Raw genomic sequence first — 57,338 nt, 5'->3', positions numbered from 1 at the left:
AGGTCGACATGCGGGTCGTGCGGATCGATCGAGGCAATGGCGGTGCGGTCATAGATGCGTGCGCCGTATTGCTCGCACTCGGAAAACAGGCGGTAGCACAGGCGGTACGGGTCTACGCTGGCGGCCAGGCGGCTCAGAATCGCGCCATCCGAATGCACGCCGTAGTTGTGCCAGAGCGGCTCGCGTTCGATCCACTCCACCGGCAGTCTCTGCGCCTGGCGGGTCTCCAGCTCGCTGCGCAGGTCTTTGATATCGCGCGAGCGGCTGGCGTAGTACAGGCTGTCCTGGCGCGTGAAGTCGGTGCCGCCGAAGGTATTGCACAGGCCCTGCAGGTCGAGGATGGCTTGCGCGCACGCCCCATAGGCCAGCGCCGCTGCCTGCATGCCGTGCTGTCTGGCCAGTTCGATCATCGGTGTATCGATTTCGTACTGGAGCAATGCGGTGCTGGCCGAGGTGCTGCCCCAGCCGATGTCGCGCTGTTCGACTACCGCGACTTCGTGCCCATGGCGCACCAATTCGTGGGCAATCAGCGCGGCGGTCACCCCACCACCGACGATGGCCACTTCGCAGACGGTGTCTTGCTCCAGGCGCGGGTACGCGCGCATCAACCCGTTGCGGATCGACCAGAACGGGTAGCCACTTTTGAGGTCCATGCGGTGTCGAGCAGCGAGCGGATGGACGGCGATTGACCGCCAAGCGGGGTGAAGCGGCCGTGAGGCGAGCCCGGCCTTGCCGCCGTCACCAAACGGCAAACAGCCAGCGTTAACGTGCGTGGAAAGCTCCTCACGGCGTGCTGGTTATCCTGCCGCCACAACGCAGCAACAGCAGCAGAAGAGGGTGTGGGTATGTCGATTGTCCTGTACGTCGGTGGCAGCAAAGATGGCGACAAGGGCGTGGTGCCTTACGGTTTCAGCAAGTCGCGTGCGATGACCGATGCTGGCCCGGAGGTGTATGTCGAACGCATGGTGCCGCTGAAGGATGTCGGCAAGATCCGTGTGATGGCGCTGGAGTCGCTGCACGAAAGCATTCTGGTCGAACGTGCCGCCACCCATTACGCTCGTCAGGTCAGCTGAGCGCGGCAGCATAGGTTTACGGCGGCGTTGTCAACGGGTTTCCGTGGCGGGCCGGCACTGCGAAAATGCGTTTTTCAGTGAAGCGGGTCACCCCGCGCCGTCATGCACGATAGCCAGCTCGCCCAGCAGATTGCTCGCACCATCGCCGATGAGATCGGTGCCCAGCCCGCCCAGGCGCACGCCGCCATCGCCTTGCTCGACGAAGGCGCCAGCGTCCCCTTCATCGCCCGCTACCGCAAGGAAGTCACCGGCGGGCTGGACGACACTCAGCTGCGCAACCTGGAAACGCGCCTGACCTATCTGCGCGAGCTGGAAGAGCGCCGCGCGGCGATCCTGTCCAGCATCGGCGAGCAGGGCAAGCTCAGCGACGAATTGCGCAACGAGATCTTGGCAGCCGACACCAAGTCGCGGCTGGAAGACCTGTACCTGCCCTACAAGCCCAAGCGCCGCACCCGCGCGCAGATCGCGCGCGAAGCCGGGCTGGAGCCACTGGCCGATGGCCTGTTGGCGGACCCGACGCAATCCCCGGACGTGGCCGCGGCAGCCTTCGTCGATGCCGAGAAAGGCGTTGCCGACAGCAAGGCGGCGCTGGAAGGCGCGCGCGCCATCCTGATGGAGCGCTGGGGCGAAGATGCGGCGCTGGTCGGTGAGCTGCGCAGTTGGCTGAGCGACAATGGCGTGATCCGCGCACGGGTCGCCGAGGGCAAGGAAGAGGCCGGTGCCAAGTACCGCGACTACTTCGATCACGCCGAAACATTGGCGAAGATTCCTTCGCACCGCTTGCTGGCGCTGTTTCGCGCACGCCGCGAAGAAATCCTGTATCTGGATCTGGATCCGGGCAGCGATGCCGAGGCTGGCCACCAGTACGCCGAAGCCCGTGTGGCGCGCAATGCCGGTATCTCCAACGAAGGCCGTCCAGCCGATCGCTGGTTGCTGGACGCGTGCCGGCTGACCTGGCGCGCCAAGTTGCATATGCACTTGCTGTTGGACCTGTTCAACCAGGCGCGCGAAAAGGCCGAGGCCGAAGCGATCGCGGTATTCGGCGACAACCTCAAGGACCTGATGCTGGCAGCGCCGGCCGGTCCGCGGGTGGTGCTTGGGCTGGATCCGGGCATCCGTACCGGTTGCAAGATCGCCGTGGTCGATGCCACCGGCAAGCTGGTGGCCACCGAAACGATTTATCCGCACGAACCCAAGCGGCAGTGGGATCAGTCGCTGCAGACCATCAAAAAGTTGTGCATGCAGCACAACGTGGAGCTGATCGCGATCGGCAACGGCACCGCCAGCCGCGAGACCGACAAGCTGGCCGGTGAGGCGATTGCGCTGTGCGGCGCTGCCAAGGTACAGAAGGTGGTGGTGAGCGAGGCGGGCGCATCGGTGTATTCGGCCTCGGAGTTCGCGGCCAAAGAATTCCCGAATCTGGATGTGTCGCTGCGTGGCGCCGTGTCGATCGCGCGCCGTCTGCAGGATCCATTGGCCGAACTGGTGAAGATCGAGCCCAAGGCGATCGGCGTGGGCCAGTACCAGCACGATGTGGATCAATACCGTCTGGCCAAGGCATTGGAAGCGCGGGTGGAAGACTGCGTCAACGCGGTCGGTGTCTACGTCAATACGGCCTCGGCGGCGTTGTTGTCGCGCGTGTCCGGGCTGTCAGGCACGGTGGCGGAAAATATCGTGCGTCACCGCGACGACAATGGCCCGTTCAAGCGACGCAAGGACCTGCTCAAGGTGCCGCGGCTGGGCGAGAAGACCTTCGAGCAATGCGCCGGTTTCCTGCGCATTGCCGATGGCGAGGAGCCGTTGGATGTGTCGGCGGTGCATCCGGAAGCGTATCCGGTGGTGGAACTCATCGTGAGCAGCACCGGCAAGCCGATCAAGGCATTGCTGGGCGACGGCAGTTTTCTGCGTGGCCTGAAGCCGGAGATGTTCACCGACGACCAATTCGGTGTGCCGACCGTGCGCGACATCCTGAAAGAGCTGGAAAAACCCGGCCGCGATCCGCGCCCGGAGTTCAAGGCAGCGCAGTTCGCCGAAGGCATCGAGGACATCAAGCACCTCAAGCCGGGCATGGTGCTCGAAGGTGTGGTCAGCAATGTGGCCGCGTTCGGTGCGTTCGTCGATATCGGCGTGCATCAGGATGGATTGGTGCACATCTCGGCGTTGTCGGAGACCTTCGTCAAGGATCCGCGCGATGTGGTCAAGGCCGGCGACATCGTCAAGGTCAAGGTGCTGGAGGTGGATGTGGCGCGCAAGCGCATCGCGCTGACCTGTCGTCTGTCCGACACGCCGCCAGCGGCGGATGGCGCAGCGCAACCGCGCGAAGCCCGTGGCAGCGGCGGTCCGGGGCAGGGCAGGCGCGACGGTGGTGGACGCGGTCAGGCGCAGGCCAATAGCAAACCGCGGATCACCGCGCCGCCGGCGGACAACGCCCTGGCTGCCGCATTCGCGCGTGCCAAACGTAGCTAAGTCGCGCTTTTGATCTGTCGGTTGATCGGCGTGGTTGAATGGCTTGGCGCGGATCTAATGTGGCGATGGATTGGTCTGCGGTTTGGCTTATAAGTAAAAGCCTTCGGCGCAGGCAAGCATCCTCAGTGTGCCGATCGGTGACGAAGTCATCGACCAAGCACGCTCCGGTGCTACTCCACTGCAGCCCGCACCGCGCGCGTGGGCAAGATCAAGCGTTCGATCAGGTCGACCAGGCCGGGTGGTTCCACCGGCTTGCCCATGTGCGCATCGAAGCCGGCTACTACCGCGCGGTCGCGGTCTTCTTCGCGGACATAGGCGGTCAGGGCGATGGCCGGAATATGCCGCGGCAGATCGGCGCGGCCCGAACGCACGGTGCGGATCAAGTCGTAGCCATCGCGCAAGGGCATCGCGATATCGCTGACCAATACATCGAAGTGCGCGTTCGCCAAGCAGTGCTCGGCCGCGTCCACCGACCCGGCAGCCTGCACCTGCGCCCCGGCCAGCATCAGGAACTGCATCACCGCTTCGCGCGAATCCTGATCGTCGTCGACCAGCAGGACGCGCACGCCAGCCAGGCGGTCGCGGCACTCGTCCGGCAGCGCGCCCACGTGGGTGGTGTCTGCCGAGGCAGGCCGCAGATCGCTGACCCCGTGCTGGAACGGCAACACGATGGTAAATAGCGCGCCCTGGCCTTCGCCCGCGCTGGAGGCGCCAAGACTGCCGCCATGCAGGTCCACCAACTGACGCGAGATCGACAGGCCCAGCCCCAGGCCGCCCACGCGCCGTGTAGTGCCTGCATCGGCCTGACGAAAACGGTCGAACACATGCGGCAGGAAATCCGCCGCAATGCCGATCCCGGTGTCCTGCACGCACAGGCGCAGCCGCTCGTCTTCGACATCCATCGCCACTCGCACCGTACCGCCGGCAGGGGTGAACTTCAGCGCATTGCTGAGCAGGTTGGTCAGCACCTGCTGCAGCCGCCCGGCATCGCCGAAGAACCACAGCTCGCCATCGCAAGGCGCATCCAGCTCCAGTGCGATCTTGCGCGCCAACGCGGTCGGCTGCATGAGTTCCAGCACGCTGCGCACCAACCCGGCGATATCGAAATGCTCGGCCTGCAGGCGGATCTTGCCGGACAGGATCGCGCTCATATCCAGCAGGTCGTCGATGATCTGCGTCTGCGCGCGCGCACTGCGTTCGATGATCACCAGGCCCCGGCCCATATTGGCCGGATCGGCGATGTCCGATTGCATCAACCGCGACCAACCCAGGATCGCGTTGAGGGGTGTGCGCAACTCATGGCTGAGCGTGGCCAGGAATTCGTCCTTGACCCGGTTGGCATGCTCGGCCTGCGCGCGCGCGGCGGTTTCCGCCTGCAACGACAGCTTGAGCTTGGCATCCACCCGGGTGCGTTCGATCACGATGCCGGCCAGGTGCGAGGCCGAGCGCGCCACCGCCTGCTCGCGCAAGGACGGTAGGTGAGGGCGGTCGTAATAGATATTGAGCGTGCCCAATACCTGCCCGTTGCTGGCCAGGATCGGGGTAACGCAACACGCGGCGATGCCCATCGTTGCCGAGATCGCATGGTGGCTGCTGAAGCTTGCATCGGCCTGGAGATCGCTGCAGATCACCTGACGACCCAGGTGCGCCGACAGGGCGCACGGCGGACCCTCCGGCCCGATCGGCGATGGCTCGAAGTGCCCGCGGTACTCGATCGGAAAATGCGGTGCCGAGCCGAAACTCAAGGTGTGGCGGATCTCATCGCGCACCATCACCGAGCAGTACAACGGGATTTCACCGCGTGCCTCCACACTCAATGCGATCGCATCCAGCACCACCGGCAATGGTGCGCCGGTGGTGATCAAACTCAGGATTGCGCGGTCCGAAGCGGTGGCATCTTCGATGTGCTTGCGTTCGGAGATGTCGGTGAGCGAGCCGATGTGCCCAAGAAACCGTCCGTCGCTGGCGAAGTGCGGGGATGCGGTGTCGATGCACCAGCGGTATTGCCCGTCGTGGCGGCGCACGCGGTATTCGGCGAGGAATTCGCCGCGTTGCTCGAGTGCCTGTTCAAAGGCATGCCGCACGCGTGCTGCATCGTCCGGATGCATCACATCCCACCAGCCCTGATCCAGTGCCTGGTCTTCCCCCTGTCCGGTGAAGTTGTACCAGCGCGGATTCCAGTACACGCAATCGCCTTGCGCGTCGGCCATCCAGATCATCGCTGGCACCGTCTCGCAGAGCGCACGGAAGCGCACTTCGCTTTCGCGCAATTGCTGCTCGAATGCGCGCCGGTCATGAATGTCGGTGTAGGTACCGATCCACTCGCTGATGCTGCCATCGTCGCCGCGCACCGGGAGCGCGCGCACCAGGTGCCAGCGCGATTGCCCGTCGTGACGCAGCAGTTCGCACTCCACCTCGAGAGCGCGCTGGCCTTTCAATGCCAGGCTCCACGCCTGCTCGGACAGGCGCAGACCATCGGCGGTGTGCGCGCGGTGCCAGGCGGCATCTTCGTTGCTGGAAGGATCCAGGCCGGTGTACTCGTACCAGCGCTGGTTGAAGTAGTGCGGTCGTCCGTCCGGATCGGCAATGAAGATGATCTGCGGCAGCGTATCGGCGAGGCGGCGCAGGCGCGCTTCGTTGGCCGCGAGTTGCTGCTGCGCCTTGGCCCGTTGCATCGATTCCCAGCAGCGTGCCACGACCAATCGCACCAGTTCGATCTCCGCCGACAGCCAGCGCCGCGGTGCGCGCTGATGGACGCCGATCGCGGCCACCAATCGGTCGTGCTTGTGCAGCGGAATGGCCAGCGAGGCGCGCAAGCCGGAGCGGCGGTACTGCTCGGCCACATAGTCCGGCGCACCCGGCGCCATCGCATCGGTCGTGAACCAGGGGCGGTTCGCCAGCAGCGCATCGCGCAGGCCCTGTGCGGCCTCCAGTGGGAAGTCGCCTTGCAGGCTCGGCATGTCCTGCACATGGTCGCTGATGACATGCATGGTGCTGCCATCGGCAGCGACCAGACCGAATGCGCAACGGTTCGCCTGCAGATGCTCGCCAAGCAGGCGCACGCTGGTGTCGATGATCTGCCGCGGATCGGACACGTGCTGCAGTGCGTCTTCCAGCATCAATAGAAAACTGTCGCGACTATCGCTGCGACGTTGTTCGCTGACGTCAGCGGTCGAATCCGCAACGCCGATGTAGAGCGCGCCTACCTGCTCGCCCGTTTGCAGCACTGGGCTGCATGACCAGCGCTCCAGCTCCAGGGCCATTGCCGCGGCTGGTTCGTCATCGCCATCGCGATTGGATGCATATGTCAGCGCCGCACGCGGCTGCCCGAATGCCGCCGGGTGGTGCGGTCCCAGTCGTGCAATGCAGGCATCGTTGTAGATACAGCGCTCGTCGCGGCCCCATACGAGCAGCATCGGAACTTGCGCATGCAGGCAGATCGAGAGTGCTGTGCGCAGCGCGGGGCTGTCGCCCAACAGCGCGTCCGCAGCGTGCACGGAAGCGGCCAGTAATGCTGCAGTTTCGCTCGTCTCCGGCAGCAAGCCGGCTAACGGCGACACGGCGATATCCATCCAGCGACCCGCCCGTCATTCTTCGATGGCAAATTCTAGTAGCAACCGGCCTGCACCGGCAGCGCCGCGGAACCGGCGATTCAGCTAATCGCTGCCGGCACATGGCAACACAATGCGTCTGTGGCAGAAGGATAAGGTGTTAGAGAGAGGGCAGGCGTGCCGCACCTGGCAGTGGCACCGGCAGGGCGCCCGGTACTGCTGCTCAGCCCTCAGCGCCGCGCAACTCGCGCGCTTTGGACAATGCACCGATCAGTTCTTCGGACAGATAGGGCTTGATCAGGATGACACCACGTTCGAATCCACTCGGGATGCTGCCGATGGCCACGCCGGTCGCCAGCACGAACGGGATACCGCGCTCCGACAACAGGCGTGCGACCGGTTCGCTGGTTTCGCCGTTACCCAGGCGATAGTCCAGCACTGCGATATCCGGTGGCTCGGCGCTGATCAGCTGCAGGGCATCGCGCACTTCGCCGACCGGGCCGATGACGACGGCACCCGCCTGAACAAGCTGCAGGTCGAGCAGCATGGCATTCATGTCATCGTTTTCGACCACGAGTACCCGAACTCCACGCAACACCGACATTGCTTACTCCTTTACTGAGTCGGCCAGTATATCGGGACTGCCTGGACACAGCGCTGCAGACCCCGCTTGCACCTGAATTCGTCAGGCGCAAACTGACACTGTTCGTTTCAACAACAAGTCGCTATACTGCGCGGCCACGCCGAAGTGGCGGAATCGGTAGACGCAGCGGACTCAAAATCCGCCGCCCTTAAAAGCGTGTGGGTTCGAGTCCCACCTTCGGCACCAGGTTGTTGCAGTACCAGCGAAAGCCCTTCTGGAGAAGTCCGGTGGGGCTTTTTGCTGTGTGCCGTTCGGCAGGGCGTGGGGCTTCGTTGATGCGGCGCGACCAGCGAGGCTGGTGACCGTCACTGCGGTCGAACGGAGCGCGAAGCGACGGCGTGGTTGGCGCGCGATGCACGACTGGCGTCAGGAGCAATTTGTTTGCAGTGCATCTGCGTGGCGCAGATGCTGATCGCCCGAGTTCGTCCATCGGCACGCCACGCATCAGGCACGCAACTGCCGCGCGCCGTGCAGTGCGCAGGTAATGGATGACGTTGCAGGCACGCGACCATCACGCTGCTTGCGTACCGTGGGAGTCTCTTTTGAGCGGGTGACCCCATGGACTTCGATGCTTCGCAACAGCTGCGCATCCTGCGCGACATCCACGACACCAAGCCGGTGGCCGACGAAGAGGGAAACTGGGCGGTACGCGCCGGCTATGCCACGCAAGCCGAAGATGGCGACATCGACCTGACGCACGAGGGCCGCAAGGCGCTGGATAGCGGGCAGACCTGAGGTGTTTCGCACCGTGCACTGCGTGGCTGGCCTTGAGATCGGACGGAGGTTTTACTCATCGCATTAGCGTGCGATGGGGCCTGCGACACGCCCCGAACGCATTTGCGAGGTGGCGAGACGATCGGTCAGCGATGTAATGGCTTGCAAGTGCGTAGCGGGGAGTTGAATACAAGGCTCGCCAGTGAAATGCATTTGCGCGCCACTGGTCCCAGCCCGCAATGGCCTCGAAATACGTCTGAGACGGAGGTTAGGGACAGACAAGAAAAAGCCCCGGCAATGCCGGGGCTTTGGATGATTGGCGTCCCCACGGGGATTCGAACCCCGGTGTCCACCGTGAAAGGGTGGTGTCCTAGGCCTCTAGACGATGGGGACGCGTATCAAAACCTCGTTATCCACTTGAGACGGCCTAATGTCTGAAGTGGTGGAGCCAGGCGGGATCGAACCGCCGACCTCCTGCATGCCATGCAGGCGCTCTCCCAGCTGAGCTATGGCCCCGCGTTGCTGCGAGCCGGCAATCATAGCGACATCGCCGCGCGATGGGAAGTGGTCTTGGCAAAAAAGTTGTAGCAAGGGCGCAGCCGCCGGGCGAACTGCCAGGCCGCATGCGTCGAGCGCGGCGATTGAACAGCAGCAGCGCAGCTGGAGTGCATGAAGCGCCATAAATCCTCGGTGTTCGGGGCGTGCAGTGGATTGCAGTGATGACGATATCGGCGCGCTGGATGCGCCGATGCGAGTTTGCACTCACTTCGACAGCGGTCGATTCGCGAGCAACTGCCGCGCCGGGTCGCGCGTCAAGTCCGCTGCATCTCGTCTACAAGCAACACCGGATTCGCGTCCCGTGCTCGCCGTCATCACGGCATGCGTGAGCGCGACCATCGCGCACATTGCGTTTTTGGCGCGGCGATCTGTCGCGAAGCTTCTGGCAACGTGACAACTGCGAGGCGGGCAGGGACATCGAGAGCAAAATTATGTGCGCGCGCGAATGCGCATACGCTTGAGTCATGCCGCAACTCGTCAAGCGCTTGGATCGAGCGGGTATTGGCATCAGTAGCGGCCTGCCGAACAGCAGTGCGTGCGTATCGATGCGCACACCAAAGCGCTGTGCCATCCGCGGCAGAGATTCAACTCTTTCTGTCCGCTGCATCATGGCGATGAACCGAGGCATGCCCAGCCTCGCTCAGAACCGGATTCGGCCTGGTGACAGGCAAAAAAAAGCCCCGGCAGTGCCGGGGCTTTTGGATGATTGGCGTCCCCACGGGGATTCGAACCCCGGTGTCCACCGTGAAAGGGTGGTGTCCTAGGCCTCTAGACGATGGGGACGCGTATCAAAACCTCGTTGTCCACTTGAGACGGCCTAATGTCTGAAGTGGTGGAGCCAGGCGGGATCGAACCGCCGACCTCCTGCATGCCATGCAGGCGCTCTCCCAGCTGAGCTATGGCCCCACGAAACTGAGAACGAAATGATAGCGGCCTGTTAATGTTCGCGCAAGCGCTTTTTCATTCCGAATGAGACGGTGCGACGTTCGCATCGCACTCAGTTGACGCCGTGCAGATCGCGCAACTGCGTCTGACGCGCGCCGAAGTACGCCGCCAGGTCGGCGATGTCCTGATCGCTCAGCGCCGTGGCCTGGGCGGTCATCAACGGATGCTGACGGTCGCCGCTACGGTAGGCCTGCAGCGCATGCGCAAGATAGTCGCCGTATTGGCCGCCGAGTTTGGGATAGCTGTGATCGATCGGCGCATTGCCATCGGCACCGTGGCAGTCCACGCAGCTCTGGCCGGTCGCCTTGCCCTTGGCATGGGCGAGTTTGTCGCCGGCGTCGGCGCGGCCGGTGGGCAGACCTGCCGACGAGCCGGAGCCGTGCTCGCCGCTGGCGTGGCCGGGGTCGCCAGCGGAGTGATCGGTGGACTCAACCTGGGATTGGGAACAGGCCGCCATCATCAGGGCAGCGACCAGGACGATGGCTAGACGCGGAGCGTGCAGGGCGTTCGGCATGTGGGCGCTTATTTGAGGGTGGACAGAAAGGCGGAGATGTCGGCGATGTCCTGCTCGGAAAAGCTCTGCGCCTGTGCCTGCATGGTTGGATGCTTGCGCTTGCCCTGGCGATATTCGGTCAACGCCTGGGTCAGATACTGGCTGGTCTGGCCGCCAATCTTCGGCACGCGATAACTGGGGTAGGCGTTCTTATAGCCGGTGACGCCGTGGCAACCCTGGCAGGTATAGGCGAGCAAGCGCCCATTCGACGGGTTGCCGGTCGGCGCGGCAGGGGTTGCCACCGCGGCAGCAGGTGCCGGGGGGGCCGGAGCTGCGGGTGTGGCTTGCGGTGTTGCTGATGCGCCCCCAAACGGCAGGAAGACGACCAGAGCGAGACAAGCGGCGAGCGGCTGCGGGCGCATGGTTTCGTATCCGGAAGACTGATTGAGCGTCCGCACGTGGGGGCGTGACGGAACCGGACCGAGTATGCCTGCGATTTGGCGCGGCGCAAACCGGGTGAATAGGCAAAGTTGAATAGACCATGACCTTTGGCGCATTGGCGGCATGTGCATCTGGGTGGTCTACTTGCCTACAACACCTGTTCACGCATCCACTAGGACACGACGATGTCGCCACTCTCCTTCTTGCCGGGTCGCAGCGGAACCTGCGCCGCTGCATTGTTGATCACCACGAGCCTGCTGCTGGGCGGTTGCAAGGCAGGAGAGGGCCAGGCCAAGACCGCCGAGGAAAAGAAGGCCGTCGATGCGGTGCCGGTGGAAATCGCCAAGGCCGCGCGCCGTGCGGTAGCCGCCAGTTACACCGGCACCGCTGCGCTGGAGCCACGCGCCGAGGCGCAAGTGGTGGCCAAGACCTCGGGCGTTGCGCTGTCGGTGATGGTGGAAGAGGGGCAGAAGGTGTCGGCGGGCCAGGCACTGGTGCGTCTGGATCCGGATCGCGCACACCTAGCGGTGGCGCAGAGCGAAGCCCAGCTGCGCAAGCTGGAAAACAGCTATCGCCGCGCCACCCAGTTGGTAGGGCAGCAGTTGGTCAGCGCCGCGGATGTGGACCAGCTCAAATTCGATGTCGAAAACAGCCGTGCGCAGCACCGGCTTGCATCGTTGGAGCTGTCGTATACCACGGTGCAGGCGCCGATCTCCGGCGTGATCGCATCGCGCTCGATCAAGACCGGCAACTTCGTGCAGATCAATACGCCGATCTTCCGCATCGTCGACGATTCGCAGCTGGAGGCCACGCTCAACGTGCCCGAACGCGAATTGGCCACGCTCAAGTCGGGCCAGCCGGTGACCTTGCTGGCCGATGCGCTACCGGGCCAACAATTCGTCGGCAAGGTGGATCGCATCGCGCCGGTGGTGGACTCGGGCAGCGGCACGTTTCGCGTGGTCTGCGCATTCGGCCAGGGGGCCGAAGCGTTGCAGCCGGGCATGTTCGGGCGCATCCGCATCGATTACGACCAGCGCAAGGACGCATTGGTGATCCCGCGCCTGGCGTTATTGGACGACGGCGAACCGGCAGTTTTCGTAGTGCGCAACGGCAAGGCCAGCCGGGTGCCGGTGAAACTGGGCTATGCCGAGGGGCCGTGGCTGGAAGTGCGGCAGGGCCTGAAGGAAGGCGACCAGGTGGTGACTGCCGGCAAGGTGGCGCTGCGCGACGGCACTGCGGTGCAGGTGATCGGCCAACCCGATCGCAAGCCGGTCGCGACCAAGGCCGCTGCGCCCGCACATGATGAGACGCACGCATGAGCGAGAACGGCAACCCGCACGGACCCGTGCATGATCCGCACGCACCACTGCCTGGCGGCGGTGGCCTGGTGGCCTTCGCCACGCGGCGGCGTGTGACCATCGCCATGATCACCGTAACGATGCTGCTGTTCGGGCTGATCGCGTTACGCAGCCTCAAGGTCAATCTGCTGCCCGATCTGAGCTATCCCACGCTCACCGTACGCACCGAATACACCGGCGCGGCGCCGGCGGAAATCGAAACGCTGGTGACCGAGCCGGTGGAAGAAGCGGTCGGGGTGGTCAAGAACCTGCGCAAGCTCAAGTCGATCTCGCGCACAGGGCAGAGCGATGTGGTGCTGGAGTTTGCCTGGGGCACCAATATGGACCAGGCCAGCCTGGAGGTGCGCGACAAGATGGAGGCCTTGTCGCTGCCGCTGGAAACCAAGCCGCCGGTACTGCTGCGCTTCAATCCTTCCACCGAGCCGATCATGCGGCTGGCGTTGTCGCCCAAGCAGGCGCCGGCCTCCGATACCGATGCGATCCGCCAGCTCACCGGCTTGCGTCGCTATGCCGACGAAGACCTGAAAAAGAAGCTCGAACCGGTGGCCGGCGTGGCAGCGGTGAAGGTCGGCGGCGGGCTGGAAGACGAGATCCAGGTCGACATCGATCAGCAGAAGCTGGCGCAGCTCAATCTGCCGATCGACAACGTGATCACCCGGCTCAAGGAGGAGAACGTCAACATCTCCGGCGGTCGGCTGGAAGAAGGCTCGCAGCGTTACCTGGTGCGTACGGTCAACCAGTTCGTGGATCTGGACGAGATCCGCAACATGCTGGTGACCACCCAAAGCAGCAGTGGCAGCGCGGCCGAAGCGGCGATGCAACAGATGTACGCCATTGCGGCGTCCACCGGTTCGCAGGCGGCGCTGGCGGCAGCGGCCGAAGTGCAGAGCACCTCCTCCTCGTCCAGCAGCAGCATCGCCGGCGGCATGCCGGTGCGGCTGAAGGATGTGGCGCAGGTGCGCCAGGGCTACAAGGAACGCGAGGCGATCATCCGCCTGGGCGGCAAGGAAGCGGTGGAGCTGGCGATCTACAAGGAAGGCGATGCCAATACCGTGTCCACCGCCGCGGCGCTGCGCAAGCGCCTGGAGCAACTCAAGGCGACGGTGCCGGGCGATGTGGAAATCACCACGATCGAGGACCAATCGCACTTCATCGAGCATGCGATCAGCGATGTCAAAAAAGATGCGGTGATTGGCGGCGTGCTGGCGATCCTGATCATCTTCCTGTTCCTGCGCGATGGCTGGAGCACGTTCGTGATCAGCCTGTCGTTGCCGGTGTCGATCATCACCACGTTCTTCTTCATGGGTCAGCTGGGGTTGAGCCTCAACGTGATGTCGCTGGGCGGGCTGGCGTTGGCCACCGGCCTGGTGGTGGACGATTCGATCGTGGTGCTGGAGAGCATCGCCAAGGCACGCGAGCGTGGCCTGGGCGTACTGGACGCGGCCATCGCCGGCACCCGCGAAGTGAGCATGGCGGTGATGGCGTCCACGTTGACCACCATTGCGGTATTCCTGCCGTTGGTGTTCGTCGAAGGCATCGCCGGGCAGTTGTTCCGCGATCAGGCATTGACGGTGGCGATCGCGATTGCGATTTCGCTGGTGGTGTCGATGACGCTGATTCCGATGCTGAGCTCGCTCAAGGGCGCGCCGCCGATGGCGTTCCCGGACGAGCCGAGCCATCCGGATTGGCGGCCCGAGCAGCGCTGGCTCAAGCCGGTGGCGGCCGGGCGGCGCGGCGCGGGTGCGAGCGTGCGTTATGCGTTCTTCGGTGCGGCGTGGGCGGTGGTGAAGGTGTGGCGCGGGTTGAGCCGCGTGGTGGGGCCGGTGATGCGCAAGGCCAGCGACCTGGCGATGGCGCCGTATGCCCGTGCCGAGCGTGGCTATCTGGGGATGTTGCCGGCGGCGCTGCGGCGTCCCTGGTTGGTGCTGGGGCTGGCCGCGGCGGCGTTCATCGGGACAGTGTTTCTGGTGCCGATGCTGGGCGCGGATCTGATTCCGCAGCTGGCGCAGGATCGCTTCGAAATGACCGTCAAACTGCCTTCCGGCACGCCGCTGGCGCAGACCGATGCAGTGGTGCGCGAGTTGCAGCTGGCGCACGACAAGGACCCGGGCGTCGCCTCGCTGTACGGCGTCAGCGGTAGCGGCACGCGACTGGATGCCAACCCCACCGAGAGCGGCGAGAACATCGGCAAGCTCACCGTGGTGATGGCCGGTGGCGGCAGCCCGGCAGTGGAGGCGGCGGCGACCGAGCGGCTGCGCAGCAGCATGGTCGGGCACCCGGGCGCACAGGTGGATTTCGCGCGGCCGGCGTTGTTCAGTTTTTCGACACCGCTGGAAGTGGAACTGCGCGGCCAGGATCTGGGCGAGCTGGAACGCGCCGGGCAGAAGTTGGCCTCCATGCTGCGCGCCAACGGCCACTACGCCGACGTCAAATCGACGGTGGAAGAGGGCTTCCCGGAGATCCAGATCCGTTTCGACCAGGAGCGCGCTGGTGCCTTGGGGCTGACCACGCGGCAGATCGCCGATGTCATCGTCAAGAAGGTACGTGGCGATGTGGCCACGCGCTACAGCTTCCGTGACCGCAAGATTGATGTGCTAGTGCGTGCCCAACAAGCCGATCGCGCCAGTGTCGATGCGATCCGTCAGCTGATCGTCAACCCGGGCAGCAGCCGGCCGGTGCGCCTGGCGGCCGTTGCCGAGGTGTTGGCGACGACGGGGCCGAGCGAGATCCATCGTGCCGACCAGACCCGCGTGGCGATCGTGTCGGCCAGCCTGAAGGACATCGACCTGGGCGGCGCGGTACGCGAAGTGGAAACGATGGTGCGCAAGGACCCGCTTGCTGCCGGCGTGGGCATGCACATCGGCGGGCAGGGCGAGGAGCTGGCGCAATCGGTGAAGTCGCTGTTGTTCGCGTTCGGCCTGGCGATCTTCCTGGTCTATTTGGTGATGGCCTCGCAGTTCGAGTCGCTGCTGCATCCATTCGTCATTCTGTTCACCATTCCGTTGGCAATGGTCGGTGCGGTGCTGGCCCTGCTGATGACCGGCAAGCCGATCTCGGTGGTGGTGTTCATCGGCCTGATCCTGCTGGTGGGCTTGGTGACCAAGAACGCGATCATCCTGATCGACAAGGTCAACCAGCTGCGCGAAGACGGCGTGCCCAAGCGCGAGGCGCTGATCGAAGGTGCGCGCTCGCGCCTGCGGCCGATCATCATGACCACCTTGTGCACCTTGTTCGGCTTCCTGCCGCTGGCGGTGGCGATGGGCGAGGGCGCTGAAGTGCGTGCACCGATGGCGATCACCGTGATCGGCGGGTTGCTGGTGTCGACCTTGCTGACCCTGCTGGTCATCCCGGTGGTGTACGACCTGCTGGATCGCCGTGCCGATGCGTACTACCTGGAGCGCGGCCGGCGCATGGCCGGGCAACGTGCACAGGCGGCGAGCAATGCCGACGGACTGGGGGCGCTATGAGCGTTGCCGCCTTCAGCATCCGTCGCCCGGTCACCACCATCATGTGCTTCGTGTCGCTGGTGGTGGTGGGCTTGATCGCGGCGTTCCGGCTGCCCTTGGAGGCGCTGCCGGATATTTCCGCGCCATTCCTGTTCGTGCAATTGCCCTACACCGGCTCCACGCCGGACGAGGTGGAGCGCAACCTGGTGCGGCCGGCCGAGGAAGCGCTGGCAACGATGACCGGCATCAAGCGCATGCGCTCGACCGCCACCGCAGACGGCGCGAACATCTTCATCGAATTCTCCGACTGGGACCGCGATATCGCCATCGCCGCATCCGATGCGCGCGAGCGACTGGATGCGGTGCGCGACGATTTTCCGGAGGATCTGCAGCGCTTCCACGTCTTCAAGTGGTCCAGCAGCGACGAGCCGGTGCTCAAGGTGCGCCTGGCCAGCCAGACCGATCTGACCGGCGCGTACGACATGCTCGACCGCGAGTTCAAGCGGCGCATCGAGCGCATCCCCGGCGTGGCCAAGGTGGAGATTTCCGGTGCGCCGCCGAACGAGGTCGAGATCGCGATCGCACCGGATCGGCTCACCGCGCACGACCTCAGCCTCAACGATCTGAGCGAGCGCTTGGGCAAGCTGAATTTCTCGGTGTCTGCAGGCCAGATCGACGACAACGGCCAGCGTATCCGGGTGCAGCCAATCGGCGAGCTGCGCGACCTGCAGGAATTGCGCGAGCTGGTACTCAATGCCAAAGGTGTGCGGCTGGGCGACATCGCCGAGGTGCGGCTCAAGCCGACGCGCATGAATTATGGCCGGCGCCTGGATGGGCGCCCGGCCATCGGCCTGGATGTCTACAAGGAACGCAGCGCCAATCTGGTGGAGGTGTCGAAGGCGGCGTTGAAAGAGGTCGAAGACATCCGCGCCCAACCGGCGCTGCGCGATGTGCAGGTCAAGGTGATCGACAACCAGGGCAAGGCGGTGACCTCGTCGCTGGCCGAACTGGCCGAAGCCGGCGCGGTGGGTCTGCTGTTATCGATCACCGTGTTGTTCTTCTTCCTGCGGCACTGGCCATCGACGCTGATGGTGACATTGGCGATCCCGATCTGCTTCGCCATCACCTTGGGCTTCATGTATTTCGTCGGGGTCACGCTCAACATCCTGACCATGATGGGGTTGCTGCTGGCAGTGGGCATGCTGGTGGACAACGCGGTGGTGGTGGTGGAAAGCATCTACCAGGAACGCGAGCGCATGCCCGATCAACCGCAGCTTGCCGCGCTGCTGGGAACGCGCAGCGTGGCCATTGCGCTCAGCGCCGGCACCTTGTGCCATTGCATCGTGTTCGTGCCGAATTTGTTCGGCGAAACCAACAACATCAGCATTTTCATGGCGCAGATCGCCATCACCATCTCGGTGTCGTTGCTGGCGTCGTGGCTGGTGGCGATCAGCTTGATTCCGATGTTGTCTGCACGCATGAAAACGCCGCCGATGGTGACCTCCGAGCACGGCGTGATTGCGCGGCTGCAGCGCCGTTACGCCAAGGTGCTGGCGTGGACGTTGGCGCACCGCGGCTGGAGCGTGACCGGCATCATCCTGGTCAGCGCGATCAGCCTGGTGCCCATGAAGTTGACCAAGGTCGACATGTTCGGTGGCGACGGGGGCAACGAAGCCTTTATCCAGTATCAGTGGAAAGGTTCGTACACACGTGAGCAGTTGGGCGAAGAGATCGGCCGTGTCGAAAACTATCTCCAAGCCAATCGCGCCAGGTACCACATCACGCAGATCTATTCGTGGTTCAGCGAAGTGGAAGGCAGCAATACGGTGGTGACCTTCGATGCGAGCAAGGTCAAGGACCTGCCGCCGCTGCTGGAAAAAATCCGCAAGGAGCTGCCGCGCTCTGCGCGTGCCGATTACAGCATCGGCAATCAGGGCGATGGCGGCAATGGCAACCAGGGCGTGCAGGTGCAGTTGGTCGGCGATTCGACTGATGCACTGAAAGCGCTGGCCGACGATGTGATTCCACTGCTGGCGCAGCGCAAGGAGCTGCGTGATGTGCATGTGGATACGGGCGACCGCACCAGCGAGCTGGCGATTCGTGTCGATCGCGAGCGCGCGGCTGCCTTCGGATTCAGTGCCGAGCAAGTGGCCAGTTTTGTCGGGTTGGCGTTGCGCGGCACACCGCTGCGCGAGTTCCGCCGGGGCGACAACGAGGTGCCGGTGTGGGTGCGGTTTGCCGGCGCCGAGCAGAGCAAGCCAGAAGATCTGGCCAGCTTCACCGTGCGCACCAAGGACGGCCGCAGCGTACCGTTGCTGAGTCTGGTGGAGGTGCAGATCCGTCCGGCCGCCACCCAGATCGGGCGCACCAATCGGCAGACGACGCTGACGATCAAGGCCAATCTCGCCGAGAAGGTCACCATGCCCGAGGCGCGCGCAGCGATGGAAGCGCCGCTCAAGGCGATGAGTTTCCCGGCCGGTTACAGCTACACCTTCGACGGCGGCGATTACCAGAACGACGGCGAGGCGATGAACCAGATGGTGTTCAATCTGGTGATCGCGCTGGTGATGATCTATGTGGTGATGGCCGCGGTGTTCGAATCGCTGCTGTTCCCGGCGGCGATCATGAGCGGGGTGTTGTTCTCGATCTTCGGGGTGTTCTGGCTGTTCTGGATCACCGGTACCTCGTTCGGCATCATGTCCTTCATCGGCATCCTGGTGCTGATGGGCGTGGTGGTGAACAACGGCATCGTGATGATCGAGCACATCAACAATCTGCGCCGCCGCGGCATGGGGCGGACGCAGGCGCTGGTTGAAGGCTCACGCGAGCGTTTGCGGCCCATCATGATGACCATGGGCACCGCGATCCTGGCGATGGTGCCGATCTCGCTGACCAGCACCACGATGTTCAGCGACGGCCCACCGTACTTCCCGATGGCGCGCGCCATCGCCGGCGGCCTGGCGTTTTCGACGGTGGTGAGCCTGCTGTTCCTGCCGACGATCTACGCGATCCTCGACGACATGAGCAGCGGTGCGGCTGCGCTGGTACAGCGTGCGCGTGGTGTGCCGAAGGCGAGGCGGTCGAGCGCAGCGTTGGAATCGTAAACGAGGTAAGGCGTTAAGCCCCTCTCCCCCCCCGGGAGAGGGGTTGGGGTACGGTTGCTTCCTTCGGCTCGTACGACAACCAAAGCACCTGACCGCCAATCAGCGGCTCCGGTAAGGGGCGACAGCGCAGCCGGGGATCGGCTCTTCGGAGCGACAGACATCCTGTCTGACGCGCCGTCGCGACACCTCCGTGCGCCGCTCTCCGCCGATCGCCGGCCGCGCTGCCGCTTCGGTGTTTCATTACCGTGGCTTCGAGCAGATCGGTGTGCCATCGCCATGACCTCGAGCAGAAAAGCCGCGCTCAAGGATGCTTCGAAAGATTTTTTTCGGCCTACGGGCGAACACTGCAGTGATCGCCGTCATGCAGGATCACTCGATCTCCAATGCCGTCCTTAGCGAATCCGTACATCTGTATCGGCGTACAGATTCGAAGTCATTGAACGATCAACCCGCTGGAGATGGCGTCAGCGCGTCAGCCTGCACGCACCTGCCGCACGATCGCCGCCGCCTTGGCCGAACTTTCCTTGACCTTGTCCCACTGGCCCTGCGCCAGCCAGTCCTTGGGCACCATCCACGAGCCGCCGATGCACAGCACGTTCGGCTGCGCCAGGAACTCGGCGGCGTTGGACTCGCTGATGCCGCCGGTGGGGCAGAGCTTGAGCTCGGACAACGGGCCAGCCAGGCCCTTGAGCATCTGCAGACCGCCCACGGCGGTGGCCGGGAACAACTTGCAGACGCGAAAGCCCAGGCCCATCAACGTCAGCAGCTCGGTCGGGGTGGCCGCGCCTGGAACCGCCGGGATCGGTGCATCCGCCAGCAGGCGCGCCAGCGGCGCCGGCGTGCCCGGGGTCACCAGAAAGTCTGCACCGGCATCCACCGACTGGCGCAGTTGCAGCTCGCTGAGCACCGTGCCGGCGCCGATCACGATGTTGGGCAGCTCGCGCTTGAGCATCGCCAGCGCATCGATGGCAACCGGCGTGCGCAGGGTCAGCTCGATCGCGGGCAGACCGCCTTCGAGCAGCGCATCGGCGACGCGGCGCGCCTGGTCCAGCGTGTCCACGGTGACCACCGGCAGGATGCCGGCATCGCGCAGCAAACGTTCGGCGGTGTTCTGGGTCTGGGCAATCGTCATTGCAACTCCGGGTGACGGCGACCGCCGGAGCGGCCGCACAGAGGGAAGGGGATCAGGCGTCCTTGGACTCGTGGGGTGCTGCCGCAGCGGCAGCATCGGCACCGAGTTCGTACTCGGCGTCGTAGCTCCACAGCGCACCGTCCGGATGGGTCGGGCCGCAGGAAATCGAAATCGCGCCCTGGTCGGCGGGGCCGACGACCTGGCGGTTGATGGCGAACAGATTGCGGCCCAGGTCATTGCCGGCAACGGACGTATTGGGTGCAACCTCGCGCGATGCCCATTCTTCGGCCGAGACCAGCACTTCCAGGGTGCCGGCTTCGCCGTCCAGGCGCACGATGTCGCCTTCGCGTACGCGCCCGATCGGGCCGCCGCGTGCCGCTTCGGGCGTCAGGTGGATTGCGGCCGGGAACTTGCCCGAGGCACCGGACAGGCGGCCGTCGGTGACCAATGCCACGCGCCGGCCCTGGTTCTGCAGCAAGCCCAGCAGCGGCGCCATCGAATGCAGCTCCGGCATGCCGTTTGCGCGCGGGCCCTGGTAGCGCAACACCACCACGAAATCGTGCGGCAACACGCCGGCAGCATGCAGTTTGTTGAGCACCTGCGGCGTATCGATCACCACGGCCGGCGCCTGGATGCTGCGATGCTGCGGCTTGACTGCCGACAGCTTGATCAACGAGCGACCGAGATTGCCGCGCAGCAGGCGCAGCCCGCCTTGCGATTCGAAGGCATCGCCGACCGGACGCGCCACGCTGTCGTCGGCGGTGGTGGGAGTGCCCGGCACGTAGGTCACCTTGCCGTCCTGCAGGCGCGGCTCATTGATGTAGGCGCGCATGCCGCCTTCCACCACGGTGGGTAGGTCGTCGTGCATGTAGCCGGCGTCCATCAGCTCGCGGAACACGAATGCCGTGCCGCCCGCGGCCTGGAAGCGATTCACGTCGGCTTCGCCGTTCGGGTAGATGCGCGTCAGCAGCGGCACCGTCTGCGAGATCAGGTCCATGTCGTCCCAGGTCAGCACGATACCGGCCGCACGCGCCACTGCGATCCAGTGGATGGTGTGGTTGGTCGAGCCACCGGTCGCCATCAGCGCGACCACGGCGTTGACGATGGCGCGCTCGTCGATCAGGCGACCGAATGGGCGGAAATCTTCGCCCAACGCCGAGATCGCCAATGCGCGCGCGGTGCCTTCGCGGGTCAACGCATCACGCAACGGCAGCTCCGGATTGACGAACGAGGCGCCGGGCAGCTGCACGCCCATCGCTTCGAGCAAGACCTGGTTGGAGTTGGCCGTGCCGTAGAAGGTGCAGGTGCCCGGCGAGTGGTAGGACGAGGCCTCGGCTTCCAGCAGCTCGGCGCGCGTGGCTTCGCCAGCGGCGTAGCGTTCGCGCACTTCGGCCTTCTGCTTGTTCGGAATGCCCGGCGTCATCGGCCCGGCCGGCATGAAAATCGCCGGCAAATGGCCGAACGCCAGCGCACCGATCAGCAGGCCCGGCACGATCTTGTCGCAGACGCCCAGGTACACCACGCTGTCGAACATGTCGTGGCTCAGGCCGATGGCTGTCGCCTGGGCGATGTTGTCGCGCGAAAACAGCGACAGCTCCATGCCGGCGCGGCCCTGGGTCACGCCGTCGCACATCGCCGGCACGCCACCGGCCACCTGTGCGGTGGCACCGAGCGCGCGGGCAGTCTCGCGGATCAGCTGCGGGTAGTGTTCGAACGGCTGATGTGCCGACAACATGTCGTTATAGGCAGTGATGATGCCCAGGTTCGGCGTGGCCGCACCACGCAGGCGCGATTTGTCGCCCGGCTCGGACGCAGCGAAGCCATGCGCAAGATTGCCGCAGCTCAAGCGGCTACGGAACGGACCCTCACGCAGGGCAGCATCGAGACCGGCCAGATACGCTGCGCGCGAGGGAGCGCTGCGCTTGCGGATACGGTCGGTGACGGCTTGGATATTCGGATGCAGGCTCATTGGCTACCGGCTATGAGAAACAGGGGGGAAGAAAATGCTCTTTTAATTCCCCGCACATGGATGTGCGGGTTTTTGCGAGGAACTCGCATCGCATCGGCTGTTGCGAAGGATTCGCATCAAACCACTCGCATTCAAGCACACCAATGCACCCGCAACCGCGGACCAGGCTGCTGCAGCGCCACGCGGATGGGATATTCGTTGACATCGTCGCCTGCCAGCGCAGCCTGCAGCACGTCCAGCTTCTGCTTGCCGCGCAACAGCAGCAGGCGCGTCGAAATGCTGGCAAGCCCTGCAGGTGTGAGGGTGATGCGTAACGGCCATTGGTTCGAGCCCGGGCAGCCGGTGGCATCCAGCGAGGCATACGGCTGCGGGCTGGCCAGCGCCTTGGGCAGGTCGGTGGCCCCCGGGAACAACGACGCGGTATGCCCGTCGCCGCCCATGCCGAGCACCGCCAGGCAGGCCGGTTCGGCATGCTTGGCCTGCAGGTTGGCGGTGTGCACGCATTCGGGCAATTGCTTGCCTGGGCGAACCAGCGGGATGAAGGTCGCGGCCGGTGCGTGGGTCAGGAAGCTGTGATTCACCAGCCAGGCATTGCTGTCCTGATCCTGCGGCGACAACCAGCGCTCATCGACCAGGCCCACTTCCACCCGCGACCAGTCCAGCGGCCGGTGGGCGAGGGACTCGTACACCGGCGCAGGCGTGGTACCGCCCGACAACAGCATGCGTGCCTGGCCGCGCCGGGAGATTTCCTGTTCCAGCAGGTCGGCCATTTCGCTGGCCACCGCCTCGGTCCACTCGGCCGGGTCGTCGTAGCGCACCAGGGCGATGCGCGGGTTGTCCTGCAGGTTCATCGCTGCTCCCCGGGGTGCTGACGTTGTGCATCCACCGCGTATGCGGCGGCGCCCAGCAGGCCGGCATGCGGGTGCATGACCGCCAGCGATGGCACCTTCGACATGATCGCGGAGAAACGGCCCTTGTGCTCGAAGCGCTGGCGAAAGCCGGAATGCTGCAGCGAATCCAGCACCTTGGGCACCAGCCCGCCGGTGAGGAACACGCCGTCCCAAGCGCCCTGCATCAGCACCATGTCGCCGGCGATCGCACCGAAGATGGCGCAGAACAGGTCGATGGTGCGCGAGGACCGCGGGTCGCCCGCGGCCGCGCGCGCGGTGATGTCCTTGGGTTGCAGCGGGCCGGGATCGACGCCGGCGATCTCGCTGAGCGCGCGATGGATGTTGACCAGGCCAGGGCCGCAGATCAGCCGCTCGTTGGAGACCCGGCCGAACTGCTCGGACAGGATTTCCAGGATGCGGATTTCTTCCGGCGTGCCGGGCGGGAAGCTGACATGGCCGCCTTCGGTTTCCAGCGGAAAGCAGCGCCCGTTGCGGATGATCAGGCCACCCACGCCCAGGCCGGTGCCCGGGCCGATCACGCCATAGTTGCGCGCTTGATCGATCGGCGCCGGCCGCCAGCTGGCGCCGCCCACCTGCACCACGTCCTGCGGGCGCAGCAGGCTGATGGCCATGGCCTGCGCGGCAAAGTCGTTGATCAGATGCAAGGTACTGAAACCCAGCATGGTGGCGGTGCGCGAGCGCGAGATCACCCAGGGATGGTTGGTGATGCGCGCCTCGTCGCCATCCACGCGGCCTGCCACGGCGAACACGCCCTGGGTGGCCTGCACGCCGATCTGGTCGAGGTAATAGCGCGCGGCTTCGCCCAGCGAACCGAAGTCCACCACGGCAAATTCGCGCGAGGTGTCATCCAGCAACGGCACCGAAGCGTCGACATCGGCCAGCGCGAAGCGCGCATTGGTTCCGCCGATATCGGCAACCAGCACCGGCTTGGAAGGAGCGGTCATGCGTTGTTTCCCTGTGCGTCGGTGGCCGGGGGCAGGAAGTGGGCGGCGGATTCGGGCCCCCAGCTGCCGGCCGGGTAGGGCTGCAGCGGCAGCGCGGCGTCTTTCCAGGCGTCGCTGACGCTGTCGATCCACGACCACGCCGCCTTGACCTCGTCGTCGCGCACGAACAGCGCGGGGTTGCCGTTGAAGGCGTCCACAAACAGACGTTCGTAGGCGATACGACGGTGCAGGCCCGTCGGCACTGACAGTTCCAGTTCCAGCGGCTGCAGTTCGATCGCGCCCCATTCCGGGCCAGCCAGGCTGCTCATCAGGCCGAGTTCGATGTTTTCCTGCGGCTGCAACTGGAAGGTCAGGCGGTTCGGCACCGCATTCTGGCGGTCGGGGCGTTCGAACAGCCAATGCGTCACCGGCTTAAGCGTCACCACGATGCGGGTGGAGCGCTCGGCCAGTCGCTTGCCGGTGCACAGGTGGAACGGCACGCCGGCCCAACGCCAGTTGTCGATATGCGCGGTGACGGCGACGAAAGTTTCCACGTCGCTGCCTTCCGGCGGGTGGTAGGCCTGCGCCGGCTGTCCGTTGATGCTGCCGGCAGTGTAGCGGCCGCGCACGCAGTCATGCGCGGCGTGCTCGGCGGTCATCGGACGCAGGGCGCGCAGCACCTTGACCTTCTCATCGCGGATGCGGTCGGCTTCCAGCGAGGCCGGCGGCTCCATTGCCACCAGGCACAACAGCTGCAGGATATGGCTCTGCACCATGTCGCGCAGTGCGCCGGAGCGGGCATAGTAGGCGTCGCGCCCGTCGACGCCTTCGCTTTCGGCGACCAGGATCTGCACCGACTCGATGTAGGCGCGGTTCCAGACCGCCTCCAGCAGCGTGTTGCCGAAGCGCAGTGCGATCAGGTTCTGCACCGCCGCCTTGCCCAGGTAGTGGTCCAGGCGGAACACGCGGTCCTCGTCGATCAGCGCGCCGATCGACTGCAGGATGTCGCGGGCGCTGTCGGAGTCGTGGCCGATCGGTTTTTCCAGCATCAAGCGATGCGGTGCCTCCAGCGCGCCACCCAGCGCCAGGCCCTGGCAGGTGCTGATGTACAGGCCCGGCGGGATCGCCAGGTAGCTCACACAGCGGCGGCTGGCCAGCTCGCGGACCGCATTGGCCACCGACTCGGCATCGCGCAGATCCACCGAGCGGTAATCGATTCGCTGCAGCAGCGTGTCGATCTGTTCGGCGGTCGCGATCGGCAGTGCTTCGGTCAGGCGCGGCCGCAGCACTTCGCGAAATGCATCGGTGTCGTGGGGCGACAGCGCCAGCGCACGGATGCGGAAGTCCTCCGGCAGCAGGCCGTCGATGAACAGGCGCAGAAGGGAAGGAAAGAGATAGCGCTGGGCAAGATCGCCGGTGGCGCCAAACAGGATCAGGGTGTTGTGCATGGACCGCGTTTCAGATTCTGGAGACATCGTTATCAGCAGCTTGTCGGAAAGGCGCCGGTCGTCCGGCGGTCGGTACGTCTGTTCCTGAGCGACACTTGCGTGCGCGCAGCGGGGGATGGACGCTGACACCCAGTCCCGGATTGTTGCAGCAACTGGCGATCAGCGGTTAGCGCCATGGCGGCATAGCTGCACCTGCGTGATGGCATGCCATGCTTCGTGCGGCGAGCTGCACTGCAGGCAATGCGTCATACCTGCGTGGCGGCATGGTCCTCCAGAGATCGATGTTGCCATGTGAAAACGATTACATGTCAGAATAAACCAATGCATTCGTTTGCAGGGAATTCTCGCAAGCGCATGCGGCGTCACCGCCATCGGGAGGGCCGAGGGCAGGGCGCACAACTTACGTTGAGGCCGAACGATGGCGAAAGTGCAGTTGGAAGGTGTCCGCAAGGTCTACGACAATGGCCAGGTGGCGGTGCAGGGCGCAAGTTTCGAAGTGGCCGACGGCGAGCTGATGGTGCTGGTGGGGCCGTCCGGCTGCGGCAAGTCGACCCTGTTGCGCATGATTGCCGGGCTTGAAGACATCAGCGCTGGCACGCTGAAGATCGGCGAGCGCGTGGTCAACGACGTGGCGCCGAAGGATCGCGACATCGCCATGGTGTTCCAGAGCTACGCGCTGTATCCGCACATGACCGTGGCCGAAAACCTGGCGTTCGGGCTCAAGCTGCGCGGGCATCCGAAGCAGGTCATCGCCGAACGCGTCAACAACGCCGCAGAGCTGTTGGGCCTGACGCCGATGCTGGACAAGCTGCCCAAGGCGATGTCCGGCGGTCAGCGTCAGCGCGTGGCGCTGGGCCGGGCGATGGTGCGCGAATCCTCGGTGTTCCTGCTCGACGAGCCGCTGTCCAACCTGGACGCCAAGTTGCGCCACAGCGTGCGCACCGAGATCGCGCAGCTGCACCGCAAGCTTGGCACCACCATGATCTACGTCACCCACGATCAGGTCGAAGCGATGACGCTTGGCCAGCGTATCGTGGTGCTCAAGGATGGCGTGATCCAGCAGATCGACAGTCCGATGGCGCTATACGACCGTCCGGCCAATCTGTTCGTGGCCGGGTTCCTCGGCAGCCCGGCGATGAACGTGCTGCAGGGGCGTCTGGACGCGCAGGACGGCCTGCACCTGGTCATGGCCGATGGCTGGCGCGTGCCGCTGGGTGCGGCGCGGGTCGATGCGGCTTGGTTCGGCCAGGACGTGATCGTCGGCGTGCGCCCGGAGCACTTGCAGCCGTCCGACGATGCGGTACTGGGCTTCGATGCGCGGGTCGATGTGATCGAGCCGGTCGGCAACGAGATCTTCCTCAATCTCGACCGTGGCGGTCAGCCGCTGGTGATCCGTGTCCCGCCGCAGAGCTTGCCGGCGGTAGGCCAGCCATTGCGCCTGGCATTGCGCAGCGAGGCCTTGCACTTTTTCGATCCAGCCACCGGCCAGCGGCTGGAGGCGGCTTAGGCAAACTGGTCAACTGCGACGCAGCCGCCAGACGGACACGGCCGGCGCTCGGAATTGGCGGGTGTCGTTGGGCCACTGCGTGCTGCGCGATGCCCACGCCCGCCTGGCACGGCTCGCTGCGTTTTTTTGCCGCTAACGCTCCAGCCCCGTCGTGAGTGCGCGTGGGCGGGCGCCATGCGTGCCTGCCTGCAACGCGGTACCGGCGTCCAGCGTCAGTTCCAACGGCAATACCGCCAGCGCGAGGTTGCCGGCCACGCTCACTACCGTGCCGATCGCGCTACCGTCCAATGCGACGGCATCGCCTGCATCCACGGCCGCATCCGTTTCAAGCAGCTGCAAGACGCGCTTGGCCTTGCCCAGGAAGTGCGTCCGCGCCACGATTTCCTGGCCCGGGTAGCAGCCTTTCTTGACGCTGTACGCCTGCAGGCGGTCCAGTGCCAACTGCTGCGGCGTCCACTGTTCGCGCTGGCTCTCGACCAGGCGGGCGAGCCCCAGTTGCAGATCGGTCGTCCGCCACTGCGCCTGTGCGCTCGGCAGTTCGATAGGCATCGCCAATGCATCCGGGCTGTAGAGCAATAGCGTGCGCGGCAGCGCTGCGCTACCCAGATCCAGCTCGATACGCTGGGTTCCGAGATCGGCTTGCGCGGCATGCGCGTGTTCCGGCGCTACGAAGCCGCCGTAGGCGAGCAGCGCGGCGGCGCTGATTTTCAGCTTGCGGCGGAACACGAAACGGCTGAGTTGCGCGGCGATCTCGGCCGCGTTGCCGTCCGGCAACAGCATCAGCAGGTGTGCGTCGTCCTCACGCAGGAGTGCGAAGATGGCAATCACGCGCCCCTTCGCCGTCAGCCACGCGTTCCACTGCCACTGCCCAACCGCCAGCGCCTGTACATCATTGGCAAATTGGGCATGCGCAAACGCCACTGCATCCGTACCGGCCAATCGGACGTATTGCATGTCGTGCAGGGAGCCAAAACCCTGCGGAATAAGATTCAGGTTGTCAGCCACGGAAGGGGAGGACTAAAATCGCCAAGTTGTGAGAGCACTATGATAGGCCATCCAACCCCCACCCCAGCGCAGGATTCCGAGACGCAGCCTTCTTCTCAGGAGCATATTCCCGAGAAAAAGCCACTGCCGAAGGAGATTGGTGGGCGCGACGGCCCCGAGCCAACGCGCTACGGCGACTGGGAAAAAAATGGACGCTGCATCGATTTTTGAGCAGCTTTTAGCCACAGCGGCCTAGTGCCGCCCAGCCGAGAAAACGAGCCCAGCGAATGGCGATCCGCGAACGTCCTCTCTCCCCGCATCTCCAGGTATACCGTTGGCAGATACAGATGGTGACCTCGATTCTCAATCGAGCCACCGGCATCGTACTGTCCGTCGGCGCACTGGGAATTGCCGCTGCCTTGCTCACCTTGATGCTTGGCCCCGACCATTGGAATTGTTTCCGCGATCAGGCTGCCACCTGGTATGGGCAGGTATTCCTGTTCGGCTGGACCTGGTCTTTCGCCTTCCACCTGTTCGGTGGCTTGCGCCACATGCTGCAGGACTTCGGGCAAGGCTACGCCGTGCGCTCGTTCATCAGCATGGGTTGGTTGTCGGTGGTTCTGAGCCTTGTGCTGACTATCGCCATCTGGGCTTACGTACTGCTGTCCGGAGGTGCCGCATGAGCCGCTACCGTACCCCGCTGAAGAATGTGCGCGGCCTGGGCGCCGCCAAGACCGGTACCGAACATTTCGTGATCCAGCGCCTGACCGCGGCCGCACTGGTGCCGCTGTCGATCTGGTTCCTGATCTTCGTGCTGAGCCTGATCGGTGCCGATCACGCTGCCGCCACCGCCGCAGTGGCCAAGCCGTGGAATGCGATTTTGCTTGTCGCTTTCCTCATTGCCTCGTTCTGGCATGCCCAGCTTGGCATGCAGGTGGTACTGGAAGACTACGTGCACGACTCGCTGCTCGCACTGATTGCGCAGACCCTCGTGCGTTTTGTTGCCGTGCTGGGCGCCATCGTCAGCGTATTTGCCGTGGCGCGTATCGCGCTGGGCATGAGCTGAGTCGTCAGCGACCAAACAGGAACCCATAATTCGATGTCCGCTTACAAGATCACAGAACACAAGTACGACATGGTCGTGGTAGGCGCCGGTGGCGCCGGCCTGCGCGCCACGTTCGGCCTGGCCCAGAAGGGCCTGCAGACGGTCTGCCTGACCAAGGTCTTCCCGACCCGTTCGCACACCGTGGCAGCGCAGGGCGGTATTTCCGCGGCGCTGGGCAACATGGGCGAGGACGACTGGCGTTATCACTTTTACGACACCATCAAGGGCTCCGATTGGCTGGGTGACCAGGACGCGATCGAGTACATGTGTCGTGAAGCGATTCCGGCCATCATCGAGCTCGAACACTACGGCGTGCCGTTCTCGCGTACCGAAGAGGGCAAGATCTACCAGCGCCCGTTCGGCGGCATGACCACCAAGTATGGCGAAGGCCCGTCAGCGCAGCGTACCTGCGCCGCAGCCGACCGGACCGGCCACGCCATGCTGCATACGCTGTATCAGCAGTCGCTGGCGCACAACGCACGCTTCATGATCGAGTACTTCGCGCTCGATCTGATTTTCGACGAAGAAGGCGTCTGCCGTGGCGTGCTCGCACTGGACATGGCCGAAGGCTCGCTGCATCTGTTCCGCGCCCACGGTGTGGTGCTGGCGACCGGCGGTTACGGCCGTGCCTACTTCAGCGCCACCTCCGCACACACCTGTACCGGTGACGGCGGCGGCCTGGTGATGCGTGCCGGCCTGCCCGTGCAGGACATGGAATTCGTGCAGTTCCACCCCACCGGCATCTACGGTGCGGGCTGCCTGATCACCGAGGGCGTGCGCGGCGAAGGCGGCATTCTGCGCAACAGCAATGGCGAGCGCTTCATGGAGCGCTACGCACCGCATTACAAGGATCTGGCGTCGCGCGACGTGGTGTCGCGTTCGATGACGGTGGAAATTCGAGAAGGCCGTGGCGTGGGCGAGCACAAGGATCACATCCTGCTCGACCTGACCCACCTTGGTCCGGAAGTGATCAACGAAAAGCTGCCCGGCATCGCCGAAAGCGCACACATCTTCGCCGGCGTGGACGTGACCAAGCAGCCGATCCCGGTGCTGCCGACCGTGCACTACAACATGGGCGGCATTCCGACCAACTTCTACGGCGAGGTCGTGCGTAAGCAGGGCGACGATGCGGATGCAGTGGTGCCGGGCCTGTATGCCATCGGCGAGGCGGCGTGCGTCTCGGTCCATGGTGCAAACCGTCTGGGTTCGAACTCGCTGCTGGACCTAGTGGTGTTCGGCCGCGCGGTTGCCAATCGCTGTGCCGAGACGGTCAAGCCCAATCAGCCGCACAAGACGCTGCCGTCCGATGCCTGCGACAAGGCCTTGGGCCTGCTGGACAAGCTGCGTCACGCCAACGGCTCCACGCCGACGGCCGTGATCCGCGACAACATGCAGCGCACCATGCAGTCGGACGCCGCCGTGTTCCGCACCAGCAAGACGCTGAAAGAGGGCGTGGACAAGATGGCCGAGATCTTCGCCACCTTCGAAGACGTCAAGGTGTCTGACCGTTCGCTGGTGTGGAATTCGGACCTGATCGAGACCTATGAATTGAACAACCTGCTGCTCAACGCGGTGGCGACGATCAATTCGGCCGAACAGCGCAAGGAAAGCCGCGGCGCGCATTCGCACGAAGACTTCCCGGATCGCGACGACGTCAACTGGCAAAAGCACACGCTGGTGACCGTCGACGACAAGGGCAAGTGCGAATTCGATTACCGCCCTGTGCACATGTACACGCTGAGCAAGGACGTGGACGTGGTCCCGCCGAAGCCGCGCGTTTACTGATCGATGCGCATGCAGCGACCCACCGTTGCCTTGTCATCGCTTGCCATCGCCTCGGCGCGTGGCGGCGAGTCGGTGCAGCAGTGTGATCGTGGCATGACGCTCGAGCAGCGCCGGCACATGGCCGGCCGCTGTGCGACTGCTTCGGCAGTGGCATCCGTCATCTTTACCTTCATGCGCACGGTGCAGTTGTCGTCCGCACCGCGCATCGCCTGAGCCAACGAGAGCAGCTATGGCAGAGTTCACCCTCCCCAAGAATTCAAAGATCGGCAAGGGCAAGCATTACCCTGCAAAGGGCGCCAAGAACACGCGCACCTTCAAGGTCTACCGCTGGGATCCGGACGTCGACGCCAACCCGCGCACCGACAGTTACGAGATCGATCTGGATAAATGCGGCCCGATGGTCCTGGACGCGCTGATCAAGATCAAGAACGAGATCGACCCGACGCTGGCGTTCCGTCGCTCCTGCCGCGAGGGCATTTGCGGCTCGTGCGCGATGAACATCGATGGCACCAACACGCTGGCCTGCACCAAGGCGATTGCCGCATGCGGCAAGTCCGAGGTGCCGATCTATCCGCTGCCGCACATGAGCGTGATCAAGGACCTGGTGCCGGATCTGACGCATTTCTATGCGCAGTACGCGTCGATCAAGCCGTGGATCCGTACCCAGACCCCGCCGCCGCCGGACCGCGAGCGCCTGCAGTCGCCGGAAGACCGTCGCAAGCTCGACGGATTGTACGAGTGCATCCTGTGCGCATGCTGCTCGACCAGTTGCCCAAGCTACTGGTGGAATGGCGAGCGGTATCTGGGCCCGGCGATCCTGCTGCAGGCCTACCGTTGGATCATCGATTCGCGCGACGAAGACACCGGTGCGCGTCTGGACGATCTGGAAGACCCGTTCAAGCTGTATCGCTGCCACACCATCATGAACTGCGCACGGACCTGCCCGAAGGGCTTGAACCCGGCGCTGGCGATCGCCGAAATCAAGAAGCTGATGATGGCGCGTCGCGCCTGATTGCACGGCATTGATTCCCCACCACGGGGATGTGGTTCGCAGCGGCACCGGCCCTTGGGTCAGGTGCCGCTGTCGTTTTTGGCCCGCCATGCGGTGCGGTGGAGAGTGAGAATGGACGAACAAACCCTGCTGAAAAAACTGCGCTGGCGTTGCCGACGCGGCATGCGCGAACTCGACCAATTATTCGGGCGCTACCTTGATCAACGCTGGGCGCAGGCTCCCGACGCCGAGCGCGCGGTTTTCCTACAGCTACTGGATTGCGAAGACGATAAGTTGTGGCGCTGGTTCATGGGATACGAGGCTTGCCCCGATGCCGCCAACGCCGCACTCATCGCCGATATTCGCGCCTTGCCGGCTTGAGTGGCGCCCCTCGCGCTGGTTGATTTGCGCATTGAGCGTGTTGGTAGCGCTGGCCGTGTGGGCGGTGTGGCGCAGTGGCGTACCACCGTGGCTGGCCGTGTTGTTGTCGGCGTACGCGGTGTTTGCAGGCGGGCGAGCAGTGCGCCAGCTGTTGCGTTCGCCAGTGAGGCAGTTGCTGGTGCCATGGACGCAAACGCCCGCCAGCATTGACGGTATGCAGGTGGAAGGGCTGCAGGTCCGTTGGCGCGGACCGCTTGCGGTGGTGTCGTGGAGGCGAGCGGATGGCCGGCGCGAGCGCCTGCATTTCTGGCCGGACACCTTGCCGGCGCCGCAACGACGTGAACTGCGTCTGGCCGCTCAGGCCCACGCCATTTCGTCGGGGCGGCCGCTAGTGGCACCATAGCGTCCCTTTCCCGGTTGAACCGCATGTTCAAACCTATCCCGGTTGCCATCGGCTTGCGCTATCTGCGTGCCAAGCGGCGCAATGGCTTCATATCGTTTATTTCGATGGCGTCGATCCTGGGCATCGCCCTGGGCGTGACCGTGCTGATCACCACGCTTGCAGTGATGAGCGGTTTCCAGAAGGAAATCCGCGACCGCCTGCTGCAGATGGCTGCCCACGCGACCGTCAGTGCAGAAGGCGCGCCGATGCGCGACTGGCAGCATGCGGTCGAGGTCGCCATGTCCGATCCGCGCGTGGCCGGTGCCGCGCCCTACATCGAAACCGAATCCTTATTGCAGGGCCCGCGTAAGCAGCCGGCCATCGTGCGCGGCGTGATTCCTGCCGAAGAAGGCAAGGTGTCGGTGCTGGCCAAGAAGATGCAGCAGGGCTCGGTCGACAGCCTGACCCCTGGCTCGTACAACATCGTCATCGGCAAGGAGCTGGCGTTGTGGCTTGGCGTGGATGTCGGCGATAGCATCGTCGTGTTGCTCAGCGACACCCAGGCGACGCCGCTGGGCGCGATGCCGCGGCTCAAGCGCTTTACCGTGAGCGGTATTTTCGAGGCCGGATACAACGAGATCGACCGCGGCCTGGCCGTGGTGAACATGCAGGACCTGGCGCGCGTGCTGCGCATGGATGGCGTCACCGGCGTGCGCCTGCGCCTGCATGACATGGATCAGGCCTGGCCGGTGGCGCGCGATCTGGCGGTGAAGTTGCACGGCCCGTATCGGGTTAGCGACTGGACCCAGGAAAACGCCAACCTGTACCACTCCTTGAAGATGGAAAAGACGGTGATGGGCATCCTGCTGTCGCTGATCGTGGCGATGGGGGCGTTCAACCTCGTGTCTTCGCAAGTGATGCTGGTGACCGACAAACAGGCCGATATCGCCATCTTGCGCACGCTCGGGCTGTCGCCGGGCGGGGTGATGCAGGTATTCATGGTGCAGGGCTCGTTGATCGGCTTCATGGGTACCTTCATGGGCGTGATCGGCGGCATCGTGCTGACGTTCAACCTCGAACGCATCCTCGGCGTGATCGAAACGATTTTCAGCGTCAAGTTGCTACCCGAAGACGTGTACTACATCACCGGCCTGCCGACCGATATGCAAACCCAGGACGTGGTAGTGATCACCGTGGTGGCATTGGTGATGAGTTTCCTGGCGACCTTGTACCCGGCGTGGCGCGCTTCGCGCACCCAGCCGGCGGAGGCGCTGCGCTATGAATGAGATCCGGGAAGCGGCCGTGCAAACACCAGAACAGGCATCTGCGGTGATCCGCGCCGAAGCGCTGGCCAAGACCTACGCCGAAGGCAAGATGCGCACGCCGGTATTCGATGGCCTGGATCTCTCGGTGGCCACCGGCGAAACCGTGGCGATCGTCGGTGCCTCCGGCGCCGGCAAGAGCACCTTGCTGCATCTGCTCGGCGGGCTGGATATTCCGACCTCCGGCGAGGTGTATGTGGCCGGCGAGCGCATGTCGGCGCTGTCCGACGCGCAGCGCGGCAAGCTGCGTAACCAGGCGCTTGGCTTCGTCTACCAGTTCCATCACTTGTTGCCCGAATTCACCGCGTTGGAGAACGTGATGATGCCGGTGCTGTTGTCCGGCAAGGATGTGGCCGTCGCCAAGGGTCAGGCACTGCAACTGCTGGAATCGGTTGGGCTTGGGCATCGCGTCGAACACAAGCCCAGCGAACTCTCCGGGGGCGAACGTCAGCGCTGTGCGGTGGCGCGTGCATTGGTCAACAAGCCGGGCTGCGTATTGGGCGACGAGCCCACCGGCAATCTGGACGACAAGACCGCGGGCACCGTGTTCGAGCTGATGCTGGAGCTCAACCGCGCCCAGCGCACCAGCCTGGTGTTGGTGACGCACGACCGCGGCTTGGCACGGCGTCTGGACCGCGTGCTGGAGCTAAACCAGGGCAAGCTGCGCGAATTGGCGCCGTCTGCGGTGTAAGCGCATGGCGAAGCGGTCGGTTGGCAGACCGATCGCGTCGTGTATGAGCGTGGAATCTTCAGCGGTCACCGGTGCTGTGCCCGTTAGCCGAAATGGTGGCGAATTTTGAAGTGCAGTGGCAGCGCACGATCGCATGCACCCCGACTGCCAGGGCATTAGCTGCCTGGTCGCCGCAGGCCAATGCAGCCTGCGGCGATGCCATGGCATCGGTCAAGGAATGATGCGCAGTGCCCGCAGGCGGGTAAATAGTTCGAAGAACGAGGCGCGGCTGTCGTAGAAGTCGAGGAAACCCAGTTCGCGGCTCTTGGTCATGTCGTTGACGCACTCGATCTCGCGGCCTAGGTCGGCATCGGTATGCCACCACGATGCAAGCCGATTGACGTCGGACTCTACCAGCTGGTGTTGCGCGGCCACCTCAGCCCACAGGGCAGGTGCGGTCTGGCTCATGCGTGGTTCCAGCGGTTCAGGCACAGCGGGGCAGGGCGCAGCATCGAGTTCGAAGAACTTCGCAATCTCGCCCCACATCCAGCGCCAGCGGAACACATCGCCATTGACGGTGTTGAAGGCCTGATCGCGCGCTGCGGGGCTAAGCCCGGCCCAGGCCAGTTGGCGGCCGAGCAGCCCGGCATCGGTGAGGTCGGTGAGGCTGTTCCACTGCGCTTGCGACCCTGGGAACACGAACGGTTGCCCGGTGTGCTTGCACAGCGATGCATACACCGCCAGCGTCACGCCCATGTTCATGGCGTTGCTGCCGTTGGCCATGCCGATCATGGTGTGCGAGCGATGTACGCTCCAGCGGAAACCGTGCTGCTGCGCATGCGCAAACAGCAGGTCTTCCAGCGTGTAGTAGAAGTTTTCGCCCGGCTGGCGCGGCTCGCTTTCGCGAAACGGCGTCTCGGCCTTGCCGCTGCCGTAATTCTCGAAGGCGCCCAGGTAGTGCTTGGTGCCGGTGACCAGCGCCATGTGCTGCAGCGGCGCATCGCTGAGTGCATCGCACAGGTGCCGCATCATCGCGCCGTTGGCCTGGACGTTCTCGCGTTCGGTATCGCGGCGGGTCCAGGTGCAGAAGAACACGTGGGTAATCGGTAGGCCACGTAACGCGCTGTTGGTGCTGTCGGCGTCCAGTAGATCTGCCGCGACCGGAATGACACCGTCGTGGGGCAGTGGCCGGCGTGCAAGGCCGTACACGGTCCAGCCGTCGGCGAGCAGCACGTTGGCAAGGTTGTAACCGGAGATGCCGGTCACACCGACGATCAATGCAATGCCTTTACGCATGGGGGAGACTCCTGGAAAACGGATTTCACCTTAGCGGCGACACCATGAAATCGGGGCGAATGCTGGGCCAGAGCGCGTGCTGCGCCGTTGATCGCTCCATTTGCTGCGGCATGCATCGTTAGGTGTGCACTGTCCTACGCACTGCATCTAGCGGTTGCGGGCTGCAGTACCTCTTCCGTATTCGCGATCGGCGAGCGCCGCGCAGTGTTCTTCCTACCCAGCCTTGGGCAGATCTCCGCTGTGCGTGGAAGGTGCCGCGATCTAAGGTGAAGACGTTGATCGATAGGGTGCGGGATGGCGACCGACAGCATGGAGGTGTCAGCGCAGGCAGCGCCGCCGCAGATGAGATCGGCGGTGGCCATTGCGGCCGCGTTATTGCTGGGCGTGGTGGCCTGCGCCTGGTCGCCCACACTGCTTGCGCGCATGGTTTACGTCGGCTGCGTGTGTGTTGCATTGCTGGGCAGCGGCGCGACGGTGTGGCTGCGCCCGCCCCGGAGTGCGCTATTGCTGGCAGGGGCGGCGGCACTCTTTGGATTCGGGACGATGGGGTGGCAGGTGACCGATGCCCTGCAGTCGCAACTGCTTCCGCAGGATGAAACACGCGATGTCACCGTGCGCGGACAGATTGTCGGCCTGCCGACCGCCGAGCAACGCCGTACCCGCTTTCAGCTGCGCGTGGACCAAGCGCCGGCGCAGCCGGAGGCACTGCGCGGGAAGCTCCTGCAACTGGCCTGGTACGACGACTTTGGCGCCGAGCGCATCGGCCCGCGCGCAGCGCTGCATGCAGGTGCGCGTTGGCAGCTGCGGCTCAAGCTGCGTGCGCCACGCGGCTTGCGCAATCCCGGAGGCTTCGATGCCGAGCGCCAGGCACTGGCGCAGCGCATCGCTGCGACGGGCTATGTGCGCATGCCTGCAACCGCACGCCAGATCGCGCCGCCGCAAGGCGTGGATGCGTGGCGCGAACGGATGTCGCAACGCATCGCCGAGCGTGTCGGCGGCCCTTCTGCGCCGTACCTGCGGGCGCTCGCGCTCGGAGATACCCGCGGGCTGGACGATATGGCATGGGCAACGTTGCGCGCGACCGGGCTCAGCCATCTGATCGCCATCTCTGGATTTCATGTCGGGCTGGTCGGGGCATTCTTCGCGCTGCTGGTCGCTGGCATATGGCGCTGGCAGCCGCGACTGGGCACCTTCATGCCGCGTCTGCATGCGGCATCGATTGCCGCGCTACTCGGCGCCGCCGCCTACGCGCTATTGGCTGGCCTGGCGCTGCCGACGGTACGCACCGTGTTGATGATTGCGGTGGTGGCCCTCGCCAGGGTACTGCGGCGACGCGCCTCGACCGCGCACGTCCTCTCGCTCGCCTTGTTGGCGGTGTTGCTGTGGGATCCGCTCAGCGTGCTGGTGGCTGGCTTCTGGCTCAGCTTCGCCGGCGTGGCATGGCTGGTCTGGTGCCTGCCGTCTGACGATCGCGCCATCGTGCGCGGCTTCCTGTCTGCGCAGACCGTGGCCACCGTTGGCCTGCTGCCGTTGACGGTCAGCCTGTTCGGGCAGGCGTCGCTGGTCGGGCCATTCGCCAATTTGGTCGCCATTCCCTGGTGGACTTTCGTGGTGGTGCCGCTGTGCCTGTTGGGGACCGCGCTCGAAGCGATCTATCCAGGGACCGGCGTATGGGCATGGCAGCTTGCGGGCTGGTGCTTTGAGCTGACCTGGCCGGGGCTCGTCTGGCTTGGGCACACCGCGGTGGCGTTGTGGTGGGTGCCCGAGTCCGATGGGGTTGCCCTGATCGCCGCCTTGCTCGGTGCGTTCTGGCTGTTGCTGCCGCGCGCGACGCCGGGTAAATCGTTGGCGGCGCTGCTGTGGTTGCCGCTGCTCTGGCCGGATCGCGAGCTACCCGCCGCAGGCGAGGCGGAAGTGCAGGTGCTGGATGTGGGCCAGGGCTTGGCGGTGCTGGTGCGCACGCAACGCCATGCGCTGTTGTTCGATACCGGTCCGGCGGTGCGCGACGGGTTCGATGCCGGCGAGCGCGTCGTGCTGCCGGCGTTGCGCGCGCTTGGCGTACGCCGGCTGGATGCCATCGTGCTCAGCCACGCCGACGCCGATCATGCCGGTGGCTATGCCGCGGTGCGCACGGGGCTGCCGGTGGCACGCACGGCTGCGCCACCGGGTGCGCCGTTGGACGTCACCGCACGTTGCCGCGCCGGGCAGCAGTGGGAGTGGGACGGTGTGCGCTTCCGCTTCCTGCATCCCGGTGTTGGGTTTCCTTATCTACGCAATCAATCCAGCTGCGTGCTGCGGGTCGAGACCGCGTCTGCGAGCGCACTGTTGCCGGGCGATATTGGCGAAATCGTCGAGCGCCGCCTGCTGCGCGGGCGCGCCGCGGATCTGCGTGCGGACCTGGTGATCGTGCCGCACCACGGCAGCGCCGACGGCTCGCAGGCCGGCTTCATCGCCGCGACCGGCGCACGCCTGGCGCTGGTGTCGTCCGGTCATGGCAACAGATTCGGGCATCCACGCGCCGAGGTCGTGCAACGCTGGAAGTCGGGCGGAGCAGAAGTGCTGGACACTGCCCAGGCGGGAGCGATACGGGTTTGGCTCGGTGCCGCGGGCCTGCAACTGCGCGAGCGGCGGCACTGGCAGCCGCGGCTATGGGATGCTGCGGAACGGCGGCGGTCGGCTGCTATCCTATCGGTCAGCGAACAGGCGGCCGTGTTGCCGGAGGAATCGAATCGTGTTGGAGCTGGTCAAGGCAGGCGGTTGGCCGATGGTGCCGTTGCTGTTGCTGGGCGTGATCGCCCTGGCGATCGTGCTGGAGCGTCTGTGGAGCCTGCGCCGCAATGAGGTGACGCCGCCGGGCCTGGGTGAAGAAGTGCGCAATTGGGCCGCGCGCGGCAATCTGGATCCCACCCACATCGAATCGCTGCGCCGCAATTCGCCGTTGGGCGCCTTGCTGGCCGCTGCGCTGGATGTGCGCGGCCGCCCGCGCGACATGATTCGCGAACGTATCGAAGACACCGGCCGGCATGTGGTGCATCGCATGGAGCGCTACCTGAATGCGTTGGGCACGATCGCTTCGGCCGGGCCGTTGTTGGGTCTGCTTGGTACCGTGGTCGGCATGATCCAGATGTTCCTGGGCATCCTCGATCACGGCGTCGGCGATGTGAATCAGCTCGCCGGCGGCATCGGCAAAGCGCTGGTGTGCACTGCCACCGGCATGATCATCGCTGTTCCGGCATTGATGGCACATCGCTTCTTCAAGGGGCGCATCGCCGGTTACATCATCGAGATGGAGCAGGAAGCCACCTTGTTGCTGGACACCATCGATGGCCGAGTCGTGCCGGCAGCCGTCGCGCCGGCCGCAGCGGGCGCCAAGCCCGTCACGGCGAAGGGTTGACGGATGCGCATCGGCAGCGACCGAAGCCAGGACGAGCCGCATATCGACCTGGTGCCATTGATTGACGTCATCCTCGTCCTCATCATCTTTTTCGTGGTGACCACGACCTTCGACGCACGCTCCACGCTGCAGCTGCAGTTGCCGACCGCCAGCGACCAGCACACCAGTGCGCCGCCGCGTTCGTTGAGCGTGCTGGTCAACGCCGATGGGCGTTATTTCATCAACGATCAGGAAGTACTGCGCTCGGATGTGGATTCGCTCAAGCAGACCATCGCCCAGATCGCCGGCGATGACCGCGAACAGACCGTGCTGATGCGCGCCGATGCGCGGACCCCGTATCAGGCCGTGGTGACCGCGCAGGATGCGCTGGGCCAGCTCGGCTTCCGGCGCATTGCCATCGCCACCGCGCCTCCGGCCAGCGCCACCGGTACGACCGGCAAGACAAGCACCAACGGAACCCGCCAGTGACCATCTCCACCGACCGCCCGGCGCCAGTGTCTTCCTGGCGCACGTACCGTCGCCTGCTGGCGTTTGCCAAGCCGTATCGCTTGTTGCTGGTGGCCGCGTTGATCGCCGCGTTGATCGAAGCGGCCGGCACCACCGGGTTTCTGGCGTTGATGAAGCCGATCACCGACGAGACCTTCATCTACAAGAACGCCGAGGTCAGTCGTTGGCTGCCGGTGCAGATCATCCTGCTGTTCGTGGTGCGCGGCGTCGCCGGTTACATCACCGACATGGCCATGGGCAAGTCCGCACGCAGCATCGCGCGCGACCTGCGTATCAAGGTGATGGCCAAGTATCTGCGCCTGCCGGGGTCACGCTTCGATTCGGAGCCGGTGCCCTCGATGCTGATACGCCTGGGCTCGGATTCGGACCAGGTTGCGCAGGCCGCAGTGGATGCGGTCAAGGTCATGATCCAGCAATCGCTGCAGGTGATCGGTGCGCTGGCACTGATGCTGTGGCATAGCTGGCAGGTGACGTTGACCATCCTGGTGCTCGCCCCGGTGCTGGCCTGGGTGATGGACAAGGTGGCGCGGCGCTACCGCCGTATCAGCCACAGCATCCAGGAAAGCGGTGCGCAGCTGCTGCAGGCTGCCGACCAGACCTTGTCCAGCCATCAGGAGGTCAAGATCTACGGGGCCCAGCAGACCGAAATGGAGCGCTATGGCGCGCTGGCCAATCGCAACCTGCGCCTGGCGATGAAGGTCGAATCCACCCGCGGCATTTCCACTGCCACCGTGCAGATGATCGGCGCGATCGGCCTGTCGGCCCTGCTGTTCGTGGCCGGTGCGCAGGCCTTGGCCGGGCGCCTGACGGCCGGCGATTTCGTCGTGCTGATGACTTCGATGCTGACCATCATTCCGGGCCTCAAGCAGCTCACCAATGTGCAGAACATGGTGCAGCGCGGCCTGGCATCGGCCGAGCGCTTGTTTTCAGTGCTCGACAGCCCGGACGAGCCGGATCAAGGTACCGTGCCGCTGACGCGTGCCAAGGGCTTGATCGAATTTCGCGATGTCACGGCGCGCTACCCCGGCCAGGTCAATCCGGCGCTGGCCGATGTCAGTTTCGTTGCGCAACCGGGCACCGTCACTGCCATCGTCGGGCGTTCCGGAAGCGGCAAGTCCAGTCTGATCAAGTTGATCCCGCGTTTTTACGAAGCCGAGGCCGGGCAGATCTTGCTCGACGGTCATCCGGTGCAGGCGTATGCGCTGGCGGATCTGCGCAGGCAGATTGCGCTGGTGGGCCAGCAGGTAATGTTGTTAGACGGCAGCATCGCCGACAACGTGGCGTTCGGTGAAATGCGCAACGCCGATGCCGGCCAGTTGGAGCGGGCGATTCTGGGCGCAAACGCAATGGAATTTGTCGCGCAACTGCCCGAGGGGCTGCAGTCGCATGTCGGCACCAAGGGCGGGCGCCTGTCCGGTGGCCAGCGCCAGCGTCTGGCGATCGCACGCGCCATGCTCAAGGACGCGCCGGTCCTGATCCTGGACGAGGCCACCGCAGCGCTGGACAACGAATCCGAGCGCTTGGTACAGGACGCCCTGCACAAGCTGATGCCGGACCGCACCACGCTGGTCATCGCGCATCGCCTGTCCACCATCGAGCATGCCGATCAGGTGCTGGTGATGGACCAGGGGCGGATCGTCGAGCGCGGTACGCATCACCAATTGCTGGCGCAGGGCGGCTTGTATTCGCATCTGCACGGCATGCAATTCCGCGAACGCCAGGCATGAGCAAGCGCGGCACCCGCACCCCGGGTTACTGGTACGACAACACGCCGATCCCCTTGCCGGCGCGCATCCTGGCGCCGGTCTACGGCGCTGCCATCGCATTGCGGCGGGCGCTGTATCGCCGCGGTTGGCGCAGGCGCCACCGGGTACCAGTGCCGGTGATCGTGGTTGGCAATGTCACCGCCGGCGGCACCGGCAAGACGCCGCTGACGATCGCCTTGGTCGCAAAGCTGCAGGAAGCCGGCTGGACGCCTGGTGTCGCCAGCCGTGGCTACGGCCGCGATGACGCAGGTACCGCGCGGTGGGTCGAAGCGGACACGCCGGTGGCGCTCGGCGGCGATGAGCCGGTGTTGATCGCCTGGAAAACCGGTGCACGCGTGCGTGTCGACAGCGACCGGCTCGCTGCTGCACGGGCGCTGGTCGAAGCGGGCTGCGACATCGTGATCTGCGACGACGGGCTGCAGCATTACCGTCTGGCGCGCGATGTCGAGATCGAAGTGGTCGATGGCCAGCGGCGCTACGGCAACGGACGCCTGTTGCCCGCTGGGCCGCTGCGCGAACCGGCCGCGCGGGCACGCGATTGCGATTTCCGCGTGGTCAATCTCGGCCAGGCCAGTGCGACTGCCGCACCGCAGGTGCCCGATGATGCCGGTTTCGGCGAGTGGCAGATGCGTTTGAGCATCGACAGCGTGCAGCCGATGGATGGCAAGCGTGCGCAGCCCTTGAGCATGCTTGCCGGGCAGCGCGTGCATGCGGTGGCGGGCATCGCGCATCCGGAACGTTTCTTCGCCATGCTGCGCGCGCGCGGCATTGGCGTGGTGCCGCACGCGTTTCCGGATCATCACGTCTACCGCGCCGCGGATTTCAGCTTCGGAAGCCGCCTGCCGGTGCTGATGACCGAAAAGGACGCGGTGAAATGCCGTCCGTTCGCCGACGAGTGGTTGTACAGCGTGCCACTGAAGGCGGAGCTGCCGGCCGCGTTCTGGGTGAGTCTGCTGGACCGCCTGAACAAATTGGCCAGCCGGCAGGGCGTGTGAGTGCATCACGGGCCATGGTGAGCATGCAGCTGGACGTTGCTGGCCAACCATCGCGAGCCAGGCGTCGAGGACGCGCTTGCTGCTGTGATGTGGCATCCAGGCTGCATGACGTTTCGCAACACTCGGGCAGAGGTCTGCCCTGAAATATCGGTGCGCATGGCTGCGAGCAGGGCACGCAGCGCGTTTTTGAGTGCTGATGTCGTGCAGCGCAGCTCCCACTGAATACAGCCACTTCGCTCAATCACACATCGGCATCAAGCGATTCGGTTCTCTCGTTTCCCCACTGCATCCAGAGCGCGCACGTATGACACCCACCACGCCTGCCGATTTCGTCGTCGCCATTCCCGCCCGTTACGCCTCTACGCGGCTGCCGGGTAAACCGCTGCAACGGATCGGCGATCGCCCGATGATCCAGCATGTGGCCGAGCGTGCGTTGCTGGCGGGTGCGCGCGAGGTATGGGTGGCCACCGACGACGCGCGCATCGCAGCGGCGATCGAACATCTGCCAGGAGTGCATGTGGCAATGACCGGCGCCGCGCATCTGTCCGGCACCGACCGCCTGGCCGAATGCGCACGCATTGCCGGATGGGACGACCAGACCTGCGTGGTCAATCTGCAGGGCGACGAACCGTTTGCGCCGGCTGCAGGCATCCGCGCCGTTGCCGATCTGCTGCAGCACTCCGGTGCCCAGATGGCCACGCTGGCCGCGCCGGTGGAAAACGCGCACGACCTGTTCGATCCCAACGTGGTGAAGCTGGTGCGCACAGCCGGCGGCGATGCGCTGTATTTCAGCCGCGCGCCGATTCCCTGGCACCGCGACAGCTTCGCCAGCCAGCGCGATAGCGTGCCTGCAGAAGGTCAGTGGCTGCGCCACATCGGCATCTACGCCTATCGCGCAGGCTTCCTGCAACGCTTCGCGGCCATGCCGCCTGGCATGCTGGAGCGCATCGAATCGCTGGAACAACTGCGCGTGATGGAAGCCGGTTATCGCATCGCCGTGGCGGTGACGCCCGAGCCGTTTCCGCCGGGCATCGATACCCCGGACGATCTCGTCCGCGCACAGGTGCGGGTGGCATCGCCATGAAGGTGCTGGTCGTCTGCCTGGGCAATATCTGCCGCTCACCGATGGGCGAGGGTGCGTTGCGTGCGCGGCTGGATGAAGCCCGTTTGTCGCGGCGCATCCAGGTCGATTCGGCCGGTACCGGCGACTGGCATGCCGGCGAGGCGCCGGACCCGCGCGCCATCCGCTGCGCGCGCGGTCACGGCGTGGATATTACCGGCCTCCGCGCGCGCCAGGTGAAGCACTCGGATTTCGAGCATTTCGATTGGCTGTTGTGCGCAGACGCCAGCAATCTGCGCGATCTGCAGCGGCTCGCCCCGGCGGCGCAGCGCGACAAGCTCGCCTTGTGGCTGCCCTGGGCCGGCATCGACGCGCGCGATGAAATCCCCGACCCGTATACCGGCAGCATGCATGACTTCGAGCAGGTATGGCAGCTGGTCGACACTGCCGCGCGCCTCACCGTGGCCAGACTCACCCGCGGCTAATCGCGCTTGGGCATAATCACCGCATGAACGCCCAGCTCACCCAGGAACTGCCGGAATTTCCCACCTGGCTCAATGCCAGGCCCTCCACCTTGCAGGAGCATCGCGGCCGTGCGCTGGTGCTGGCGTTCGTCAACGCCAGTTCGGTGTGGTGCGCCGAACGCCTGGCCGAGCTTGCCCACTGGCAGGCGCGCAGCCCTGGCCGGCTCCAGGTGATCGTGGTGCAGGTGCCGCGTTTCGACAGCGAGCGCCTGCCGCAACGCTCGCTTAAACAACTGCGCGGACACGGCGTGAGTGCGCCGATCCTGCTCGACAAGGACTGGGAAACCTGGCGTCGCTTCGGTATCGAATCCTGGCCCACGCTGGTGCTGCTGGATGCCTACGGCCGCGAGCGGCAGCGCCTGGTGGGCGTCACCGGCGATCTGGACAAGGCGCTGACTGCCCTGTGCGAGGGCCAGCAGCCGCCCTCGGACGCCGACCTGCACGGCGTGGCCGAGCGCGAGCCCGAGCCGCACCTGGCGTTGCGTTTTCCTACCGGCCTGGCCGCGACCGAAGACCGGTTGTATGTCGCCGATACCGGCCATCACCGCGTGCTCGAGTGCACGCACAGCGGACGCGTACTGCGCCAATTCGGGCATGGCAATGCTGATCTCATCGACGGCGGTGTCGGCGAAGCGGCATTCCGGCGCCCGCAAGGTTTGGCGTTGGAACGCGATCAGCTGTATGTCGCCGATACCGGCAACCATGCGCTACGTCGTATCAACCTGCGCAGCGGGCAGGTGGATACCTTGTGCGGCACCGGCCGTTCCGGCGAGCCGGTCGAAGGCCCGCTGGCGTCGCCCGGTGCCTCTGCGCTGAACTACCCGCAAGGTCTGGCCATCGCCGACAACCAGGTGTTGATCGCCATGGCCGGCGATAACCGGATCTGGAGTTATCACCTGGGCCGCGCCGCGCTGACCGCGCGCGCAGGCACCGGTGCCCTTGAAATTCGCGACGGCAGCGGCCATCTCGCTGCTTTCGCACAGCCGGCCGGCTTGGCGTCCGTGCAGCAGGTGGCCTATGTCTGCGACGGGCTGGGCTCGTCAATCCGCACCATGCAACTACGCGGCGATCTGGTACAGACCTTGGTCGGCGGGCAGGGCACCTGGCAGTTTGGAGATCAGGACGGCCCACGCAGCACGGCACGCCTGCAGTTCCCACAGGCCATTGCACTGGCGGCCGATTCGCCGTTGCTGTGGATCGCCGACACCGGCAATGGCCGCCTGCGCTGCCTGCGCCTGGGCGGCGGTGAATTGACCACGGTCGCGCTGCCGCGTCGTCTGCATGGCCCGGCCGGTCTGGCGGTCACCGCCGGTGCGGTCTGGATCGCAGAAACCGATGCACATGCCATCTTGCGGTACGACCTTGCAAGCGGCGAACTGAGTGATGTTTCGATAGACGAATGAGCGTCAGGCCCCACAACGATTTCGATGGAAAAGCGTTTGCTGCGCAACTGAGCACCGCGCCTGGCGTCTATCGCATGTATGCGGGCGACGATACCTTGCTGTACGTCGGCAAGGCCGGCGCGTTGCGCAAGCGTGTGGGCAGCTATTTCAACGGGACACCGAAGAACGCCCGGTTGACCTCGATGCTGTCGCAGGTCGCGCGCATGGACGTCACCGTTACCCGCAGCGAAGCCGAAGCGCTACTGCTGGAAAACCAGCTGATCAAATCGCTGTCGCCGCGCTACAACGTCTCGTTGCGCGACGACAAAAGCTACCCATACGTGTTGCTGACCCGCGAACAATGGCCCCGGATTGCCTTGCACCGCGGTCCGCGTGCGGTGCAAGGGCGTTATTTCGGCCCTTACACGGGCGTCACCGGTGTACGCGAGACGCTCAGCTTGATGCACAAGCTCTTCAAGCTGCGCAGTTGCGAGGACAGCGTATTCCGTAACCGTTCGCGGCCATGCCTGCAATACCAGATCGGGCGTTGCAGCGGTCCGTGCGTGGACTTGGTGGCGGCTCCGGATTACGCCGAATCGGTACGCCGCGCTACCATGTTTCTCGAAGGCAAGAGCGATCAGCTCGGCGAAGAGATCATGCACTCGATGCAGCAGGCCAGCGAGGCGCTGGAATTCGAGCGTGCTGCGCGTTTGCGCGATTTGCTCTCGTCGCTGCGCAGCATGCAGAACCGTCAATACGTCGACGGGCGTGCAGCGGATCTGGACGTGCTGGCCTGCGCCACGCAATCCAGCCAGGCTTGCGTCTTGTTGCTGAGTTTTCGCGACGGCCGCAATCTCGGCACGCGCTCGTTCTTTCCCAAGACCAACGGGGAAGACAGTGCCGACGAAATTCTTGGCGCGTTCGTATCGCAGTACTACGCCGAGCACTCTCCGCCGCGCGAAATCCTGCTCGACCGCGAGATCCCGGAAGCCGAGCTGATCGAAGCGGCGCTCAGTACGGCAGCCGAGCACAAGGTGGCGCTGAAGTGGAACGTGCGCGGCGAGCGTGCCGGCTATCTGCTGCTGGCCACGCGCAATGCGCAGCTGACGCTTGTCACCGAGCTCACCAGCCAGAGCGCGCAGCACGCACGCAGCGAAGCCTTGCGCGAGATGCTTGGACTTGCCGAGCCGGTCAAGCGCGTGGAGTGTTTCGACATCAGTCACACCATGGGCGAGGCGACCGTCGCTTCGTGCGTGGTATTCGACGCCAGTGGCCCGGTGCGTGGCCAGTACCGGCGCTTCAATATTTCCGGCATCACGCCGGGCGACGACTACGCAGCCATGCGGCAGGCGATCGAGCGCCGCTTCCGTCGCGCCGTGGAAGAGAACGGCGTGCTCCCCGACGTACTGTTGATCGACGGTGGCGCAGGCCAGCTGGCACAGGCGCAGGCCGCGCTGGCCGATCTCGGGGTCGAGAACGTGTTGCTGGTCGGCGTGGCCAAGGGCGAAGAGCGCCGGGCCGGGCATGAAGCGTTGATCATGGCCGACGGCCCCGAGCTGCGGCCGGGCGCGGCGTCGCCTGCGCTGCAATTCATCCAGCAGGTGCGTGACGAAGCGCACCGCTTTGCGATCACCGGCCACCGCGGTCGCCGCCAGAAGGCGCGCATGACCAGCAAGCTCGAGGATATCCCCGGCATCGGCCCTCGGCGCCGCGCGAGTCTGCTCAAGCACTTCGGCGGGCTGGTCGGGCTCAAGGCCGCCGGCGAGGCCGAGATTGCACGAGTGGAGGGGGTCAATGCCGCACTTGCCGCGCGAATCTACGCTAACCTGCACGGGCTGGCGCTTCCCGATGCGGCAGGCGAGGCAAGTCCGCAATGAAGTTGACCATCCCCACGTGGCTGACACTGCTGAGGATCGTGATGATCCCGGTGTTGGTCGTGGTGTTCTACCTGCCGTACACGTGGACGAATTTCGCGTCCGCCGGCGTGTTTGCGCTGGCCGCCATCACCGACTGGCTGGACGGCTGGGTCGCGCGGCGTTATCACCAATATTCCGCGTTCGGCGCATTTCTGGACCCGGTCGCCGACAAGTTGATGGTCGCCGTGGCGCTGTTCCTGATTGTGCAGGGCCATCCCACGCCGTGGATGGCGTTCTGGGCAGCAGTCATCGTCGGACGCGAGATTGCCGTCTCTGCACTTCGCGAATGGATGGCCGAGATCGGCCAGCGCGCCAAGGTACGCGTGGCGGCCATCGGCAAGATCAAGACCACCGCACAAATGGTGGCTTTGCTGTGCCTGTTGTATTCGGTCACGCCTGGGCAGATGCCCACGCATGAAATCTGGCTGGGCAACCTGATATTTCGTGCAGGCTACTGGACACTCGCCATTGCAGCCTTGCTGACGCTGTGGTCGGGGTTTCAGTATCTGCAGGCTGCATGGCCAAGCCTGCGCGCCGACGAAAAAGCAGCGATCAGCAACAAGCCGAAAAAAATCGAAAGCAACAGTTGACAGCTATCCTGTTCGCTGTAGAATTTCGCCTCCCAAGCGGGAATAGCTCAGTTGGTAGAGCGCAACCTTGCCAAGGTTGAGGTCGCGAGTTCGAGTCTCGTTTCCCGCTCCAGATGTAGACAGGGCCCCCGCGTCAGGGGTCTCGTCGTTTCAAGGCAGGATGCCTTGGGTTTGATGTTTCGGCCTGGTGGTAGAGTGGTTATGCAGCGGACTGCAAATCCGCGTACGCCGGTTCAATTCCGGCCCAGGCCTCCACATCGCATGCGGTCTTCCTGCCATCGATAACGACGACAGGGCTGGCGCAACGAAGTAACACGCTGTACAATTTCACTCCACGCGGGAATAGCTCAGTTGGTAGAGCGCAACCTTGCCAAGGTTGAGGTCGCGAGTTCGAGTCTCGTTTCCCGCTCCAAATTCGAACCCTGGATATCGATCGATATCCAGGGTTTTTTTATTGGTCGCGTGTTATTGCTGGGGGCGTCCACTAACTACGCGGCGGCTGCGAAATATGAGCGGTGGTGCTGCGGTGTCCGGTAATGAGCGCATGTGCCAGTGCCGCACACCTGTGCTTGGGCACTTGGACACGTGGGTTTGACTGATTGCGTTGGAGGAATGGCGCCACGCGATGTCGCGGGCACGCGTAATCGAAACGCAATCCGGGGCCAGGTGACCAGCGCGTTGGCTGCATGATGCGGATGGTCGTGCAGGGACATTAGCCGGTAAGCGGCGCGCAGACGATTGCGTGTGCGCCGACTCGATTACCTTATTAACGTGTGCCCGGGGCGGGGGTCGAACCCGCATAGCCTTGCGGCTGAGGGATTTTAAGTCCCTTGCGTCTACCAATTTCGCCACCCGGGCATTGCGATAGCGTGCCTGATTGCGCGGCGATTGTGAATCGTTGCTGCGTACTTCCTGCACTGCCCGGCTCCCTGCAGCCTGCGTTATGCTGCCGCCACATAGCGCGCCGCCACCGGCTGCGCACCATTTTAAGGAACCGCATGTCCGGCATTACGCTTCTCGCCCCCCCACAGGGGCGCATCGCCGTCATCGGCTTGGGCTATGTCGGCCTGCCGCTGGCTGTTGCATTCGGGGAGCAGCGCGACACCCTGGGCTTTGACATCGATGCGCAGCGCGTTGCGCAATTGCGCGAGGGCCACGATGCCACGCTGGAACTGGACGATGCCGAATTGGCTGCCGCAACGCAGTTGCGCTATAGCGCAAACGCTGCGGATCTGGCCGCGTGTCGCATTTTCATCGTGACCGTGCCAACGCCGATCGACAGCTTCGAGCAACCGGATCTGGAGCCGTTGCGTAGCGCCACGGCCTTGATCGCCGCCGCCCTCAAGCCCGGCGACCTGGTGATCTACGAATCCACGGTCTATCCAGGAACCACCGAAGAAGTTTGCGTGCCCTTGCTCGAAGCAGGCTCCGGGTTGCGCTTCAACCACGACTTCTTTTGCGGTTACAGTCCCGAGCGTGTCAATCCCGGCGATCGCCAGCGGCGTCTGCGCGACATTCGCAAGATCACCGCGGGCTCGACGGCGGACGCCGCTGATGCAGTCGACGCGCTGTATACCAGCATCATCACTGCCGGCACCTGGCGCGCTCGGTCGATGCGCGTGGCCGAAGCGGCAAAGGTGGTCGAAAACATCCAGCGCGACGTCAATATCGCACTGGTCAATGAGTTGGCGTTGATTTTCGACAAGTTGGGAATCGACACCCTGGATGTGCTCGAGGCCGCAGGAACCAAGTGGAATTTCCTGCCGTTTCGTCCTGGCCTGGTCGGTGGGCATTGCATCGGCGTGGATCCGTACTACCTGATGCACAAGTCCGAAAGCGTGGGCTATCACCCGGACCTGATCCACACCGCGCGGCAGGTCAACAATCGGGTCGGCCGACATGTGGCCGAGCGCGTGTGCGGCATGTTGGCCATGCGTGGCGTCGCGCTTGCGCAGGCGAGGGTGCTGGTACTGGGCGCCACATTCAAGGAAAACTGCCCGGATCTGCGCAACAGCCGCGCCCTGGAATTGGTGCAGTTGCTGCAGGCCGTGGGTGTGCAGGTGGACACTTGCGACCCGTGGGCAGACCCGGCTGAAGCGCTGCAGCACGGCGGTGTGCATTTAAGCCAGACCCCGGAAGAGGGCGCCTACGATGCCGTGGTGCTGGCAGTGGCGCACGCGCAGTATCGCGACTACGACGTCGCGCAGATCGCCGCGCTCGGCAAGCCGGGCGCGGTGGTGTACGACGTCAAATCGGTGTGGCCGCGTGCGGCAGTCAGCGATCGTCTGTAGCGTCTGCGTTGTGCTGCGCTAGCCACTGCACAGCGCCGCGTGCGGCGCGTCGGCCGCTGGCGAAGCAGGCGGTGAGCAGATAGCCGCCGGTTGGCGCTTCCCAATCGAGCATTTCGCCAGCGCAAAACACCCCTGGTTGCGACTGCGCCATCAGCTGATCGTCCAGCGCCTCCAGCCGCACGCCGCCTGCAGAACTGATTGCTTCGGCAAGCGGACGTGGCCGCAACAGTCGCAGCGGCAACTGCTTGAGCGTGCGTGCGACCAACGCCACGTCGTCGCCCGCCTGCTTGCCGAGTTCTTCGTAGAGCAGGGCCGCCTTGACACCATCGATGCCGACCTGGCGGCGCAGATGCTCGCTGAAACTGCGCCCCTTGCGCGGTTGGGCCAGTTCGGCATGCACGCGTTCGAGCGAGCGGCCGGGAACCAGATCCAGCACGAGTTCGGCGACGCCATGGGCGTCGATCTGCTCGCGCAGGTCCGCGGCCAAGGCATAGATCAAGCTGCCCTCGATGCCATTCGCTGTGGCCACGCATTCCCCCTGCAATGCATGCTGCATGCCGTTGCCATCCTGCCAATGCGCAACGACCGGTTTCAGCGGTGCACCTGCATGGCGCTGCACGAAGTGCGCACTCCAATCGATATCGAAGCCGCAGTTGGCCGGCACCAGGGGCGCTACCGCGATACCGCGTTGCTGCAGTGTTGCTTGCCACTGGCCGTCGGAACCAAGCTGCGGCCAGCTGCCGCCACCCAGCGCCAGCACGACCGCCTCTGCACTGCACTCCACAGCACCGGTGGGTGCGTCGAAACGGAGTGCGCCGTTTTCAGTCCAGCCCAGCCAGCGGTGCTGCACATGAAACGTGACACCCTGTTCCTTGAGCCGGCGCACCCAGCCGCGCAGCAAGGGTGCGGCCTTGCGGTCCATTGGAAAGACACGGCCGGAACTGCCGACGTAGGTCTCGACACCGAGCTCTCGCGCCCAATCGCGCAGCGCATCAGCATCGAAGTCCTGCAACCATGCGGAAACCGGTTGCTGACGTTGGCGATAGCGTTGCGCAAACAGCGGCATCGAATCGGAATGCGTGAGGTTCAAGCCGCCTTTGCCAGCGATCAGGAACTTGCGTCCCACCGAGCCCTTGGCTTCGTACAGATCCACCGCCAAGCCTGACGCGCAGGCCACTTCCGCCGCCATCAAACCGGCCGGCCCACCGCCGATCACTGCCAGCCGCTGCCTGCTCAGATCAGTCATCGTCAGGCACTCAGCGCGGCTGCACGCCCAGCAATTCCACATCGAACACCAGCGATGCACCGGGCGGTATCACGCCACCGGCGCCGTTGTCGCCATAGCCGTAATCGGGCGGAATCATCAAGGTGCGCTTGCCGCCGACACGCATGCCGGCCACGCCATCGTCCCAGCCGCGGATGACCTGGTGGCCGCCTAGTACGAATTGGAACGGCTCGGCACGATCCAGCGAGCTGTCGAACTTCTTGCCGTGCTTGTCGGCGGCTTTTTCGTCGTAGAGCCAGCCGGTGTAGTGCACGGTGACCATGGCGCCTGGTGTGGCCTCTGCACCGGTCCCCACGGTGCGGTCGATCCGCTCGAAACTGGCGATGGTGCCGCCGGAGGGCGGCAGGGCGGGCGCGCAGCTTGCGAGCAACAGGGCGACAACGAGCGTCAACAAAAGGCGCATGGCAGGGTCCATGGAGAAAGGCCGCCATTATCGCACCTGGCTCCCGGTATCATCGCGGCATGGCCAAGCTGCTGCTCAATCTGCGCAATGTTCCCGACGACGAAGCCGATGAGGTGCGGGCGTTGATGCGCGAGCAGCGCGTGCAGATCTATGAAACGCGCCCCAGCAACTGGGGGATTTCCGCTGGCGGTATCTGGCTCAGCGACGATGCCGACTATCCACGCGCCAAGGCGGCGATGGATGCCTACCAGGCGCAGCGCGGCGCGATTGCGCGTGCCCAGCGCCAGGAGGAACTTGCAGCCGGCACTGCGGAGACCTTTGGCGCGTTGCTGCGCAGGCGACCGGTCTTCGTGCTCGTGACGCTGATCGGCATGCTGGTCGTCGCCTCGCTGGTGTTGCTGCCGTTTGTGCTGTTGCGCGGCTGAGTGCGCGGCATGACGCGCTTGCAGGCACGCTGCTGCACCGTGCTGGACGTCCCATCCACGGCGCTCGCTAGGGGCTGCCCGCGGCCCTAAAATAGCCGCATGATGATCAATACCGCCGCCTACCAGTTCGTCACCATCCAGGATCCGCAGACACTTGCCGACGGCGTGCGCGCGCAAGCCGAGCAGCATGCGCTGAAAGGATCGGTGCTGGTGGCCGAAGAGGGCATCAACCTGTTCCTGGCAGGGGCTGCCGAGCAGATCTACGCGTTCTACGCCTGGCTGCAGGCCGACGCGCGGTTTGCGCAGATGCGCATCAAGTACAGCGAAAGCGCGCATCAGCCGTTTGCGCGGCTCAAGGTCAAGATCAAGCCGGAGATCATCAGTTTTCGGCGCGACGATGCATCGCCGCTGCAAGGTCGTGCACCGTCGGTGACGCCTGCCGTGCTGCGCGAGTGGCTGCGGAACGGGCAAGATGATCGCGGCCGTCCGCTGGTGTTGCTGGACACGCGCAATGCGCAGGAAGTGGCATACGGGACCTTCCAGGGTGCATTGACGCTGCCGATCGACAAGTTCACCGACTTGCCTGGCGCGCTGGAACCGCATCGTGGCGCGTTGGCCGATGCCACGGTGGTCAGCTTCTGCACCGGTGGCATCCGTTGCGAAAAGGCCGCGCTGTGGATGCAGGCCGATGGCATGGACAATGTGCTGCAACTGGAGGGCGGAATCCTCGGCTACTTCGAAGAGGTCGGTGGCGAAGGCTACGAGGGCCGCTGCTTCGTCTTCGACGAACGCGTTGCGCTGGATCCCGAATTAAAACCCTTGGTGGACGCCGACCGTACCGCCTAGCCAGTGAAAATCTGACCGAGCGCGACTGCATTGCCCGATGTCACCGGTCGCCCTGGCGCCCGCATCATCGGCACACGTTGCATCATCTTGCCTAGAGACATCGCGCCATGCGCACGTCATGCATGCTCTAGTGACGTGTCATAACGCTCTAACTTGGGCGTAATACGTCGCATCGAGCTTGCCCTGAATTATTCACGGAGATAGGCTGCACCAGCCAGCCGCTAGCGAGGACAACAAGGATGACCATCAGAGTTTTTCTGATCGACGATCATGCACTCGTGCGTACAGGCATGAAGATGATTCTGTCCAAGGAAGTGGACGTCGATGTGGTGGGTGAAGCAGAGAGCGGCGAAGCCGCATTGCCGCAGATTCGTCAACTCAAACCGGACATCGTGCTGTGCGATCTGCATTTGCCCGGCGTCAGCGGCCTGGAAATTACCGAGCGCATCGTCAAGGGCGACTACGGTACGCGGGTCATCATCGTCTCCGTGCTCGAAGACGGCCCATTGCCCAAGCGTTTGCTCGAGGCAGGCGCCTCCGGCTATGTGGGCAAGGGTGGTGACGCGCACGAGTTGCTGCGCGCGGTGCGTGAAGTCGCACTGGGACGGCGTTATCTCGGCAATACGATCGCGCAGAACCTGGCTCTGTCTAATCTGGAAGGTGGCGGTTCACCGTTTGATGCATTGTCGCCCCGTGAGCTGGAAGTGGCCTTGCTGCTGACCCAGGGCCTGCGCCAGGAAGACATCGCCAAGCGCCTGAACCTCAGCGCCAAGACCATCAACACGCACAAGGCACGCCTGTTCGAGAAGGTCGGCATCCAGGACAACATTGCGCTGGCGCGGCTAGCCAATCAATACGGTCTGACCGATCCCTCCAGGGTGCTGTGAACCGTTGCCTTGAGTGCGGTGCAGTGGCTGCGCTGCATCGCAAGGCCAGGGCGCACAACATCGCGTAGAGAAAGCTCATCACCTGCCTAGAAATGACGTGTCTCGCCCTCAGCAGCGGTTGCTGGATTGCGTCAACGCGTGAGTGGGGGAACTAGCCCGACCTTCTAGAGGCGCGCGGTATGTCGAACAAGACCCGGGCGTCAGGGCGCCCGGGGGGTGAGCGTAACGACACGCCGTGTACTAGGAGCTTTCCGCGCTGATTGTCGTCATGTGCCAGCAAGGCCTGGCGTCGCCGCACTTGCCGATCGAAGGGTCTTTGCAAACACTGACCACGAGTGACGACAAACGTCGCCGCTCATGTGGAAGAACGTGGAGCGTCGATGTCTCTCCGGGATCACAACCGGCGGATGCGGCTTGGCGTTAGTGCAGGCGTTGCACAAAAAAACAGCGGCCCGAAGGCCGCTGTTTCGATGTTGACGTGGCCTGTTATCCCAACAGGCCACCCAATCAAGTCACCTGGCCATCAGTGATCGCCACGCGGCTTGTTGCTGTCGTCATCCTGCACCTGGTCGGCGTCGGTCGATGGAGCAGCCGGCTTGACTGGTTCGGACACGACCACCGTCGGCTTGGGCTTGCCTGCCTGCAACTCCTGCGCTGCTGCAGGGTCTGCCGGAGGCTTGCTGGCCGAGGAGGCTGCTGGCGCAGCATCGTTCGGGCTCAGCGCATCGAGCATGGTGGTCTGCACCGGAGCATACGGCTTGCGCACGGGCGCGGTGTCTGCACTTGGGCTTGCCTGCACAACCGTCGAGGTCGAGGTCATTGCCACCTCGGCCGATGGCGCCTGCGAAGCAGACTGCTCGGCGTGCGGCGACGTCACCGTGACCACTGCGGCCTGCGATGCCGGCGTAGCCGCCGCTGGTGCCGGTAGGTCGTCAGCAGGCGTTGCCCGTGCCGGCTGCACCGGCGCTGCCTGCACCGCAGGCGCTGCCACGTCCGCCGACACAGCGCGCTGCTGGTGGTCGGCCTTCGCGGCCTCGGCGTCGGCGGCAGGTACAGCCGCACTTGCCGGCGCCGAGGGCGCAGGTTGGTGCTGGCTGCTTGTCGCCGCATCGTTGGTCACAGGCGATGCAACAGCCGGTGCCGTCGATGCAGTCCCGGCAGCGGGAGCCACTGCAGGTGCCGGCGTGGATGCCACTGGCGCAGGGGCGGCAAGCGGAGCCGGGGTAGCGGACGCCTGCTGTGCGACCGGCGCGGGGCGCTGTTCTGCAGCCTGCGCTGCAGCACCCTCGGTGCTGGCAGCCGTCGACGCTGTGACAGCCGGCGCGGGTTTGGCTGGTGCGTCGGTAGCAGCAACGGGCGCAGCAGGGCGCTCGCGGGCGGCTTCGGCAACGGGTGCTGCCGAAGCCTGCGATGCCGGCACGGTATTGGAAACCGGCGCGGTGGTCGAAGCTGTGTCACTGCCGCCCCGTGGCTCTGCGCGCTCCTTGGGAACCGGACGCGGCTTGGCGGTTGCCTGGGCAGCGGATTCCGACTTGGCGAGCACCGCCGGTGCCGGTGCCTCATCGTCGAAATCGAACTCCGGCTGGCCGGCGCGCGGTGCGCCCGATACATGCGCATGAGCACCGGCGTCGTCGCCTTCGCTGTCGCCATCGAGATCGTTGTCGGCATCGCTGTCCAGATCGTCGCCTTCCAGGCCATCGACGCTGGTACCACCTTCTCCGTTGGTACCGGCGCCACGACGACGACGACGGCCACCACGACGGCCGCGGCGGCGACGGCTCCCGCCTTCGCCATTGGCTGCATCGTCGCCTGCGGCATCCTGGGCCGGTGCAGTTGCATTTGCGTCGGCGCCACGATCAGCGGTGGATTCGCTCACCATGACATCGACAGGATGCGCCTGCGCCGCTTCATTGGCGTTGGTCTGCGCATTGCTGGGTGCAGCGGCGTCGGCAATGGCGGCCACCACGCTCGACGTGGTGGCCGTTGCGGCAGTGGAGGTCACGGTTTGCGCCGCTGCCGTACCCTCATCCTGGCGTGCCGGACGCGGCTGCCGCTCGGCTGGCGCGCCGTCCTGCTGTGCAGGCGCACGTGGCGGGCGTGGGCTCTGGTTCTGCGGCTTGGACTTCTGCTGCTGCGGTTGCTGCTGCTTTGGCGCCTGCGTTTCATTGCGCGGCGGCTTAGGCGCCTGCACCTGCTGCTGTGCCTGTGCGCCATTCTGCGCGCCCTGGGCGCTGGCAGGCTGGCGACGCTCGTCACGGCGTTCCTTATTGGCGCCGTTGCCATTGCCGCCATTGCCACGTTGCTGGTTGCCACCATTGCCGCCATTACGGGCATCGCGACCATCGCGGCGCTGACCGCCACGCTCGCCGCGTTCGCCACGGTTATTGCGGCCGGCATCGTTCTGGCGCGGACGCGGGGTCGACTCCGGGGCCGGGGCGACGGGCTCGACCCCGCCGAAGATCCGCTTCAGCCAGCCCACAACACCGGTGACCGGTGCCGGAATGGGCACGGTCACCACTGGCGCTGGCGCAGCGACGGGCGCAACCGGGGCAGGGGCTTCTTCGCGAACCGGTGCCGGTTGGCTCGGCTTGATCGACGTGACCGCCGGGGCTGCGGGAATATTCAACTGCGCCTTGGTCAGTGCATGCACCGGCAGCTTGCGCGGGGTGCCGCGCTGGTAGCTCGGCTTGCCGCTCTCTTCGCCCAGCTCGTTCTCGCGCAGGCGCGTGACTTCGTAGTGCGGGGTGTGCAGCTGCTCGTCGGCGACGATGATGATCGGCGACTCATGGCGCTGCTCGATTTCACGCAGTGCGCTGCGCTTTTCGTTGAGCAGGTAGTTGGCGATTTCCACCGGCGCCTGGACCAGCACCTGCCCGGTGTTTTCCTTCATGGCGTGCTCTTCTGCCACGCGGATGATCGACAGCGACAGCGACTCGACGCTGCGCATGCGGCCATGGCCATCGCAACGCGGGCAGACGATCTGGCTGGATTCGCCCAGGCTCGGTCGCAGCCGTTGACGGCTCATTTCCATCAGGCCGAAACGCGAGATACGGCCCAGCTGCACGCGTGCGCGGTCGTACTTGAGTGCGTTCTGCAGCCTGTTTTCGACTTCGCGCTGGTGCTTGGACGAGGCCATGTCGATGAAGTCGATGACCACCAGGCCACCCAGGTCACGCAGGCGCAGCTGGCGTGCGACTTCTTCGGCCGCTTCCAGATTGGTCTGGAACGCGGTTTCTTCGATATCGCTGCCCTTGGTGGCGCGCGAGGAGTTCACGTCGACGGCGGTCAGCGCTTCGGTCTGGTCCACCACGATCGAGCCACCCGAGGGCAGGCGCACGTTGCGCTCATAGGCGCCTTCGATCTGCGATTCGATCTGGAAGCGATTGAACAGCGGAATATCGTCGGTGTAGTGCTTGAGCTTGCGCAGGCTCTGCGGCATCACCTGCTTCATGAATTCCTGGGCGTCGGC

At 64.8% G+C, this 57,338-nt stretch carries 46 protein-coding genes and 9 tRNA genes (2 of these 55 cut by a window edge); 35 read left to right on the top strand and 20 right to left on the bottom strand.

Annotated elements, in window-relative coordinates:
• Positions 1-653, bottom strand: partial view of an FAD-dependent oxidoreductase gene (locus J7396_RS13205; RefSeq protein WP_122272902.1) — the 5' portion only. The gene continues 559 nt to the left of window position 1, outside the view; only the first 653 of its 1,212 coding nucleotides appear in the window; its start codon is at positions 651-653; its stop codon lies off the left edge, out of view.
• Positions 654-845: 192 nt separating this feature from the next.
• Here J7396_RS13205 and J7396_RS13200 point away from each other — a divergent pair, with 192 nt between their 5' ends.
• Positions 846-1,073: a hypothetical protein gene (locus tag J7396_RS13200; RefSeq protein WP_008573245.1), complete on the top strand. Its 228-nt coding sequence runs from the start codon at positions 846-848 to the stop codon at positions 1,071-1,073.
• A 102-nt stretch (positions 1,074-1,175) separates the two neighbouring features.
• Positions 1,176-3,539: a Tex family protein gene (locus tag J7396_RS13195; protein ID WP_209261566.1), complete on the top strand. Its 2,364-nt coding sequence runs from the start codon at positions 1,176-1,178 to the stop codon at positions 3,537-3,539.
• Positions 3,540-3,709: 170 nt separating this feature from the next.
• Here the strand turns inward: J7396_RS13195 and J7396_RS13190 are convergent, their stop codons facing one another.
• Both J7396_RS13190 and J7396_RS13185 read right to left on the bottom strand, forming a co-directional pair.
• Entirely contained in the window at positions 3,710-7,111 is a 3,402-nt protein-coding gene (locus tag J7396_RS13190) for a PAS domain S-box protein (protein WP_209261565.1), read from the bottom strand.
• 202 nt (positions 7,112-7,313) lie between these two features.
• Positions 7,314-7,694 carry a response regulator gene (locus J7396_RS13185; protein WP_011347430.1) on the bottom strand — a complete coding sequence of 127 codons (381 nt, stop codon included), beginning with the start codon at positions 7,692-7,694 and terminating at the stop codon, positions 7,314-7,316.
• Positions 7,695-7,832: 138 nt separating this feature from the next.
• Here J7396_RS13185 and J7396_RS13180 point away from each other — a divergent pair.
• Positions 7,833-7,919, top strand: a tRNA-Leu gene (locus J7396_RS13180).
• Positions 7,920-8,291: 372 nt separating this feature from the next.
• The gene (locus J7396_RS13175) at positions 8,292-8,468 is read left to right on the top strand and encodes a hypothetical protein (RefSeq protein WP_003482805.1); all 177 of its coding nucleotides are present in this window, start codon (positions 8,292-8,294) and stop codon (positions 8,466-8,468) included.
• Between the two features lie 296 nt (positions 8,469-8,764).
• Here the strand turns inward: J7396_RS13175 and J7396_RS13170 are convergent.
• The 6 genes from J7396_RS13170 to J7396_RS13145 all read right to left on the bottom strand — a co-directional run bounded on the left by J7396_RS13170 (position 8,765) and on the right by J7396_RS13145 (position 10,865).
• Positions 8,765-8,840, bottom strand: a tRNA-Glu gene (locus tag J7396_RS13170).
• Between the two features lie 47 nt (positions 8,841-8,887).
• Positions 8,888-8,963, bottom strand: a tRNA-Ala gene (locus J7396_RS13165).
• Positions 8,964-9,712: 749 nt separating this feature from the next.
• Positions 9,713-9,788: transfer RNA gene (locus tag J7396_RS13160), tRNA-Glu, on the bottom strand.
• Positions 9,789-9,835: 47 nt separating this feature from the next.
• Positions 9,836-9,911, bottom strand: a tRNA-Ala gene (locus J7396_RS13155).
• Between the two features lie 91 nt (positions 9,912-10,002).
• Positions 10,003-10,464, bottom strand: coding sequence for a cytochrome c (locus J7396_RS13150; protein ID WP_164738697.1), 462 nt, complete (start codon positions 10,462-10,464; stop codon positions 10,003-10,005).
• Positions 10,465-10,472: 8 nt separating this feature from the next.
• Complete coding sequence (locus J7396_RS13145) at positions 10,473-10,865, bottom strand: c-type cytochrome (RefSeq protein WP_033479153.1); 393 nt, start codon at positions 10,863-10,865, stop codon at positions 10,473-10,475.
• A 204-nt stretch (positions 10,866-11,069) separates the two neighbouring features.
• Between J7396_RS13145 and J7396_RS13140 the strand changes: the two genes are divergently transcribed.
• Genes J7396_RS13140 through J7396_RS13130 form a run of 3 tightly spaced genes read left to right on the top strand, consistent with a single transcriptional unit; the run spans position 11,070 to position 18,792 of the window.
• On the top strand, positions 11,070-12,203 hold the full coding sequence (locus J7396_RS13140; protein WP_008576683.1) for a MexH family multidrug efflux RND transporter periplasmic adaptor subunit: 1,134 nt from the start codon (positions 11,070-11,072) through the stop codon (positions 12,201-12,203).
• The gene (locus J7396_RS13135; protein ID WP_209261564.1) at positions 12,200-15,709 is read left to right on the top strand and encodes an efflux RND transporter permease subunit; all 3,510 of its coding nucleotides are present in this window, start codon (positions 12,200-12,202) and stop codon (positions 15,707-15,709) included. The genes J7396_RS13140 and J7396_RS13135 overlap by 4 nt, the downstream gene beginning before the upstream one ends.
• Entirely contained in the window at positions 15,706-18,792 is a 3,087-nt protein-coding gene (locus J7396_RS13130; RefSeq protein ID WP_031422859.1) for an efflux RND transporter permease subunit, read from the top strand. Before J7396_RS13135 ends, J7396_RS13130 begins: the two co-directional genes overlap by 4 nt.
• A gap of 472 nt (positions 18,793-19,264) precedes the next feature.
• Here J7396_RS13130 and J7396_RS13125 read toward each other — a convergent pair whose 3' ends face one another.
• The 5 genes from J7396_RS13125 to zwf form a co-directional block, all read right to left on the bottom strand.
• Entirely contained in the window at positions 19,265-19,924 is a 660-nt protein-coding gene (locus J7396_RS13125; RefSeq protein ID WP_011347444.1) for a bifunctional 4-hydroxy-2-oxoglutarate aldolase/2-dehydro-3-deoxy-phosphogluconate aldolase, read from the bottom strand.
• Between the two features lie 52 nt (positions 19,925-19,976).
• A complete protein-coding gene (edd, locus tag J7396_RS13120; RefSeq protein WP_008576679.1) occupies positions 19,977-21,893 on the bottom strand; it encodes a phosphogluconate dehydratase in 1,917 nt (638 codons plus the stop codon).
• Positions 21,894-22,024: 131 nt separating this feature from the next.
• Positions 22,025-22,744 carry a 6-phosphogluconolactonase gene (gene pgl / locus J7396_RS13115; RefSeq protein WP_209261563.1) on the bottom strand — a complete coding sequence of 240 codons (720 nt, stop codon included), beginning with the start codon at positions 22,742-22,744 and terminating at the stop codon, positions 22,025-22,027.
• Positions 22,741-23,748, bottom strand: coding sequence for a glucokinase (gene glk / locus J7396_RS13110; protein ID WP_005929801.1), 1,008 nt, complete (start codon positions 23,746-23,748; stop codon positions 22,741-22,743). Before glk ends, pgl begins: the two co-directional genes overlap by 4 nt.
• The gene (gene zwf / locus J7396_RS13105) at positions 23,745-25,175 is read right to left on the bottom strand and encodes a glucose-6-phosphate dehydrogenase (RefSeq protein ID WP_008576676.1); all 1,431 of its coding nucleotides are present in this window, start codon (positions 25,173-25,175) and stop codon (positions 23,745-23,747) included. Before zwf ends, glk begins: the two co-directional genes overlap by 4 nt.
• Positions 25,176-25,593: 418 nt before the next feature.
• Here zwf and ugpC point away from each other — a divergent pair, with 418 nt between their 5' ends.
• A complete protein-coding gene (ugpC, locus tag J7396_RS13100; RefSeq protein WP_008576674.1) occupies positions 25,594-26,682 on the top strand; it encodes a sn-glycerol-3-phosphate ABC transporter ATP-binding protein UgpC in 1,089 nt (362 codons plus the stop codon).
• Positions 26,683-26,814: 132 nt separating this feature from the next.
• Here ugpC and J7396_RS13095 read toward each other — a convergent pair whose 3' ends face one another.
• The gene (locus tag J7396_RS13095) at positions 26,815-27,687 is read right to left on the bottom strand and encodes a folate-binding protein YgfZ (protein WP_209261562.1); all 873 of its coding nucleotides are present in this window, start codon (positions 27,685-27,687) and stop codon (positions 26,815-26,817) included.
• On the opposite strand from J7396_RS13095, the gene J7396_RS22795 reads away from it, so the two are divergent.
• The 10 genes from J7396_RS22795 to lolD all read left to right on the top strand — a co-directional run bounded on the left by J7396_RS22795 (position 27,589) and on the right by lolD (position 34,323).
• Positions 27,589-27,897, top strand: a complete 309-nt coding sequence (locus tag J7396_RS22795) for a DUF1674 domain-containing protein (protein ID WP_014090240.1) — start codon at positions 27,589-27,591, stop codon at positions 27,895-27,897. The genes J7396_RS13095 and J7396_RS22795 overlap by 99 nt on opposite strands.
• A gap of 56 nt (positions 27,898-27,953) precedes the next feature.
• A complete protein-coding gene (sdhC, locus tag J7396_RS13085; RefSeq protein WP_209261561.1) occupies positions 27,954-28,349 on the top strand; it encodes a succinate dehydrogenase, cytochrome b556 subunit in 396 nt (131 codons plus the stop codon).
• Entirely contained in the window at positions 28,346-28,732 is a 387-nt protein-coding gene (gene sdhD, locus J7396_RS13080) for a succinate dehydrogenase, hydrophobic membrane anchor protein (protein ID WP_008576669.1), read from the top strand. The genes sdhC and sdhD overlap by 4 nt, the downstream gene beginning before the upstream one ends.
• Before the next feature lie 33 nt (positions 28,733-28,765).
• Positions 28,766-30,556 carry a succinate dehydrogenase flavoprotein subunit gene (sdhA, locus tag J7396_RS13075; RefSeq protein WP_005916748.1) on the top strand — a complete coding sequence of 597 codons (1,791 nt, stop codon included), beginning with the start codon at positions 28,766-28,768 and terminating at the stop codon, positions 30,554-30,556.
• Between the two features lie 9 nt (positions 30,557-30,565).
• Positions 30,566-30,769, top strand: coding sequence for a hypothetical protein (locus J7396_RS13070; protein ID WP_033479151.1), 204 nt, complete (start codon positions 30,566-30,568; stop codon positions 30,767-30,769).
• 16 nt (positions 30,770-30,785) lie between these two features.
• Positions 30,786-31,568 (top strand): succinate dehydrogenase iron-sulfur subunit, encoded by a 783-nt coding sequence (locus tag J7396_RS13065; protein WP_003482787.1) that lies wholly within the window; start codon positions 30,786-30,788, stop codon positions 31,566-31,568.
• Between the two features lie 111 nt (positions 31,569-31,679).
• Positions 31,680-31,928: a succinate dehydrogenase assembly factor 2 gene (locus J7396_RS13060; protein WP_003482785.1), complete on the top strand. Its 249-nt coding sequence runs from the start codon at positions 31,680-31,682 to the stop codon at positions 31,926-31,928.
• Positions 31,879-32,331, top strand: a complete 453-nt coding sequence (locus J7396_RS13055) for a hypothetical protein (RefSeq protein ID WP_033479149.1) — start codon at positions 31,879-31,881, stop codon at positions 32,329-32,331. The genes J7396_RS13060 and J7396_RS13055 overlap by 50 nt, the downstream gene beginning before the upstream one ends.
• A gap of 23 nt (positions 32,332-32,354) precedes the next feature.
• Entirely contained in the window at positions 32,355-33,596 is a 1,242-nt protein-coding gene (locus J7396_RS13050) for a lipoprotein-releasing ABC transporter permease subunit (protein WP_008576657.1), read from the top strand.
• Positions 33,589-34,323 (top strand): lipoprotein-releasing ABC transporter ATP-binding protein LolD, encoded by a 735-nt coding sequence (gene lolD / locus J7396_RS13045; protein WP_209261560.1) that lies wholly within the window; start codon positions 33,589-33,591, stop codon positions 34,321-34,323. Before J7396_RS13050 ends, lolD begins: the two co-directional genes overlap by 8 nt.
• A 210-nt stretch (positions 34,324-34,533) precedes the next feature.
• On the opposite strand, the gene J7396_RS13040 is transcribed toward lolD, so the two are convergent.
• On the bottom strand, positions 34,534-35,598 hold the full coding sequence (locus J7396_RS13040; RefSeq protein WP_008576655.1) for an SDR family oxidoreductase: 1,065 nt from the start codon (positions 35,596-35,598) through the stop codon (positions 34,534-34,536).
• Positions 35,599-35,892: 294 nt separating this feature from the next.
• Between J7396_RS13040 and J7396_RS13035 the strand changes: the two genes are divergently transcribed.
• The 13 genes from J7396_RS13035 to J7396_RS12975 all read left to right on the top strand — a co-directional run bounded on the left by J7396_RS13035 (position 35,893) and on the right by J7396_RS12975 (position 48,144).
• Positions 35,893-38,439, top strand: a complete 2,547-nt coding sequence (locus tag J7396_RS13035) for a DNA internalization-related competence protein ComEC/Rec2 (RefSeq protein WP_209261559.1) — start codon at positions 35,893-35,895, stop codon at positions 38,437-38,439.
• The gene (locus tag J7396_RS13030) at positions 38,330-38,992 is read left to right on the top strand and encodes a MotA/TolQ/ExbB proton channel family protein (RefSeq protein ID WP_033479147.1); all 663 of its coding nucleotides are present in this window, start codon (positions 38,330-38,332) and stop codon (positions 38,990-38,992) included. The genes J7396_RS13035 and J7396_RS13030 overlap by 110 nt, the downstream gene beginning before the upstream one ends.
• 3 nt (positions 38,993-38,995) lie before the next feature.
• On the top strand, positions 38,996-39,460 hold the full coding sequence (locus J7396_RS13025; protein WP_008576649.1) for a biopolymer transporter ExbD: 465 nt from the start codon (positions 38,996-38,998) through the stop codon (positions 39,458-39,460).
• Positions 39,457-41,226: a lipid A export permease/ATP-binding protein MsbA gene (msbA, locus tag J7396_RS13020; protein WP_209261558.1), complete on the top strand. Its 1,770-nt coding sequence runs from the start codon at positions 39,457-39,459 to the stop codon at positions 41,224-41,226. The genes J7396_RS13025 and msbA overlap by 4 nt, the downstream gene beginning before the upstream one ends.
• Positions 41,223-42,260, top strand: coding sequence for a tetraacyldisaccharide 4'-kinase (lpxK, locus tag J7396_RS13015; RefSeq protein ID WP_008576646.1), 1,038 nt, complete (start codon positions 41,223-41,225; stop codon positions 42,258-42,260). The genes msbA and lpxK overlap by 4 nt, the downstream gene beginning before the upstream one ends.
• A gap of 304 nt (positions 42,261-42,564) precedes the next feature.
• Positions 42,565-43,344, top strand: a complete 780-nt coding sequence (gene kdsB / locus J7396_RS13010) for a 3-deoxy-manno-octulosonate cytidylyltransferase (protein ID WP_046932258.1) — start codon at positions 42,565-42,567, stop codon at positions 43,342-43,344.
• Positions 43,341-43,805, top strand: coding sequence for a low molecular weight protein-tyrosine-phosphatase (locus J7396_RS13005; RefSeq protein WP_209261557.1), 465 nt, complete (start codon positions 43,341-43,343; stop codon positions 43,803-43,805). The genes kdsB and J7396_RS13005 overlap by 4 nt, the downstream gene beginning before the upstream one ends.
• 23 nt (positions 43,806-43,828) lie before the next feature.
• Positions 43,829-45,247 carry a hypothetical protein gene (locus tag J7396_RS13000; RefSeq protein WP_029819492.1) on the top strand — a complete coding sequence of 473 codons (1,419 nt, stop codon included), beginning with the start codon at positions 43,829-43,831 and terminating at the stop codon, positions 45,245-45,247.
• Positions 45,244-47,103, top strand: a complete 1,860-nt coding sequence (uvrC, locus tag J7396_RS12995; protein WP_209261556.1) for an excinuclease ABC subunit UvrC — start codon at positions 45,244-45,246, stop codon at positions 47,101-47,103. Before J7396_RS13000 ends, uvrC begins: the two co-directional genes overlap by 4 nt.
• Positions 47,100-47,732: a CDP-diacylglycerol--glycerol-3-phosphate 3-phosphatidyltransferase gene (gene pgsA / locus J7396_RS12990; RefSeq protein WP_005916703.1), complete on the top strand. Its 633-nt coding sequence runs from the start codon at positions 47,100-47,102 to the stop codon at positions 47,730-47,732. The genes uvrC and pgsA overlap by 4 nt, the downstream gene beginning before the upstream one ends.
• Before the next feature lie 36 nt (positions 47,733-47,768).
• Positions 47,769-47,844 (top strand) — tRNA-Gly (locus J7396_RS12985).
• A gap of 69 nt (positions 47,845-47,913) precedes the next feature.
• Positions 47,914-47,987: transfer RNA gene (locus tag J7396_RS12980), tRNA-Cys, on the top strand.
• A gap of 81 nt (positions 47,988-48,068) precedes the next feature.
• Positions 48,069-48,144, top strand: a tRNA-Gly gene (locus tag J7396_RS12975).
• Between the two features lie 362 nt (positions 48,145-48,506).
• On the opposite strand, the gene J7396_RS12970 is transcribed toward J7396_RS12975, so the two are convergent.
• A tRNA-Leu gene (locus J7396_RS12970) sits at positions 48,507-48,590 on the bottom strand.
• Between the two features lie 140 nt (positions 48,591-48,730).
• Between J7396_RS12970 and J7396_RS12965 the strand changes: the two genes are divergently transcribed.
• Complete coding sequence (locus tag J7396_RS12965; protein WP_057681734.1) at positions 48,731-50,023, top strand: nucleotide sugar dehydrogenase; 1,293 nt, start codon at positions 48,731-48,733, stop codon at positions 50,021-50,023.
• Here the strand turns inward: J7396_RS12965 and J7396_RS12960 are convergent.
• Both J7396_RS12960 and J7396_RS12955 read right to left on the bottom strand, forming a co-directional pair.
• On the bottom strand, positions 50,007-51,269 hold the full coding sequence (locus J7396_RS12960; RefSeq protein ID WP_136732587.1) for a TIGR03862 family flavoprotein: 1,263 nt from the start codon (positions 51,267-51,269) through the stop codon (positions 50,007-50,009). The genes J7396_RS12965 and J7396_RS12960 overlap by 17 nt on opposite strands.
• A 10-nt stretch (positions 51,270-51,279) precedes the next feature.
• Positions 51,280-51,711, bottom strand: a complete 432-nt coding sequence (locus tag J7396_RS12955; RefSeq protein ID WP_014090254.1) for an FKBP-type peptidyl-prolyl cis-trans isomerase — start codon at positions 51,709-51,711, stop codon at positions 51,280-51,282.
• A gap of 59 nt (positions 51,712-51,770) precedes the next feature.
• On the opposite strand from J7396_RS12955, the gene J7396_RS12950 reads away from it, so the two are divergent.
• The 3 genes from J7396_RS12950 to J7396_RS12940 all read left to right on the top strand — a co-directional run bounded on the left by J7396_RS12950 (position 51,771) and on the right by J7396_RS12940 (position 53,869).
• Entirely contained in the window at positions 51,771-52,136 is a 366-nt protein-coding gene (locus J7396_RS12950) for a DUF6164 family protein (RefSeq protein ID WP_008575660.1), read from the top strand.
• A 99-nt stretch (positions 52,137-52,235) separates the two neighbouring features.
• Positions 52,236-52,982, top strand: a complete 747-nt coding sequence (locus tag J7396_RS12945; protein WP_209261555.1) for a sulfurtransferase — start codon at positions 52,236-52,238, stop codon at positions 52,980-52,982.
• A gap of 239 nt (positions 52,983-53,221) precedes the next feature.
• The gene (locus J7396_RS12940) at positions 53,222-53,869 is read left to right on the top strand and encodes a response regulator (protein ID WP_003489223.1); all 648 of its coding nucleotides are present in this window, start codon (positions 53,222-53,224) and stop codon (positions 53,867-53,869) included.
• A gap of 523 nt (positions 53,870-54,392) precedes the next feature.
• Here the strand turns inward: J7396_RS12940 and J7396_RS12935 are convergent.
• A protein-coding gene (locus tag J7396_RS12935) for an Rne/Rng family ribonuclease (protein WP_209261634.1) crosses the window boundary here: on the bottom strand, positions 54,393-57,338 show its 3' portion. 699 nt of this gene lie beyond the right edge of the window; only the last 2,946 of its 3,645 coding nucleotides appear in the window; its start codon lies beyond the right edge, outside the window — the gene reads right to left on this strand; the stop codon is at positions 54,393-54,395.

The organism is Xanthomonas sp. A1809 (assembly GCF_017746015.1).
Taxonomy (GTDB): Bacteria; Pseudomonadota; Gammaproteobacteria; order Xanthomonadales; family Xanthomonadaceae; genus Xanthomonas; species Xanthomonas euvesicatoria.
The sequence above is the reverse complement of the archived record's forward strand: the minus strand, read 5'-3'. Positions and strand labels throughout refer to the sequence as shown.

Excerpts from the sequence above, each read along its gene's own strand:
- J7396_RS13125 (WP_011347444.1), bottom strand. The coding sequence starts at position 19,924 with ATGACGATTGCCCAGACCCAGAACACCGCCGAACGTTTGCTGCGCGAT.
- J7396_RS13150 (WP_164738697.1), bottom strand. The coding sequence starts at position 10,464 with ATGCCGAACGCCCTGCACGCTCCGCGTCTAGCCATCGTCCTGGTCGCT.
- J7396_RS13035 (WP_209261559.1), top strand. The coding sequence starts at position 35,893 with ATGGCGACCGACAGCATGGAGGTGTCAGCGCAGGCAGCGCCGCCGCAG.
- J7396_RS13200 (WP_008573245.1), top strand. The coding sequence starts at position 846 with ATGTCGATTGTCCTGTACGTCGGTGGCAGCAAAGATGGCGACAAGGGC.
- J7396_RS12955 (WP_014090254.1), bottom strand. The coding sequence starts at position 51,711 with ATGCGCCTTTTGTTGACGCTCGTTGTCGCCCTGTTGCTCGCAAGCTGC.
- J7396_RS12940 (WP_003489223.1), top strand. The coding sequence starts at position 53,222 with ATGACCATCAGAGTTTTTCTGATCGACGATCATGCACTCGTGCGTACA.
- J7396_RS13050 (WP_008576657.1), top strand. The coding sequence starts at position 32,355 with ATGTTCAAACCTATCCCGGTTGCCATCGGCTTGCGCTATCTGCGTGCC.
- pgl (WP_209261563.1), bottom strand. The coding sequence starts at position 22,744 with ATGAACCTGCAGGACAACCCGCGCATCGCCCTGGTGCGCTACGACGAC.
- J7396_RS13135 (WP_209261564.1), top strand. The coding sequence starts at position 12,200 with ATGAGCGAGAACGGCAACCCGCACGGACCCGTGCATGATCCGCACGCA.
- J7396_RS13000 (WP_029819492.1), top strand. The coding sequence starts at position 43,829 with ATGAACGCCCAGCTCACCCAGGAACTGCCGGAATTTCCCACCTGGCTC.
- sdhD (WP_008576669.1), top strand. The coding sequence starts at position 28,346 with ATGAGCCGCTACCGTACCCCGCTGAAGAATGTGCGCGGCCTGGGCGCC.
- lolD (WP_209261560.1), top strand. The coding sequence starts at position 33,589 with ATGAATGAGATCCGGGAAGCGGCCGTGCAAACACCAGAACAGGCATCT.
- uvrC (WP_209261556.1), top strand. The coding sequence starts at position 45,244 with ATGAGCGTCAGGCCCCACAACGATTTCGATGGAAAAGCGTTTGCTGCG.
- sdhA (WP_005916748.1), top strand. The coding sequence starts at position 28,766 with ATGTCCGCTTACAAGATCACAGAACACAAGTACGACATGGTCGTGGTA.
- kdsB (WP_046932258.1), top strand. The coding sequence starts at position 42,565 with ATGACACCCACCACGCCTGCCGATTTCGTCGTCGCCATTCCCGCCCGT.
- J7396_RS13130 (WP_031422859.1), top strand. The coding sequence starts at position 15,706 with ATGAGCGTTGCCGCCTTCAGCATCCGTCGCCCGGTCACCACCATCATG.
- J7396_RS22795 (WP_014090240.1), top strand. The coding sequence starts at position 27,589 with ATGCGCAAACGCCACTGCATCCGTACCGGCCAATCGGACGTATTGCAT.
- ugpC (WP_008576674.1), top strand. The coding sequence starts at position 25,594 with ATGGCGAAAGTGCAGTTGGAAGGTGTCCGCAAGGTCTACGACAATGGC.
- J7396_RS13195 (WP_209261566.1), top strand. The coding sequence starts at position 1,176 with ATGCACGATAGCCAGCTCGCCCAGCAGATTGCTCGCACCATCGCCGAT.
- J7396_RS13185 (WP_011347430.1), bottom strand. The coding sequence starts at position 7,694 with ATGTCGGTGTTGCGTGGAGTTCGGGTACTCGTGGTCGAAAACGATGAC.
- J7396_RS13145 (WP_033479153.1), bottom strand. The coding sequence starts at position 10,865 with ATGCGCCCGCAGCCGCTCGCCGCTTGTCTCGCTCTGGTCGTCTTCCTG.
- J7396_RS12945 (WP_209261555.1), top strand. The coding sequence starts at position 52,236 with ATGATGATCAATACCGCCGCCTACCAGTTCGTCACCATCCAGGATCCG.
- pgsA (WP_005916703.1), top strand. The coding sequence starts at position 47,100 with ATGAAGTTGACCATCCCCACGTGGCTGACACTGCTGAGGATCGTGATG.
- J7396_RS13025 (WP_008576649.1), top strand. The coding sequence starts at position 38,996 with ATGCGCATCGGCAGCGACCGAAGCCAGGACGAGCCGCATATCGACCTG.
- J7396_RS12960 (WP_136732587.1), bottom strand. The coding sequence starts at position 51,269 with ATGACTGATCTGAGCAGGCAGCGGCTGGCAGTGATCGGCGGTGGGCCG.
- zwf (WP_008576676.1), bottom strand. The coding sequence starts at position 25,175 with ATGCACAACACCCTGATCCTGTTTGGCGCCACCGGCGATCTTGCCCAG.
- J7396_RS13065 (WP_003482787.1), top strand. The coding sequence starts at position 30,786 with ATGGCAGAGTTCACCCTCCCCAAGAATTCAAAGATCGGCAAGGGCAAG.
- edd (WP_008576679.1), bottom strand. The coding sequence starts at position 21,893 with ATGAGCCTGCATCCGAATATCCAAGCCGTCACCGACCGTATCCGCAAG.
- J7396_RS12965 (WP_057681734.1), top strand. The coding sequence starts at position 48,731 with ATGTCCGGCATTACGCTTCTCGCCCCCCCACAGGGGCGCATCGCCGTC.
- lpxK (WP_008576646.1), top strand. The coding sequence starts at position 41,223 with ATGAGCAAGCGCGGCACCCGCACCCCGGGTTACTGGTACGACAACACG.
- J7396_RS12950 (WP_008575660.1), top strand. The coding sequence starts at position 51,771 with ATGGCCAAGCTGCTGCTCAATCTGCGCAATGTTCCCGACGACGAAGCC.
- J7396_RS13040 (WP_008576655.1), bottom strand. The coding sequence starts at position 35,598 with ATGCGTAAAGGCATTGCATTGATCGTCGGTGTGACCGGCATCTCCGGT.
- J7396_RS13140 (WP_008576683.1), top strand. The coding sequence starts at position 11,070 with ATGTCGCCACTCTCCTTCTTGCCGGGTCGCAGCGGAACCTGCGCCGCT.
- glk (WP_005929801.1), bottom strand. The coding sequence starts at position 23,748 with ATGACCGCTCCTTCCAAGCCGGTGCTGGTTGCCGATATCGGCGGAACC.
- J7396_RS13070 (WP_033479151.1), top strand. The coding sequence starts at position 30,566 with ATGCAGCGACCCACCGTTGCCTTGTCATCGCTTGCCATCGCCTCGGCG.
- J7396_RS13005 (WP_209261557.1), top strand. The coding sequence starts at position 43,341 with ATGAAGGTGCTGGTCGTCTGCCTGGGCAATATCTGCCGCTCACCGATG.
- sdhC (WP_209261561.1), top strand. The coding sequence starts at position 27,954 with ATGGCGATCCGCGAACGTCCTCTCTCCCCGCATCTCCAGGTATACCGT.
- J7396_RS13190 (WP_209261565.1), bottom strand. The coding sequence starts at position 7,111 with ATGGATATCGCCGTGTCGCCGTTAGCCGGCTTGCTGCCGGAGACGAGC.
- J7396_RS13055 (WP_033479149.1), top strand. The coding sequence starts at position 31,879 with ATGCCGCCAACGCCGCACTCATCGCCGATATTCGCGCCTTGCCGGCTT.
- J7396_RS13060 (WP_003482785.1), top strand. The coding sequence starts at position 31,680 with ATGGACGAACAAACCCTGCTGAAAAAACTGCGCTGGCGTTGCCGACGC.
- J7396_RS13175 (WP_003482805.1), top strand. The coding sequence starts at position 8,292 with ATGGACTTCGATGCTTCGCAACAGCTGCGCATCCTGCGCGACATCCAC.